Raw genomic sequence first — 57,671 nt, forward strand, 5'->3', positions numbered from 1 at the left:
CCCGTTCGGCTAAGCTGAGGAGGCTCGGCCGAACGCTAGCTGCAAGCGGAGCAGTTCCCCTCACCATCCAGCATAAACCTGGTTGACAGAGCCCTGGCAGACTCTTTGCTAGAAAACAATCTTTGCGAAAAGAGCCTTTTTAAAAAATGTTGAAACTCTTTCATTTTTTATTCGTATATTCTACTATGAAGATTCTATCTTAACATTATCACACTATATACTAATCCATCTCATGTTTTGTTATAATTTAACTATTAAGTAAGGAATACGATTAGGAGAAAAAGGAGGATTGTCATGACTGGAACCATCGCTGTTATCATGATTTTTTCGATACCCATCCTCGGAATCATAACAGACCATTTCCAAAAACAATCCAAGCTGAAGCAAAAAATGATAGAAGACCAACTCGAACTGGAAAAACTGAAGCACGAAAACTTTGTGATTGAAACCCAGAAAATGAGACTCGAATTAGAACAAATGAAACTTCAGGACCTTAAGGAAAAAACGCAAGTATTATAAATAAAGCGCCAGGGAATTCCCTGGCGCTTTATTTATGGGTATCTCTCTTGTTATTTCCCCCCTATTCTAAATACTCTTCCGTCAAACATGAGTTCAAATATCTTGCCATGCCCGTTTTCAATTTCTTCATGCCATGTTTTCTATAAAACTCTTCATTACCGGTTGTCGAGATTAAGTGAACGCAGGAAACATCTTTTAACTGCTCTAATAGGTCACTCAAGATGAGACTGCCGATTCCATTTTTTTGATACCCTAAGTGAACGACCACATCATAAATTGCGGCATTGAACACTCCATCCGTTAAAGCTCTTCCAACTCCAATGACCCTACCATCACTAATAGCCAAAGTTACAATATCACTTCTTTGAAAAACCTTGGTGATTACTTCATTGGAGTGCTTCAACCATCCTGCTGACTGGTACACTTCACATATCTCATCCAGCTTATTCGAATCAAATTTGTGATGAATCTTGATCTCCATTATTATTCACCTTTCCTATTCCAACCAATCCGATCACTCATTTTCATAAAATCATAGTTATGTTCATCTTCTCAAAGTCTCGTTTCTTCATGATTTATCAGCGTTCCCTGCTTCTGACCAGAGCATATTTTCTCCATGATTCCTGCCTGGTCGAAGTTAAAAATGTGTACAGGGAGTTTATAATCTCTTGCTAACAGCAGAGCTGATTGATCCATGACTTTAATATTATTCGCTACAACGTCATCGTAATTTAAATTATGGTACATCTTAGCCTTTTTATCCCGTTTAGGGTCACTTGTGAAAACACCATCGACTCCCTGCTTTGCTACCAGGATAGCCTCACTATTCGTTTCAATGGCGCGCTGAACGCTGGGGTAATCCGTCGTTACGAAGGGTTGACCGTTTCCTCCACCGAATATAACAATGTATCCTTTGTCAAGATGGTGAACGGCACGAAGGCGAATATACGGTTCCGCAACCGTTGAAACAGGTATTGAAGTCATCACTCGAACTTCTTTGTCCGTCTTACTTTTCAGCACACCTCTAAGCATCAAACTGTTGATGATGGTACCTAAAGTTCCAATACTATCCGCTTCTACCCGCTCTATTCCCCATGTATCTGCCAAGCTGCCCCGAAATATATTGCCACCGCCCACAACTAAGGAGACTTCAATCCCCATATTGACGATCGACATGATTTCGCCTGCAATGTGATCAAGCTCTTCTGTACCAAAATTATTTCCTTCCTTATCCGCCAACGCTCCGCCACTTAATTTAATTAACACACGCTTGTACCTCATCTAGATTCCTCCCCTGGACATAAAAAAAAACTAAAAAGGTAATGAATACCCCTTTAGCTCTTTATATAGGAGAAGAAATGTCGAAATTCAACTGATGATGAATAAACATTCCTTCTCCCCCTCTCGCACAATTCAGAATTTTCCTTCTCTAAGTGTAAAGAAAATATAGGAAATGGTCAAGTGGATTTTTCAATTAGTTGGCCTTGAGACCCAAGCCATTTACCTCTTCTTGTAATTTCGACATCACCTCTTTTATCTTCAACATACCTATGTTTCCTTCCTTCCTCTTACGTAAAGAAACAGCATTACTCTCGATCTCCTTGTCTCCTATTACCATCATATAAGGAACTTTTTGCATCTCTGCTTCTCTGATTTTCAGACCGACTTTTTCTACACGATCATCGACTTCCACCCTAAAGCCTTCTCTTTCTAACTGAGACTTCACTTCTTGAGCATATTGGATATGCGCGTCGGAGATCGGAAGGATTTTGACCTGGTGGGGAGCTAACCAAAGTGGAAAGTCTCCTCCGAAATGTTCAATGATGATGGCCATAAAGCGTTCGATTGAACCGTAAATGGCTCTGTGAATCATAATCGGTCTGACTGCTCCGTTGTCTTCCCCAATGTATTCACACTCGAATTTTTCAGGCATTTGGAAATCGAGTTGAACCGTACCACATTGCCAGCTTCGACCAAGAACGTCCAATATATGAAAGTCTATTTTTGGCCCGTAGAAAGCACCGTCTCCTTTATTGATTTGATAATTGACTCCTCTCTCTTTCAACACACCTTCCAAATCTCCTTCAGCTTGATCCCATAATGCAACGGAGCCCATAAAATCTTCCGGACGAGTTGAAAGCTCGACCTTATAGTCAAACCCGAATTTACTATAGAAAAGATCGATAAGATCCAATACTTTATGAAGCTCCGACCGAATTTGATCTTCCCTAACAAATAGATGAGCATCATCCTGAGTGAAGGAACGGACTCTCAATAATCCACTTAATGAACCCGATAGCTCATGTCGATGAACCAATCCCAGTTCACCGTATCGGAGGGGTAACTCCCGATAACTTCTTCTCTTGCTTTTATAGATCAAGACTGCCCCTGGGCAACTCATTGGCTTGATCGCATATTTCTGATCATCTACCTCTGAGAAATACATATTCTCATGGTAATGATCCCAGTGCCCTGACTTTTCCCATAGCTCCTGCTTCATCATAATGGGAGTCCTAATCTCCTGGTATCCTGCTTTCCGATGTTCCTTTTTCCAAAAGTCTTCTAACTCATTCCGTAATAGCATCCCTTTCGGTAAATAAAAGGGCATCCCGGGTGCTTCTTCCATTGATACAAATAACTCCAGCTCCTGACCTAATTTCCTGTGATTTCTTTTATCTACTTCAGATTGAATTGACATTTTGTTTCCTCCTAATCATTTTTTTATATAAAAAAACCGCATTCATCCCTATCAAGGGACGAATGCGGTCGTGGTACCACCCTAATTCCGAAGTGCTAAACAAAAGCACTCCGCTCAAAGTTGATAACGGTTTTCCCGATTATGGATACTGACATTTCACCATAATAGCTCCAAGGTGGTAAATCATTTCCTTTTCTTCAGGGCTCTCAGCCATGTGACCCTGTTCTCTGGTAAGAAATACAGCAAATGATTCGTGTCCTCTTCAACACTTTTTTATTCAATTAATAAAAAGACCGCACCCATCCCTAACCAAGGGACGAATGCGGTCGTGGTTCCACCCTAATTCAGAAGTGTAAAATATTACTCTTCGCTCAAAGTTGATAACGGTTTTCCCGATTATGGATACTGACATTTCACCATAATAGCTCCGAGGTGGTAAATCATTGTTTTCTCTTCAGGGCTCTCAGCCGGTGACCCTGCTCTCTGATCAAGAAGAAACGGAATGAATCATGTCCTCATCTTTGCTTTCGTATAGTATATTCAATTCAGAATAAATTTGTTATTGAAATTATATGGTAGTATTTTCTAACTGTCAAGAATGATTAAATAAAAACAAGAAGAATTATCGCGACAAGGACAAGACGATAAATCGCAAAAGGGATTAGCTTGATTTTATTGATCACTTTAAGGAAAAAGTGTATCGATAGATAAGCGAATAGAAATGCACTTAAGAACCCAACCGATAAAAACGGTAAAAACTCAGGGGTAAAGTACATCCAGTTCTTCATGAGAGAAAGGGAACTTGCTCCCAACATGATCGGAACCGCCATAATGAAAGTGAAATCCGATGCTGCCCGGTAGCTCAACCCTAGTAAAACTCCTCCAGAAATGGTGGATCCTGACCTCGAAAACCCCGGCCATAATGATAAGCATTGAATAAGCCCTATCACCAGCGCTTTTTTATGTGTTATCTGATCGACGTTCTCCACTGTGACAACCTTGGGACGAAACAAATCCGCTGCAATCATGAGGAAAGCACCGATCGTTAATCCAGCCAGAACTGTATTAAGCGAAAATAGATGCTCATCGATATAATCTTCAAATAACAAGCCCAGGATCACTGCAGGAATTAATCCAGCCAGTATATGTGTTAATTTTAGATTGGATGATGTATTTGCGGGACGATGATTAAATCCGAGTAAATCTTTAAATCTCTCTCTAAATACAATGACAACTGCCAAAATTGAGCCTAGTTGAATCACAACTTTAAACGTATTTGCCGGATATTTACCCAATACTTCTTTCGATTGGATCCATAAATCGTCTACTACAATCATATGACCAGTGGAAGATACAGGAGCAAACTCCGTTAACCCTTCGACCATACCCAATATGAATGCTTTTATTAACATGATGATGTCCATTTATCATTTCTCCTCTATCGTTTAATCATACTGTGAGTCTGTCAGTCATGAAAGATAGTTGGAGTGGTATTTCACAATGACACCAAACCCGTTTGAATCCCCACGATAATCGGAATATAGCTGGACTTTGGAAAGAGTGGGAGAGGTTAGAGGCAGAATTCTATTAAAAGGAATTCTGCTTTTATCTTCTATTTTCTTCGTCACTAAAGAAGGAGTTAATGAGAAAGAATCATCTTCAAGATAGGCCATCTGCGCTTGATCCTGAATGACTTCTTCTCCACTATGAGCCTGAATATCGTCGATCTGCTGAAAAATCCCAAAACAGCAAAATAGCACAAGCAATATGCTTTTCTTCACTCTCTTCCCCCCTTCTCGTGATAATCTAGCTTATCATACTATAACCGACAGGGGACGACAATAAGGAATCGTAGCTACTGCACATAACACTTTCAATGTATCATTAGCCTAAAAGATCATTTTCAAGGTCAAATCAATAAAAAATACAGTATAGGGCTTTCCTATACTGTACTTCTCTCTTACAACTAATGAATGTCTTTCTTCTTAAACCTCCCGCCCCTTACCTCTGCTATATCCGCAATGGCTAGAAAAGCGGAGGGATCATGTTCTGCAACGATATCTTTAAGTTTCGCCTCCTCCAGACGAGTGATGACACAGAATATGACTTTTTTGTCGTCTCCTGAAAAGGCCCCTTCTCCTTTCAAATAGGTCACTCCTCTCCCAAGTCGGTGTAAGAGGGCATCACCAATCTCCTTGTAATTTTCACTTATGATCCAAACCGATTTGGATTCATCCAGTCCTTTAATCGTAATATCAATCATTTTAAATGCTACATAATAGGCCAGAAGTGAATACATGGCCCTATCCCAGCTAAACACAAATCCGGCGGAAGCCAAAATGAATAGATTGACGAACATGATTATTTCACCGACAGAAAAGGGCAGCTTTTTACTTGATAAAATAGCAAGGATTTCCGTACCATCCAAAGATCCACCGTAACGAATGACCATACCCACTCCTATTCCGAGAACGATCCCGCCGAATAAAGAAGCCAGCAGAATATCTTGTGTGAAGGCAGCTACCGGATGAAGAAATGTCGTTGAAATCGATAATATGATAATTCCATATAGTGTTGAGAATGCGAAGGTTTTTCCGATTTGTTTATATCCGATGAAGAAAAAGGGGATGTTGAGAATAAAGATGAAAAGACCAAGCTTAACGCCTGTAATATGGGAGAGCATAATCGAGACGCCAACGATCCCACCATCAATGACCTGGTTCGGGACCAGGAATATTTCAAGCCCAACCGCCATGATCATTGCCCCGATGGTAATGAGGAAAGCTCTCTTCACTACTTCTTTAAGGGGAATCTTCTTATGCTTTATTTTCACTTGCTGCAATGGATCTATTACCTGTCCTTCAATCATCTTCGTTCCTCCTCCTAAGATTAACATCCCGCGACAACTACTGAACTCATCTCATTGGAACCAAAATGATCTATGTAACATCCACCAAAGCCCACAAAAACCGGCTTGTATAACTTATATATTCTATCATCACCTTCAAAATACCTGCTAAAAGTGAGGGACGGACCTCTAATAGAGCACCATCCGCCTTTCATTGGAACAACGAATATCTTGTTTTAATCCTATTATTCAAGTTATCCAGACATTTTCTATTAATAACTTCAAGGTCCGTCCCTCATCTAATTGTAAGATTTGACTCAAAGGGGAAAATGAAGTATTTTTATTACTTGTATATTCATATTTTGGATAGGCTGGAACTGTTTTCTGTTTCCAGGTAAATTAGGTTTTGGAGGCTTTTCTTTGATTACATTAATCAAAACTTTGTTAGTCAATATTACAATTTTGTTTTCATTTACGTATAATGCTAACGTATTATTTCCATTTAAAGAAAAACAAGTTCCACATTACAAACATAAAATCACTTATGGTCTTATCGCATCTTTTGGGGCTTTATTGTGTATGCTCTATCCGATTGAAACCCTTGGGGAGACTCATTTCGACTTACGCATGATCGCGATTTTAATTGCAACGATCTACGCCGGATTATTATCAGGATCTATCGTTCTAGGATGCGTGATCATCTTCCGACATTTAATAGGAGGTCCATATGTAATGGTCGGAATAGCGGTCTCTGTGCTGGCATTTGTAATAGGCATTCTCTTTCGTAAGATGTTATTAAAGACACAATATAAATTACTGGGAAGTACAATCATTTTCCTGATTCATTCATTGTTTTACATCATGATTATCTACAACTATATTCCTATTCTTCATTTGCCGTTTTATTTCACTTATTTCACTGTTTTCTATTTTACATTTGTGGCTCTTGTGTTCATTATTGAACATTTGATCCGAACGAACAAACAGATTGAAGAAATGGTGTATCTCGATAAATTGAATATGGTGGGACAGATGGCGGCTTCAATTGCCCATGAGATTCGCAATCCCCTTGCAACCGTTAGAGGATTCATACAGCATCTAAGCGAGGATACTGAGGATGAACAGTTTAAAAGGTACTCCCCACTTATTCTGAATGAATTAGATCGGACGAATAAAATCATCACAGACTACCTTAGCGTAGCAAGACCAAGTGAATTTCAGTTGTCTACACTCAACCTCGTAAGAGTGCTTCAAGACTGTGTCGACTTACTAAGACCATTCGCCTCCTATTCGAGTACATCGATACTATTCCACCAAAATGGCACCCATTATATTAAGGGTGATGAGCATCATATGAAGCAAGCGATTATGAACGTCATAAAGAACGGAATTGAATCAATTGAGGAACGTGGGGAAATCACCATCCTTATAAAAGAAGACTCTACCAGGGACAACGTGGTCATCAATATTTCAGACACGGGAAAAGGGATGACTGGGGATGAGTTGAAAAAGATCGGATTACCCTTTTACACCACGAAAACAAAGGGCACCGGCCTTGGAAGCATGGTAACGAATAAAATCATTCGTGAAATGGGTGGAATGATTGAATACGAAAGTGAGTTGAATAAGGGTACTATCGTGAAAATTCGACTACCCCTCACAACCAAACAATCATCATCAAAAGCTTAGGAGATTTTATCCTGGGCTTTTTTCTTTGAATAATCCCATCGCTGTTAATCTATGATACACTTACTTTATCAATATTTTCCAGAGCTCTATAACCTGGAAGGAGGCTAAATACGAAGAGCAAAAGATCGACAATTCTATTTTTAATAGGTCTAATCATAACACTATGTACCATAACCATTCTCAATAAGCCCACAGAAAAAGATTTTACCCTTTGGCTGCAAGAGGAATATAATATTGACTGCAATGAAGACTGCTCTATCATTGAAATGGATAGTGGCGAGGGGAACATTACAGAGAGGATTAAGCTTGCAAATGGAAATGGAGCCTATACTTCTGGACTATTTACATTACGAATAAATAGACACTACATAAGCCTAAATGACCCAAACCGCATATTTAGCGTAGGAGTGATTGGCTTCAATGGAAGATTCTACGAAATAAATTGAGAAATAGGTCTTTTAGGAAATAGGGAATGAATAAGGAAAGACTAAAGTTTACATAATAATATTATTGATAATTATATACACAACACTAAACCCGACTCTCCTACAGAGCCGGGTTTTCTTCGTCTAATCCAAAAACCTCAGCAAATCTCCATAAATAATATCATCAGACATGCCTAATTCTTTTCTTACGGTTTCTTTAAACGGCTCACATAATGATTCAGAAGTTGATGCTTCACTGCTCTTATCATAGCAAACATTGTCTTTAAAGACGTACTTTTCAGTTACAAAGTCACCATCCCTGAAAATGACAGGATGGTCTTCTTTTCGAGTGAACAGATTATGTCCAAATGAAAGATTATCCTTCGTTTTAATACCCAATAAATGGAGAATGGTCGGACGAATATCGATTTCTCCCCCTATCGATTTGATCGTTTTTCCATCTTCACCAGGCACATGGATAATGAGTGGAACTTGTTGAAGTTTCACATGATTCACCGGAGTGTCTTCCTGTCCTAAAAGCTCGAAAACTCCATTTTCATATTTTTCTGAGATGCCATAATGGTCTCCATACAGTACAAAAATCGTATTTTCATACATTCCATTTTTCTTAAGCCTTTCAAACAATGATTTAATCGCTTCATCCTCATAACGTACGGTTGTTACGTAACGGTTCACAACATCCTCTTTTGTTGAAGCCTCTGGAATAAGCTTATCCTCTTCTTCTAATAAAAATGGAAAGTGATTGGTCAGCGTAATGAAACGTGTGTAAAACGGTTGAGGTAATTTCTCAAGATAAGAAATGGATTGTTCGAAGAACGGGATATCCTTTAATCCGTAGTTAACAGAGTTTTCTTCCGTAACATTGAAGTCTCTCTTCGAAAAATAGCGATCGTAGCCTAACGATTCGTACATTATTTCACGATTCCAAAAAGTACGATCATTGCCATGGAAAACTGCCGCATAATAATCTTCTTTCTTCTTCAAAATATGGGGCATGCTTTTATAATGGTTATCCGGTTTGCGCACAAAGGCTGAACCGCTTGCCAGTGGATATAACCCTGTATCGATCATGAATTCAGAATCTGAGGTTTTCCCTTGAGCTGTCTGATCATAAATTTGATTAAAATAAAAACTATCCTTGATTAAAGAATTTAAAAAAGGTGTGATTTCTTCTCCGCCGACTTTTTGGTTGATGACAAAATTTTGGGTGGATTCCATACTGATCAATACAACATTTTTCCCATCGGCAACACCGAACAAGTCTGATTTGTTATGTTTCTTGGATTGGGTATATTTAATGGACGCTTCCGTGTCTGATTTACTGGCAAGCATCTTGGTGAAAGGTACCGTAGATTCGACCCCGATATCATATAGGTGATAATTATATGGACCCACTGATTTGACCATTTGCTCTCTGTCATATGACTCAGCAAATAAATAGGGAGATTTCACCAGCCCTAATCCTACTGTAACGAGCAGTAACACCAGACTCAACCCGATATATGAAAGCTTCCACCTCCTTGAAACCTTAATGGAAGAGGTAGCCGTCCACTTTCTCTTTAATAACCACCAGACAAGAAGGAAATCTACGATTAAGAGGAGATCCCAGGGACTCATTAGTTCAAAGGTACTCGGTCCAATCCCCCCTACATTTTTAAACTGAAATAAAATCGGAACGGTAACAAAATCAGAGTAAAATCGAAAATATAATAGATCACCGTATAAAAGCCCGGTTGTAATCCCCATAACAAGGACGACAACAGCAGGTTTTATCTTCTTAGAGAAGTAAAAACTGAATCCAATTAATAGCATTAATGAACCAAGAGGATTGAATATGATGAGTAATAAGTCCAAGAAGGATTCGATACGCAAATTAAATCCAATAAAAGAAACTAACACGGTCTTTAACCATAAGGTTACGAGTGCAAATCCAATCAATTTGTATGTCTTAAAGCGAGATATAAAACGGGATATTTTACTCATTTCAGAACCCTTGAATCGACATTGCTTTGATATTCACTGTTGAGTATTTTCATTGCTTCCAAAACCTTTCGTTCGTTTTGTCTTCCCATAAGTGCTACCTGCACCCAATTTCTCTTTACTAAATAATCACTTTCGTAACTTAATAAAATACCTTTATCTTTACAAACATCGCCAAACTGTCTACTACACTGTTCCCTCTCCAGTTCCATTGTAATCACTCCTGGAGAATAGTTTTCATTCCCTAGTATATGAAATCCTCCTTGAGTTAACAGACACCTTACTCTCAGAGCTATTTTTTCATGAGCTTCATATTCAATAAAATGCAGTGCCTCCTTTAGCGCCATTACCAGATTAGATGAGTGGGTATACGGGATGCTTCCATTGACCTCGTACATTCCCATATCCAGGTACCTTGGAATTGATGGACTGGGATGTATTATTTCTCGATGAAATACAATGGCGAGGCCGGGATAAGAGCCTAGTCCCTTCCCACTGACCGTTGTGGCAAAGTACACTTCCTTAAAGTCCACTGGAATGGTCCCAACCGAACTACAGGCATCGACGCATAGCTCCACCCCATACCTTTTACACAGAGAAAGTAGCCCGTTCAGGTCATACAAGTAACCTGTCGACGTTTCACAATGAACCGTCCAAAGCCATTTTATGTTTTCATTTTCCTGAAGTAAGCATTCCACTTCGCCTAATGAAATTGCTTCATTCCAATCTTTTTCTAGCCTGTGATAATGTAAATCAAACCTGTTTGCATGATCAAACAACCGGTACCCAAATTCTCCGTTTGCTAGAATCAGGCCGCTACCTGACAGACATTTCAGCTGAGCTGCAACCATGTCATTAGATAGGGTGCCCGTTCCCACTGCAACTTCTGCATAGTTTGCGTTTGTCATCTCGCATAATGATCTTCTTACTTCTCCCATTTCATGAATAAACGAGCTGCTTCTATGAGAAACGGCATCTCCTTTGAAAGCTTTTTCTACCTTCTCATGACGTGGAACCGGTCCTGGAAGGAATGAAAGGGGAACTGAACTTTCTGTTTTGCGAATCATTAATCGCTGAAAGGCTTTCGTCGAATTTTCGAAGCTCTCACGGGTTAAATACATTGGCAGAAATTGGGCCCCTTCCTCCCCCACGAGATCGGCAAATGGCTGAAAACCGATTCGTTTATATAACTTTAGCTGACGAACCGTTCCTGAAATGAGAGCCAACGTATATCCTTTCTCCAAACAATAAGATACTAAACGCTCACATAATTGATAAAAAACCCTCGTACTTCTATATGCTTCTTTTACAGATAATAAGCGAATTTCACAAGGGACGGCACCAGCCGGTAAATATTCATTAAGATTTTTCAGTTTTAAATCCAAAGAGAAGGGACGCTTGGCACGAACCGCAATCATGCCAACGACTTCACCTTCATCTTTAGCAATAACATATGTATTTTCATCGTGAAACTTATCAATCAGTTTGCGTTCTGTATTTCCTTCGTGCTGAGGTATTTCTTCTACAAAGGTCTGATAATTCAATGTATAGATTTGTTGAAACTCATATGATTCACTTGCAATTTTATATTGAAGAGAAAGGTTTTCCATTCTCGTACCTCCTATGTATCCGCAGATTGCTTCAGCTATCGTTTATGGACCAGCAGTACCATCACAAAAAGTGACAATAATCCGATAAAAATGGTGAATGAACCCTCAGTCACATATGCCGTAATCGGAATGGTTGCCATTGAAAGAAAACCGGCCATGGTGTATTTTCTCAAAATCAGATATGAGATTCCCATAGTGATGGCGAAAATCCCAATGGTAAGGGGATTAAGAAATAATGCAGATGCTAAATAAGCAACTACTCCCTTTCCACCATGTAGTCCAAGCTGGATTGGAAAGAGATGTCCGATCATGACAAATATTGAACTGAGAACGTAGTAACTCTCACCTTCAGCAAGTTGTGCCGTGATCATTAATGCAAGAATCACTTTAGCGGCATCTATCAGCAGCGTCAGAAGAAAACCTTTTTTCCCTATAGCTCGACCTGCATTCGTTGCTCCGACATTCCCGCTTCCCAGTTTACGAATATCTTCACCGGTAAACATTCTCACTATATAATAAGCACCTGTTATACTTCCCAGACCGTAAGAAACCAAAATGATACTACTTATGATTATACTATTACTCATCATTCCTGCACCTGACTTTTCTTATATGTTAATAGACGGATGGAGACCCAGGAAAGTTTCATGTATTTACATTTCCTCCACTTTTCCTATTTTTAAAGAGATAAAATGGTAAATAAAGAAGGCTGAATAATATAACGGCGACACCTTCAAGAGCCAGGAGGTAGTAAGGATACTCACCTAAATAGTCTATGGGACTTGCATTATACGGTTTATGAGAAAGAAACATATAATTTGCTCCTACCAATCTGTTCACCATGAACACGATGACAGCAATCAGATTTAAAGCAATGAATGCCCTCACCATAGACCGGAACGTCAATGTGAAGCCTTCGATCCATACCATGTACAAACAGGATATTACAATCGCCAAATGTGCTAAGAAAAATTGAAAATAACGAAAATGGGGGAAACCAAAAAACAACTCAGGCGTCACGATGGCAATAAAGGCACCTGTCATACTGGCAAAAAAACTGATTTCAAAGATCCTATAGTTTTTCGTAATAAGCATGATCGTGCACAGATACAATGAGATGGAACATAATTGAAACGGCAAATTAATCGCTACATCCCATTGATCATTGAGAAGGTACCAAACTTGAAATAATGCTTCACTCAAAACCAGCAGCACCACGAGAAGCCATTTCAACACACCCTTACCACTGCCGCTTAGTCGATCTCTAAACACATACAAACCGATCATACACCCAAACGAAACTATCACGGCTACCACATGGGATACCGAAAACAACTCAAAAGGATACTCCTCATACCTAAAATTCATAAACTCCTTCACCAAACCACAACTCCCCTTCGAACACCCATCTATACTATATTCTCTTAATGGTTCATCAATTCCTTTAAGGGACGGACCTCACTCTTCCACCATACTCAGCTAAAACAAGCTTTTCGTCACAATCTTATACACTTAAGGGACGGACCTCCTCAAAGATACCTACCAATCATGGCCCTTAACTCAACCTAAACATTCCTTCCCTCCCTATTCCCTTTCTCTAAATCCTTAACCACAGAACAAAAAAATCCCTGTTAAGAATCCATCAGATTCCTTAACAGGGATTTCTCCACTCTATAACTCTATTCCATTGTAATTCGATTTCCGCCACTTCGCTTTGAATCATACATATACCGGTCTGCACGCTGAATCGTAGACTTAAAGTCCTCCACTTCATTACCAGAGGAGACACTCACGCCAATGCTCACTCCCACTATCAGTTCGTTTGCGCCATCAACTACAACAGGTACCGAAAAAGCCCCTAATACTGTTTCAGCCAACATTTTAACCGTATTTGCTTCTTCATTTTTTATTAGAAGCACAAATTCATCTCCTGAAATCCGGTAGCATGCAACAGGGTATTCTTGTTTCAATGAGGTTAAACGTTTACCTACCTCCTTTAACACATAATCACCAACTGAGTGACCATAGGTGTCATTGATCCCTTTAAAGTGATCGATATCCAGGAACAACAATGCGTAGTCCATCATCTTTGTGTATAAGTCTTTTAGGTCCTCATTTAACGCTTTTCTATTTTTTAATTGAGTAAGCTCGTCGGTTCTTAGTAGCTTCTGAATTTCAAGATGTGATTCCATCCGGATATACTCTGTGTTCATCCACTCGCTACCCAAATTCAGTAAATCTTCGTTCAGTTTTAAGTGTTGGTGAAGCAAAGAATCTTCTTCACATGAATCATCAACAAAGTAGAAACATCCTTTTGATACCCCATTATCCACTATTGGCAGAAGATGAACTTGAGTGTCATTAATCTCAAGGGTCCCTTTACGACTGGAAAACGTTAAATAGGTATGAATTTCCCTTTGAAGTTCCTGATTCAAATACGATGAAACGTCTTCTTCACCGTCTATAGTAAGAAACTGATTTTTCTTCCTATAGTACATGCCTAGTAAACGGGTTTTTAATAGACGCGAAAAGGTATCAAGCAATTGTTGCTGCTTCTCTTCTAATGATTGAGTTGAAGTGAAAATGGAATACAACTTCTTTAAATAGGTTTCCCGACTTTCTTTTAACGTCATTTCTTCTTGAAGCTCTATTTCGGTTGTTACCCACTTCCCGAAGCTTCTAAGGAGATCCAATTCTTCACAAGAAAAAGTTCTTGGAGCGTGTCCGACGATGCAGAGTGTCCCAATCACATGTCCTGATTTCACTTTTAACCCGACGCCCGCATAGAATCGTATTCCATACTTTTCTCCATAATGGTAGGTTGGTGATTCAACATCCTTTAAAGTGTCCTCGACTACAAAATAATCTTTATCCACAATTACATACTGACATAATGACTCGCGTACCGGCGATCGACTTACCGTATCCGTTTCACCTGCTAACCCTAACCCCACAGAAGATTTAAACAACTGTTCTTTATCCGTCAATAGATTGATCTGGCACACATCAACCTGGAATACTTCTTTCACGAGCCGGGTTATGCGGTCGTAGCGTTCTTCCCTCCCACACTGATAAATGTTCATGCACGTAAGCTCGTTCACACGTTCAACATTATCTAAATAGCTATCATCCAAAGAATCTCCCATTTTTCCACTTCCTTTCCTGTAGGATTGATTAATGTAAACCTTTAATATCGTAATCGAGTCTGTGAATATCCTGGATTCACAAAAAAAGCTCCCATCTCGATAAGGAAATGGGAAACATCTTTTTTTATTGAACCTTTCGTAATGGCACGCCCTGGTTCTTATAAATAAAATCAAGTGCAAGTCGATTAAATTCCCTTGGCTTCTCTACATTACACACATGTCCGCAATCTTCAATGAACACTTTCGTAGCTGAGGGGTCTCCATTTGTATCCTGATCAAGAGACTTTACGAATAGGTGATCTTCCTTCCCGGATATATAAAGCTTGGGAATATGAGAAGCCCTTTCTTGTACAGAAGTGTATGTTGATTTCACATAAGGGGTAAGGCGATACCACCCGAGAAAATCATTACGGTTCATTTTCTTCGCTTCACGGATGAATAACTTTCTTGAAGCTTTGTGATTGCTTTTAGGCATCATAATATAGGCAAAAATTTTATATAACCACATAAATGGAATCATATTTTTTACTGTATCACCCATTTTAAGAAGTGTATTGGATAGTAAATTAAACCTGGTAATACACCCTCCTAAAACTGCACTTTTCACGCGATCTGGAGCAGCTTGAAGCAAAGCGTGTATGAGAACCGAGCCGAGTGAAATGCCGATAAAATGAGCCCGGTCCACTTTAAGATGATCAAGTACCTTAAGAACTTCACGTATATTTAAATCAATGGTGAATTCTTCATTATATGATTCTATATTTGGGGACTTTCCATGCCCGGGCAAATGAATCGTTATTACATTATAAGATTTCTTGAATATATCAAGCTGCTTGCCGAAAATTCTTGAGTTTCCCCCGATTCCATGGAGAAACACCACATACTCTTTGCCGACTCCTTGATGAACGTTGTATTCTAGCATCAATTCTCTCCTTAAAACAGCACAACCTACCAAAAGAATGAAATGAATCAGGCCAATTATTCGAGAATCGTTTTACTTCTATTAACGAGCATTAATATGAAAATCGATTTTCAAAACAATTGCATGATGCACTCTATGCTCTTGAAGCCTTACCTTAATTATCTTTTATTCTATACTATCTGAAGTCGCTTTGTCATATAATAGCTGAAGAAATTCCGAACATTTTGTGATGAATGGAAGACTGCCTTCCAATTCTAGAAATCCCTTACATATTTCACCTAACTGTCATCAAAATCTCTGCTCTGTAACAAGAGCATATACCCCCTACACGATCATTTGACATATTATCTCTCACTTTCCATTGGGATTATCCTTAGCACACGTTTTACTTATGAACAACTTCACTCTCAAGAAAATATAAGATCCAAACCTAAATAGAAGGTTTGGATCCATCTGCTTTCATATGTCTTACTACCGCACTATATAAAATGCCGAGATCACACTGGAGAACTTATACTGTACTGCATTTTTAACCCGATTTTTTATTAAATCAACCTTCAGCAGCGCAAACATTCCAATTAAAAAAATAAAAAGAATCTTCGAAACCATATCAACATACCTCCCATTCATATTGATTTCATTCCTTCTAGTCCTCACGACTCTTCTGCTGTGGTGGCTGCTCCAACCATCCACGTTCAACTAACAGCTTAAGGCCATCTGCACCATACTTCATGATTTCTGTCACAAAAAGTGTATAATGAACGGCTAAATCCTTCCTTGTAGACATCGTGATGGCGTGACAAAGTGTTGACAGCCCCACTGAGTTTGAAGAAGAGATAAAAAAAAGCATCAATTTCTCTGAAAATGGGGCCACATTTGAATCTTTTACCTCCATGGATACCGGATAAGTGGGAAATGAATCATCTTTTACCAGGACATTATTAAAAGTGGTAATCTGCTTTTCACTTAATTTTTTTCCTTTTTTAAGATAATTCTTCACTTCTATATCTTTAGAAACTTGTATAAATCCTTTCAATAGAATGATTCCAATGCAATTTCTCTCAATTACAAAGAATAATTCACTCAATTCCAATGCATTAAGTGGCCTTGTTTCACCTAACCAGCTTTCCAACAAAGTTGGCTGCTCTGACATGTATTCTATAGAATGGGGATAATTCATTTTTGGTGGACGATCATAAATACCTTTTTCCAACATTAATTGCAATGATTGTTTATAGAGTGATAATGATTTCGTCAGCGCCTTTTCAAAAAGGTCATATACATCTTTACGGGCAACGGCCCCCACTATAGTGGTGTAATGACCGCTCGTGACCTGACCTCCGCGGTAAACAAAACTAAGCGCAAACAAATCAGTATATAAGGGTGGTGCGGTTGTATCTATGTCCCTGTCAGTGAAGCCCTTCGGTACAGGAAATCCTTCAGACATATAGAGAGACTTAATCTTACTCATTATCTCTACGTTTGTCTGAAGACTTTCTTCGATGATGAATTTGATTCCTTCGTCTTTAAGGTATGTAAGGAAATGTGTGTAAAAGCAATTTAGCGCCGAGCGCTTAATATAAGTCGTCCACAAAGCGGAGATTTCTGCGGTAGTCAATCTTATGTCTTTGTCCTCCATCTTTCGACTCCTTTTCTTTTTCTCTTAGTGTTTTCCTAATCTTGTAAATTACTCTGGATAATTTATGGTAAATGAAAAGAGCTGCCTGTGATCGGCAGCTCTCTTTCTTATCTGTTCTTATATTCATATTTCACAAACAACGGAAGAAATAGTGAAATAACCATAGCCAATAATACAATTACACCAAACGTGAGCGGCTTTGATAAACCCTGTTCGGGTGCAATCAATAATCCGAATACAACCGCTGGAACAATGATGAGAAAAGAAACAATAAATTTCGAGGTGAAATTAATCGTATGTTTCTTACCACATTCACTGCATACAATAGGTTTATAAGACCTCCAAATGGAGAATAATAACTCTTTCCATTGAAACTGATTCTTACATACATTACACTTCTGCAAAGCATTTCCCCCTATGTAATTATCTACTCTTTTCTCTAGTTTACCATTATAAGTCTGTCAGGAGTAGATGTTACTGAGGTCCGTCCCTCGTATTTATCACCAATATTTCCAGTGCATTTTTGTGAATATCTTCACATATCTACCCAAATTTTAAATTCAACACCAATATTACTTTTTTTCACATGATACATTCCATGACAGGATTCCTTCTTCCACCTCTGCTACACTGCCATGGTTCTCACAAGACTCAATCGTTTTTTTCAAACTCATTTTATCGAGCAGTATGATGGTGATCACCATCATGATGGTTAGGATTAAGAGCAAAGACTTCCGTTTCCCTTGCATACATTAAAAACCCCTTTAAAAGCGTTCGATACACTAATTATAGTAAATTATACCATGTTCAACCAATTAGTTACCTTGGTTAAGGATATTCCTCCTCAAAAAAATGAATTCATGCAGGAGTTTTCAACTTTCATTCGAACTAAGTACTATAACACTAAATCATAAGGGGTAACTAAATTGATACAATCATTTAAACTAAACGTTCAAACGATGGGTCAGAAAATGCCGGTTTATATTTTTCGAGTCGACGATGTCCTTATTGATACAGGACCTTACAGTATGAAAAACGAAGTTCGGAAAATTGTTAAAGAGCTTCCTATTCAACGAGTGATTCATACTCATCATCATGAGGATCACACGGGTAACAGTTCATTGATTGAAAGATTTTACTCCATTCCTCAATGGATTCATCCGTTGGGGGTACAAAAGTGCTCTCACAGCACTAAACTGCCCTTTTACAGAGCTATGTTCTGGCATAACCGCCAGGCATTTCACCCGTTGCCCCTTAAAGAAGACGTATTTAAAACGGCCGAGCATTCGTTTCAAATTGTTCATACACCGGGACACGCTGATGATCACATCGTTCTCATAGATGAAGAAAAGGGTATTTGCTTTTCAGGGGATTTATACTTATTCCATTCTCCTACTTCTAATTTTTCATTTGAATCTGTACCTGAGCTCATTCGATCAATTGACAGAACCCTCCAGTATTCCTTTCAAGAAGTGTATTGTTCACATCAAGGATACTTGAAGCAAGGAAGAAAGCTTTTAGAGAAGAAACTAGCCTATCTTCAGAACCTTCAAGAAAACGTCATGAAAGCACACCTGGAGGGAAAAACGGCTAAAGAAATTCGAAAGCACCTGCTTCCCAAAAACAAACTTTTTCAATATATTTCACTTTTCGAAAACTCACCAGAACATACAGTCAAATCCATCATCAAAGAAATATCGTAAACAGAAGGTCCGTCCCTCTAAATTGGGACGGACCTTCTGTTTACTGATTTCCGAGGCGGTTGAGGCTTCGTTTGTATTCCAGTTGACAAATGATATCCAGGATTCTTGTTCCTATGAATTGGCAGACTAAGGCAAAAAGAATGATTTTTAAATCTACTACAATTCCTGTTAGTAGTAACACACTGCCATTAATGACAAATAAAGTCTTCCCTGGGGTGTACCCTTTTAGCTTTGAAATAATAAGTGCTAAAATGTCCATCCCACCGGAGGATGCTCCCATTCTGAACAGGATCCCTATCCCGATTCCGAAAAGGATGCTGCCAATCAATAAATCCACGAAAACAATTGAGACCGTCCCGATTAGATAAGAATTTAAGAAATTAACTACAAACGACGTGACTGTCACACAATACATGGTCCAAAGTGCATTCTCTTTTCCTAACCATTTAACCGCAGCTAGTAAAAGAGCAGCATTCAACACCCATAGCGTAATGGCAAATGGGACATGCAACAAATAGTTTAATAGCACACTCACACTTGCAGCCCCACCTGAAGGGATAAAATGTGGAAATAAAAAAAAGCCATGGCCAATCCTTGTATGCTTGCTGCTATACCTAAAATAGTACCCTTTCTTACTACATTCATTTGTACATTGCTCCCGATTCTGTAAAGGACTCTATTTCATAGTCTAGTAGCTATACACTTCTTCTGCAACAAAGAAATGACATTGGTTTCCTCATCTATAATTTCAGGTCGGGAGTGATTCCTTCATTCATCATGCTTTCATGTTCAATCAACCATTTCTTCCGGTTAAGACCACCTGCATAGCCGGCAAGATCTCCATTCGCTCTTATCACCCGATGACAAGGGATGATGATGGCAAGCTGATTACACCCATTGGCCCTTGCGACTGCTCGAACAGCGGCTGGACTGGAAATATTTTCAGCAATCTCAGTGTAGGATCTGGTTTGTCCATAAGGTATTCTTTGCAATTCTCTCCAAACTTTTTGTTGAAAAGGAGTTCCGATGATTTTTAAAATAGTTTGGAAACTTGATAAAGCACCATCAAAATAGGCATTCAATTTCTTTTCGATGGAACGAAGTGGCTCTGTAGAACCGGGAACGATTGCTGCCTTTGTTTTCTCCCTCAGTCTCTCCACTTCTTTCTCCAGACCCCGACGATCAACAAACTCCAGCAGGTATAAAGCCTCTTCGTCTGAAATTCCAATCATCGGTCCAAGTTTCGTATCAATCCAAGCTGCTTTAAGTATGTGCTGTTGATGAGACAATGCTGGTGCCGTTCCCATGATCCTCGAAAAAGCATCTCTGAATCCGCTGCTTGATTCATATCCCGTTGAAAGTTGAGCATCCATCACCATCGACCCTGATCGGATGTGCTTCATGGCAATCCCCATCCTGCGGGCTCTGGCATATTCTACAAAGGTCATACCGAACCGCCTCTTAAAATGACGCCGAGCAGTAGATGCATCTATGGATAGCTCCTGGAAATCCTTATCCTTCCAACGTTTTTCAGGATTTTCTTCCACAGCCTCTACCAACATCTTTACAACATCTGAGATACTATTGGGGTGCGATAAGGGCTTACATCTTTTACAAGGTCGAAACGATGCCAGAAGTGCTTGTTGAGCTGTCCCATAGAATTCACAGTTCTCAAATTTAGGTTTTCTAGCTGGACAAGTCGGGCGACAAAACACACCTGTCGTTTTAACCCCTACATAAAAAACCCCTTCGTATTCCGATCTTTTTTCCACTAACGCTTGATAATACTCCCTTTGTAGTTCGACTGAAATCATCCTCATTCCTCCACTATTTCATTCTTACTCTATTATAACCCCATTAAAACAACGATGCCGCCGAAAATCAGGCATCGATTTTCATTAGAATAATAGAAGTATCTGTCCTTCTCCTTTTTCATGTTTCATGAAAAATCTAAAAATACCGGGGGACGGACCTTTATAATCCAACAAATCATCTAAAAAGAAGGGATTCTCTCACCCAATAGATAATGTATTAAGGTAGCGAATAATGATCATTCCATCTAAATCCCGATAAAGGAGCGTCTCTTATGAAACTGACAATACAACAGTGGAATTCAGCAGCTAGCTATATTAAAACCCACGCGAGACCACTTGAACAAAAGCTATTCACCTTTTTCTTTGAAGAAGGAACTAAAGAGGAAGCAATCATAGAACTAGCACATTTCCAAAATACGGACGGAGGATTCGGCCACTGTATAGAGCCTGATTTTCGACTGGACGTTCATCTCCAATGGCAACAACCGTTGGGTTACAGCATGCAAAGGATTTGAAGCTTTCAGCCGAACACCCTATCGTTCAAAAAGCGATGAGCTACCTCCAAAACACATATGATGAGAAAATCAACGGATGGCATGCTGTTTCTGAAGAGGTTAATTTGGTTCCCCATGCACCATGGTGGTATTTTGATCCTGAAAAGGGCCATAGCGGTGTTCAAACGACTTGGGCTAACCCTAATGCTGAAATAGTAGGTTATTTTCATTTATTTAGTCCAGAACACCCTCGTTTAAAAGAATGGACTGAGAGAGCGGTCACAGAGTTAAAGAAGCTATCACACCCAATAGAGATGCATGATTTTCTCTGTTATGATCGACTCCTTTCTGAGGTGAAAGGGGAAACGGAATCCATTCTTTATAAGATACTTTCTTCTTCCGTGCGAAAGACGGTTTGTACCGATCCATCACTCTGGAATGAGTATGTAGCCAAACCATTGCAAATAGCCAGTCATCCTGCTTCCCCGTTTTATGAAGCCTTAAATGAGGAGGTACATATGCAATTGAATGTCGAAATTGAAAATCAACACCAGAAAGGTTATTGGCAGCCGAATTGGTCCTGGTTCGGTCAATATGACGATACCTGGCCTATTGCCCAAAAAGAATGGAAGGGAATATTGACCCTTGGAATGCTCCGTGTGTTAACTGCCTATGAAAGAGTAAATTATAATTGATTAAAAAAAATCCGGAAGATTCTCCCCTTCCGGATTCTGAAAATTATTTAAAGTTTTCTTCAAACCATCTTTTTGCTTCATCCACTTCCTCACGACGAAGCTCATGTCCACCTTCTGTCCAGAACTCTCTTACCTGTGTTCGGGCATCTTGAAGATTCTTAACGAGTTCCATTGTTTCTTGCATGGGGATAAGTGGATCTCGCTTTCCTGCACCAATGAATACAAGGGCGTCACTTAAGTCTGGTAGCTTGACATTTCGTCTAGGAACCATAGCATGAAACAGGATTCCACCTTTTAATGCATCCTTGTAATGATACATTAAACTTGCCGCGATATTCGCTCCATTGGAGTATCCCAGCGCAACAATATTTTGACGATCGAACCCGTATTTATTAGCACTCTCATCAATGAATTCATTCAATTCCTTCGTTCGAAAGACTAAATCCTCTTCATCAAAAACACCTTCCCGTAAGCGTGCAAAAAATCGGGCCATTCCATTTTCATCCACATTCCCTTTTACGCTTAATACAGATGCATTGGGTTCAATCATCTCAGCCAGTGGTAATAGGTCACGCTCATCTCCACCTGTTCCATGAAGGAGCAGAAGTGTGGGTAAGTCTTTACTTCCTTGTTTAAATATATGTTTCAAGCTGACTTCCTCCTTTATTCTTTGGTATCCAAGGGTTTTAGTTTCGCTTCTATGGAATCTCTTTGCGCTTCAAAATATGGTGGAAGTGATAAATTTTCACCTAAATGATCAAAATCTTCATCGGTCTCGAAGCCTGGTCCGTCAGTAGCCAGTTCGAAAAGGATACCATTTGGTTCACGGAAGTAAAGGGAACGGAAATAGTATCGTTCAACAAAGCCTGAGTTCGGCAACCGGTTTTGTGTGACCCAATCTACCCATTTACGTAATTCATCTTCATCTTCCACACGGAAGGCTACATGGTGAACACTTCCTCTTCCCGGTCTTTCCTGTGGAAGATCATTTCTTTCTTCAAGATAGACCTCTCCACCAGTACCGCCTTCCCCTGTTTCAAACACGCGGATATCCGGTTGCCCATCTACATCTGAAGAAAAAGCCCTTGTTTCTCTAAAACCTAATACGTCTTTCAGTACCATTGCCGTGTTTTCCCCACGGGCAACCGTCAGCGTAATCGGACCCAGGCCAACAATCCCATGTTCCACGGGTACCGGGCTCTTGTCCCAAGGCTTCCCACCAGGAACTCCTTGGTTCTTTTCATCTGACACAAGCATGAGGCGCTGACCTTCAAAATCACGGAAGCTTAATGTTGCCCGCCCACTATGGTGAGAAATTTCGTCATGCTCAACACCCATCTCCTCAAAGCGATTCTTCCAATAAGCTAAAGACTCATCCGTGTTCACTCGCAGTGCCGTTAATGAAATACTGTTCGTCCCTTTATACGTATTCCCCGCATGTGGGATTTCGAAAAATGTGAGGTCCGTCCCTGGATTTCCTCTTTCATCTGCATAGAAAAGGTGGTAAACAGATGTATCGTCCTGGTTGATGGATTTTTTTACGAGTCGAAGTCCTAGTATTTTTGTATAGAATTGATAATTTTTCTTAGCATTCGCTGTAATGGCAGAAACGTGATGCTGCCCTTTAAGTGGTTTTAAGTTCATAATCGATTCACTCCTTAGTAATATTCTTGCTTAATTTCTATCTTCATCATACACGAAAATTACTTTTAATTCAAGATACTTTACTTCGAAGTGTTTTTTCTTTTTCTACACTATCCAATATCCCCGAAAAAAAAACATCCGTACACCATGTACGAATGTTTTTTTTGCTCAATTATTCGACTTCATTATTTTTTATCGTCAGGGCTTGTGACAAGGTAGAAGTAATTGTCAGGGTGTCAAAATTCAATCCCAGCTGGACAGCCGTTTGTGCGATTTCAGGACGTAACCCGGATAGAATCGGCTTAACACCGATCAACTGAAGTGCATCAATCAGCTGAAAGATTTGGTGGGCTACCATCGTATCAATTAGTACAACTCCTGATAAATCGATGAACAATTGAGAAACTTCCTTATTAACACATTGTTCCAAAGCATTCTCTAATATTAATTCCGCACGTGTGGGATCGATATTACCTACAAGGGGTAAAAGCGCTGTATGTCCATTCAATGAAATGACAGGTGAACTTAATTCATTGATGACTTCCTGCTGGGATTGGATCTGCTGCTCCACCACTTCCGTTTGCAGCTCAACAAAACGCAACATAACCCGGTCAAATGCTTCAATAATGACTTGATTCCAAAGGCTAAATTGTTCGAAGATGTTTTCTTCCATATGTGTTTCGGCATATTCTTTCAAGAATTCCAAGTATTGATGTCTAACCCTCATGAACTCTCTAAGAATATAATGATTGGGGGTTTCTAAATGTTCCTTATCCTCTGCAATGGTCAAGACCCATTCATCAATCTTCTTATTAAACGTTTCTTTATCCTCCGCAAACACGTTACAAAGAATGCCGTGAAACGTAAAATTTTGACTTTTTAACGTTTCTATCACCTGGGGGTCTGAGGAAGAATAAACACCATTTGTTGTGCTTTTATCCAGGGAATTATACCAATCTTCCGTTAATTGACGAGCCTTACTTAATAAGAATGTATGTAGTTCCTGATTCCTATGCATGTATGATTCCTCCTATGATATCCAATATAATTATATCAATTTCGTCGTTCCTATCTGACCCACTGAGTAGGTGGGAAATCATACTCTTCTCTCTGGTTTCTTCTTCATTCAAGGTTCTCCCTTGAAGCTTGAGTCTACGACTTTTTCTTTTACCATCCTCCATTATATATCACATTCATACAATAATTCCATTCAGACACTCTTATCTATGAGCATTACAGGTCCGTCCCCCTGTCAACACACTATTCACCCTTTCAATTCCTCAACCTAAAATTCCCCGCTAATTACACTGGTAATGGGAATTTCCTTCTCATTTTTCAACACTTTAATCGTATCAAAGCTCTCTTTAAATTCATTTCTATTAATGCGATATATTAATTGATTATTCAGCTCTTTATGCGAATAGTTTATTTCAAAGTGTTCAGTAAAGGAAATCCATAATGTGCTTTCTCTTACTTCAAAATCAATGTTTTCATAATAGGGGGCTTTTTTAGCATTAACATCTACTACACTCCCATTTAACACAACCAGCGTACTTCCGGTTCCATTATCATACAGAAAGATTCCATTTCCATAATCTGAAATAGACTCCTGAAGCGCTTTAGATGTTTCTCTCAAATCCAGTTCTTGATGGGGGAGATTTTCATCTGTTCCAGTACACGCAGAAAGAAACAAAACCAACATCAGGCTAAAGCTTACAAATTTCATCGCAATCCTCCTAAGTAATTCCATTTACTACACTCTTTAAATTATATATATAAACTCGGTACAATTATAAGTATATTCTAAAAATATTACATTGTTTTGTAAAATCAACTCTACAATTCACAATATAAAGTGTATAATGAGGGTATTAACTGAGAAACAGACAGCAGGTATGTCTCGATATACTATTTCGATGTATATGAATCTCCTACTAGAAACCAACCACAAATCTTAATATGATGTCGTAATCCTACTACTTAGTCATTTGTCAAAATAGTTGGGAGCTGATGAGAGAATGAAAAACAATCTGACAAGAAGGTGTATTGAAACACTTGCTATCCAAAGTGCCTATCATTTCTGTGTATCAATAGGAATCAAACCCGGTTTACTCAATCTATCGATGGTCACAGGCTTCTCTGAAGAAAGAATACTGGAAATACTCGAAAACAAGTTCAGTAATCAAAGTGTTAAAACAGAAGATCACTCTTTTTAACTCTGTGTTTCCCCTTTATTACTCTACAAGCCGATTGTCCTTCATCCCCTAACCTTTAACTTTAAGTTCTTTCATGATCAAAAAATCATTTTTATTTTAAAACAGTGGATCCTTGCCGATCTTACCAGCAGCTTAATAAGAATAGACTTTTGAACTTATCGCCAGAAGTAAAAAAAGGCAACTCCACTAAGGAAGTTGCCTTTTTAGTATGGTATTTATAATACATTAAAATATCTTGCTTCCGGATGAGCGAAGACCATGGCTGTTACCGATGCTTCCGGTTCCATCATACATCCGTCTGTTAATTGGATTCCGATCGTTTCAGGTTGAATAAGCTTAAACAGCTTCTTCTGATCTTCAAGTTCGGGACACGCCGGATATCCAAATGAAAAACGCTGTCCTTGATAATGAGTACGGAACCGGTCCTGCATCGTGAAATCAACGGGATCTGGAAACCCCCACCGGCTTCTCATCATCTCATGCACTCTTTCAGCCAGTCCTTCTGCTGTTTCCAATGCAAGAGCCTGCAGTGCGTGACTTTCAAGGAATCTGCCTTCTTCCTTCATCTCTCTTGCCCACTGCCTGATTTTCACACCGGCCGTTACCGCAAAGAAACCGACATAATCCATTTCTCCACTTTCTACAGATCGTAAGTAATCTGCTAAACACAAATGCTGATTTCCTGCTTGTCTTGGAAAATGAAATCGTTCGATTACTGTCTGAGGATCCTCCGGGTGATAAATAACAACATCATCACCATCTGATTGAGCTGGAAAGAATTGATATCGTGCAGATGCCTGAATCATCCCTTCCCTTTTTGCTTTCTGGAACAATTCATCAGTCACTGCTTTAAGGCCGACCGTTCGTTCGTCCCCTTCTTCCAGTAATCTTGAAATCTTCCCTTTAATCCCTAAATGATGCCCAAGAAGCATTTGCTGATTAATGTAGGGATGGATTTGATCAAGTGAAAACTCTTTTATGGTGTGTGGAATTAAGTCAGAAGGAACATGGACTTTTACATCTTTTGCAACTGCAGAACGTACTCTCACCGCAGCAGAAGATGTTTTTCGATTGAGTGAATCTTCAGCCGAAACGACCTTACTTAACTTTTCGCGGCTCTCTTCTTCCAACTGCAGCCTAGTTTCTTCATGTTGAATCCCATTCATGATGCTAAGTCCATCCATTGCATCCTTCGCATAAAGCACCAGTCCATCGTATTCCCGGCCAATTTTGTTTGTAGTGAATTTTCGGGTGAGGGCCGCACCTCCTACTACAAGAGGAACGGAAATATCAGACTGTTTTAAATCTTGAGCAGTAATGACCATTTGTTGAGCAGACTTCACAAGGAGCCCTGACAAACCTACGATATCGGGCTTCTCCTTCCGTATGACTTCGATCAGTTCCTGAGGTGTTACTTTAATGCCTAAATCAATCACTTTATATCCGTTATTACTGAGGATAATATCAACGAGATTCTTACCAATATCATGAACATCCCCCTTAACCGTAGCTAGGATCACTTTGCCTTTAGAAGATGAACTTTCCGTTTGTTCCATATGTGGTTCCAAATGAGCAACGGATGCTTTCATGACTTCGGCACTCTGTAATACCTCCGCTACAATCAGCTGATTATCATTAAATAACCTTCCGACTTCACTCATTCCAGCCATAAGCGGACCATTGATGATTTCAAGGGGAGCTTCATAATTTTCCAAAGCGATATTTAAATCGGAAATCAGTCCTTCCTTCGTCCCTTCCACCACATAATGAGCCAATCTTTCTTCTAGAGTCATAGTGTTGACAGGTACCTTTACTTCTTTCTTCTTCCCTCTGTAAAATGCTGTGAATTCAGCCAGGGTTTCATCAGTCGTCTCAAATAATAGTTTCTCCGCCATTCGAATTTCTTCCTCAGGAATAGAAGCAAATCGCTCCAATTTCTCCGTATTGACTATCGCATAATCTAGGCCAGCCTTTGTACAGTGATAAAGATACACAGCATTTAGGACTTCTCTTCCGACAGGAGGCAGTCCAAAAGAAACGTTACTAACCCCTAAGATATGAGGGCATTCCGGTAAGGCTGCCTTTACCTGTCTTATCCCTTCAACGGTGGCATTGGCTGATCCAATGTATTGCTTATCTCCCGTTCCCACAGGGAAAACGAGAGGATCAAAGATGATGTCTTCTGAAGTTACCCCGTATTTCTCTGTTAACAGTCTATGAGAACGAAGGGCAATGTCTACTTTACGCTCGACTGACACCCCCATTCCTTTTTCATCAATCGTTCCTACTACAACCGCCGCTCCGTATTCCTTCATCAGCTTTGTAATCTTCTCAAACCGCTCTTCTCCGTCTTCAAGATTAATCGAGTTAATGATCACTTTCCCTTGAGAATATTTTAAAGCGGTCTCAAGCACTTTCTCATCCGTTGAATCAATGACAAGAGGAACTTTTACTTTTTTCACCACTTCTTGTATGAATACATTCATATCTTCTACTTCTTCACGATCGGGATCTGCAAGGCAGATATCGATCACCTGAGCTCCATTTTTAACCTGTGCTCTTGCAATCTCTGACGCTTCTTCTATTTTATTCTCTGCAATCAATCGTTTAAATTTACGTGAACCGATGACATTCGTCCGTTCTCCGACAAGAATCGGTCTTCTGTCTGCATCCTCATAGATGAACGCTTCAATCCCTGACACCGCATGAGGGTGAGACTCATTGGGTTGACGGGGAGGTAATCCCTTCACCACTTCTGAAATGGCACGAATATGCTCCGGTGTTGTTCCACAGCACCCTCCAACAAGATTCAGCCAGCCTTTCTCGGCAAAACCCTTCATCTTTATACTGAGAGAATCTGCGGTCTCATTGTAATTTCCCTCTTCATCAGGAAGTCCTGCATTCGGATAACAGCTTACATAGGTAGTGGCTAAACTCGATAAAGAACGGATATGGTCACGCATAAATTCAGGTCCTGTTGCGCAGTTTAGACCAACGACCAAAGGGTTTAAATGTTCAAGTGATAAATAAAATGCCTCGATTGTTTGTCCGGCGAGTGTAGTGCCCATTGGCTCAATAGTCCCGGATAACAAAATGGGGATTTCTTTCCCCCTGGATTCAAAAGCACTTCGAATTCCGAGATTTGCTGCTTTTACATTTAACGCATCCTGGCTCGTTTCAAGCAGCAGTACATCAACTCCTCCATCGAGAAGACCCTCTGCTTGAACACGATAGTTGTTTACTAACACTTCGAATCTTACCCCTCCTGTAACAGATAAGGTTTTGGTAGTGGGACCCAGAGAACCCGCAACAAATCTTGGCCACTCGGAAGTTGAGACATCTTTTACTGCTTTCTTGGCGATTTCAGCTGCTACTTTATTGATTTCGTATGCTTTATAGCCTACATCATATTCGTCCAGTACGATGGGGGTTGCACCAAAGGTATTCGTTTCAATCACATCAGCTCCGGCTTTTAAATATTCCAGATGGATCTGATAGATGACCTCCGGCGCTGTCAAAACCAGATTTTCATTACATCCTTCAAGCTCTTCTCCACCAAAATCCTCCGGTGATAAATTCGCTTGTTGAAGCATCGTTCCCATTGCTCCATCGAGTACGAGTATTTTTTTTCTAAGCTGTTCTTCAAACAAAGTGATGGCCATAGGGAACCTCTCTTTCTGTGTTGGTTTTTTCTTGTATATGATGAATCAGTTCAATGCTCATATCATATCTGACAAAAGGTGTGATAAGGTAAATTCCATTAAACAGATCTATTGCTGTATCAAGTAAGTCTTTTGCTATCTCCATTCCGACAGCCCTTGCAATAACGGGATCACTTCCCGCTTCCTTCATTCTTTGTCTTGTTTCTTCCGGAACATTGATTCCAGGCACTTCATGATGGAGAAATTCTGCATTTCTCGAGCTGATTAACGGCATGATTCCGATAAAGATCGGAACATCTAAATGCTTCGTAGCTTCATGTACTTGAATCAGCTGTTCTTTCCCAAAGATCGGTTGAGAAATGAAATAGTCAGCTCCGGCATTCTTTTTCTTTTCAAGCCTTTTGACAGAAGCGTCTAAATGACGGAAATTCGGATTAAAAGCTGCACCTACTGAGAATTGAGTGCGTTCCCGGAGTGATTTACCGGAGAAGGATATCCCCTCATTATTCTGTTTAATCAATTCAATGAGTTCAAGAGAAGATAAATCATAAACGGATGCTGCCCCGGGAAAATCTCCAATCTTGGCCGGATCCCCCGTAATCGCTAATATATTGTGTATTCCTAACGTGTGTAACCCCATTAAATGGGATTGAAGTCCAATCAGGTTTCGATCCCGGCAAGTGATGTGAACTAAAGGGGTAAGATCAAATTTGGACCTGACCAGGCTACCAATGGCGTCATTACTAATACGCGGCGATGCTAACGGATTGTCAGCAAGCGTGAGTGCATCAATCCCGGCTTCCTTTAATGCCTCAGCCCCTTGGAAGAACAGCTTCGTGTCGAGATGCTTAGGTGGATCGAGTTCAACAATGATCGTTTTCTTTTCCCTTACTTGCTCATGCAGCAAGTTTCCCTTGATAGATGGTGATGATAACTGAACAGCCTTTTTTGCTTTCACCACTTTCCCTTTCACAGGCTCCCGGCTTTTTAACCTGCCAGCAACAGACCGTATGTGATCAGGTGTGGTTCCACAGCAGCCCCCAATGATTCTCGCACCTTGCAGTCGCAATTCGTTGCTAATATCTCCAAAGTAATCAGGTTCAGCAGAGTAATAGAATCGACCTTCTTCATAGTTTGGCAGACTGGCATTGGGATAGACGGATAGAAATGCCCTTTTAGGTAGGGGAACTTCTTCTAATGAGTTCACCATATGAAATGGCCCCATGCGGCAATTGATGCCGACAACATCGGCCCCCAATAATTCCAGTTGTTGAAGAGCGTCTTTTATCTCCATTCCATTTTGGAGAACTCCCGTTTCATGTAAAGAAACTTGAGCAATGACAGGAATGTCTGCTTCACGTTTAGTAATATTTAATACAGTGGTTAATTCATCGAAATCATAATAGGTTTCAAGCAGAATGCCATCTACACCCTCTAATAATAAACAGTATAGCTGTTCCCGAAAGCTTCTTTTGATTTCTTCCAGTGACACATTTTGTTTAATGCCCCTGATTCCCCCGATGGTGCCCAGAATATAGGTGTTTTCACCCGCGGCTTTTCTTGCCAGACGCACGGCAGCCGTATTTATTTCCTTAACCGAATCCTCCAATCCGTATCTGGAAAGCTTTTGATAATTGCCTCCATACGTATTGGTCTGAATGATATCTGCTCCTGCATCAATATACTCTTTATGGACTTTCAACACTTCGTTTGGGTGAGAAAGATTCAGTTCTTCAAAGCATCTGTCCACTCCATATGAATACAACAACGTTCCAATGGCCCCATCTGCAATCAAGATTCTCTCTTTCAGTGCTTCCAGCAACGGCTTCATGACATTCCCTCCTTTTTATAAATCGCTCTTTGCGTAAATATTGTTGTTTTTAACAAAAGTTCTGCAAGGCCCTGTCAAATAGTGTGTGCTGGATGGTGAGGGGAACTGCTCCGCTTGCAGCTAGCGTTCGGCCGAGCCTCCTCAGCTTAGCCGAACGGGGTCTCGGCACGCCCGTACTTCCGCAGGAGTCTGCGCAGTTCCCCTCACCATCTTTAATAGGATCTTTGTGACAGAGCTTCAAGGTGTACCAGAAAACAAAAAGCCTTGAAAAAATAATTCTGCTTCATTAAGACAATGAATCTCTACTTCCCTTAAAAGAGATTGTTTGCTAAAAAGCTTGTTTAAATTGTTTTCGATTAAGGATTCATGCTTAGAAAGTTGATTGGAGCGGAAGGATGCTCGACTCCTGCGGGAATAGCTGGACAGGTGAGACCCCGGAGGCGCAGCCGAGGAGGCTCACCGCCAGCCCCGCGGAAAGCGAGCATCCTGGAGCGGAAATCAACTATTACTTTCTCCTCTACAATAGCAACAAACTTTACGAATAGAGCCTTATAAATTTATCACGTTATTTCTTTTGATCGTCCGAATACTATCTAGTCCGTTTTGAAGATCTTTAATCAATTCATCCACGTTTTCAAGTCCTACTGATAGTCGTAATAAACCATCTGTAATACCTCTTCTTTCCCGTTCCGCTTTTGGCATAGAAGCATGTGACATCCTTGATGGATAGGATAGGATGGATTCAACAGCTCCTAAACTTACGGCGAACACGGGAATGTTTACATTTTGTATGAGTTGCTTCACTTCTTCTTCCCCTTTTAGTCGGAAGGAAAGAACCGCTCCAGGACCCTCTGCTTGTCGAACTTGAATTTCACGACCGGGATGATAGCTCAATCCTGGATAATACACCTCTTCTACTTCCTTCCTTTTTTCTAAGAAGGTCGCAATCTTATAAGCCGATTCTGATGATTCCTTCAATCGTACATGCAGTGTTTTCAGCCCCCTTAAGAGCAGCCAGCAATCCTGGACACCTAGGACAGCACCAAACGAATTCTGCAAGAAAGCAAGTTTCCCCGCAATCTCCTCATTTCCCGTTACGGCAAGCCCTGCCAAGACATCACTATGTCCGGCAAGAAACTTCGTGGCACTGTGCAGGACAACATCCACACCTAGACTGATCGGTCTTTGCAGGAGGGGAGTCATGAATGTATTATCAAGAAACGTTAAACATCCATTCGCCTTGGCAAGTTTTACGACTCCTTCAATATCGGTGATGTTCAGAAGCGGATTGGATGGTGTCTCCATATAAATCACTTTCGTATTGTGCTTAATTGAACAAGCCACTTCATGTAGATCCTTCATGTTCACAAATGAGTATGCAATCCCAAACTTAGTGAGGACCTCGGTAATCATTCTGTATGTCCCACCGTACACTTCTTCTGATACGAGAACATGATCTCCATTGGACAATAATAAAAAGCTTGTTGAGATTGCCGCCATTCCGGATGAAAAGGCAAAGCCCCTTACCCCGCCTTCTAATTCAGCGATCGTTTCTTCAACGGTTTCCCTCGTTGGATTCCCTGAACGGCTGTAGTCATATGTGCCATACTGATCAAAATCCTGTTGATGGAAAGTTGTTGCATGATGGATCGGCGTAGAGACCGCTCCTGTTTCTTTATCAACTCCGTGAGAATGAATGAGTGACGTCTGAAGTGAAAATCGTTTTTTACTCATACGTAAGCACCTCTTTTTCCAATTGTTGAAAAACATTCTCCAGGTCTTCAATCAGGTCATCAATAAATTCAATTCCTACAGAAAACCGCAGGAGTCTGTTGCAGATACCAAGCCTTTTCCGTTCTTCTTCAGGAATGTCTGCATGTGTTTGGGTAGCGGGATAGGTGATAAAACTTTCGACCCCTCCCAAACTTTCAGCAAACGTAATAACTTTTAAGTGTTGGAGAAATGGAGCAACCCATTCTTCCTTTGCGATACGAAAGGAAAGCATGCCGCCTTTTCCAGGATATAAAACGTCTGTTACACATTCATGCGCATCAAGATACTCCGCTAATTTCTTTGCGTTTTTTTCGTGCTGAGCCATTCTGAGACTAAGGGTTTTCATCCCTCTTAATAAGAGCCAACAATCAAAAGGGGCGAGAACCGCTCCGATTGAATTTTGAATGGTGTAGATTCTCCCCGCCAACTCTTCTGTGTTTACGACCACAACACCAGCCAATACATCATTGTGGCCCCCTAAGTATTTCGTGGCGCTGTGAATGACAATGTCTGCGCCTTCAGCGAGAGGCTTTTGCAGAACAGGTGTATAGAAGGTATTATCGACAATTAAGAGCAACCCGTTGGCCTTAGCAATGCCGGAAATCTCAGAAATATCTGCTTCATTCATCAATGGATTGGTTGGGGTTTCAACAAAAATGGCCTTTGTTCTGTTAGAAATTTGTTCTTCTATGGAGCCAACATCACTTGTATCGACGAAATGAAATTTGATGCTATATTGTGCTTCATACTGCACGAATAAACGGTAGCTTCCTCCGTAAAGGTCTTTCGAAACAATCCATTCATCCCCGCTGGAAAATAAGCTGAGGATCGCCTGAATAGCTGCCATCCCCGAGCTGAAGGCAAATCCTCTGGTCCCCTCCTCCAATTGAGCGAGGGTGTCTTCCAAGGTGGCCCGCGTTGGATTCCCAGTTCTTGTGTAATCATAGCCTGTCGATTGGCCGATTCCCTTATGTTCATAGGCAGTTGATAAATGAATGGGTAAGCTCACAGCACCCGTTGCAGGATCTTTCCGGTTTCCTGCCTGGACAAGCATTGTATCAATATGTTTATTCAACATTCTTCTCTCCTTTTCTGTCTTGAATACGAAAAGGGAAAAAACAAAAAAACCTTCTTAATGAAAATAAGAAGGTTTTGTACATTCGTTCTCCCTCTTATCGTCCAAGTTGACATCAACTTGCTGGAATTAGCACCATACCAAAACTCGCGGCTGGTTGCTGAGGTGTCTTAGGGCCAGTCCCTCTACCTCTCTTGATAAGAAACTATTTGATTTTGTGAAAAATAACTTTCCCATAACTTATAACAAAGAAGAAGAAATGTCAATGAGAATTATGAATTATCTGAATAAAAAATATTCATTTTACTCTTCATCAACATGTTCTATTTCAATGATAAATCCCTATTTTCCTTTTAATCTCTTTCATGAATGGGATTGTTTTTTCCCGTGCTTTTTTTGCTCCATTTTGTAAGATGACATCCAGCATATGGGGGGAGGCCATCAGTTCTTCATATTTCGATCTTGGTTTCTCGATAAATGAATCCATTACTTGGAATAGCTCTTTTTTCGCTTCTCCCCAGCCTATTCCTTCTTGAAATCTCCTTCTCATTTCTTCAACTTGATCGGAGGTTGCAAATTCTTTATAAAGAGAGAATAAGACGGATGTTTCAGGATCCTTAGGCTCTTCAGGAGGTGAAGAATCTGTTTTGATTTTATTGATTAGTTTTTGGAGTTTTTTTGGTTCTTCAAATAATGGAATGGTGTTGTTATAACTTTTACTCATTTTCCGTCCATCGAGTCCCGGTAGAACGGATGTTTCTTCCTGTATGACATATTCAGGAAGAACAAATGTTTCTCCATATAGCTTATTAAAGTTTTCTGCTATGTCTCTTGCAATTTCAACATGCTGAATTTGATCTTTTCCAACTGGAACCAGTTCCGTTTGGAATAAAAGGATATCCGCCGCCATTAATATAGGATAAGTGAATAAGCCCATGTTGACGCCCGAATCCACCTCCCTGCCGGCGGAATGATTTTCTTCAACCATTGATTTATATGCATGGGCCCGGTTCATTAATCCTTTCGGTGCAAAACAAGACAAGATCCAGCTCAATTCAAAGATTTCAGGTACATCCGATTGACGATAAAAGATCGCTCGATCAGGATTCAAACCTAATGCTAACCAAGCCGCTGCCACTCCATAAGATAGTTCTTTCATTTCATGCCCATCATGTATCTTCGTTAAACCATGATAATCCGCAACAAAATAAGCTGTATTGTAGGATTGATTCTCTGCCAATTGCAATGCCGGTTTGATTGCACCAATATAATTCCCCAAATGAATACGTCCTGTTGGCTTAATCCCCGTCAGAACTTGTTTTTTCATAACAATTCCCTCCGCTGAAAAATAATAAAAATAAACACAAAAAGGGCTTCTCATCCTCTAAAAAAGGACGGGAAACCCGTGGTGCCACCTTCATTCGCTTACACTTTAGTAAACGCACTCATCTGTACAGAAGTCGCCTTCGATACATCGTCTCTTTTATCGGTGAGACCCTCCGCCATAACCTACTTAATTTCAGCCTGGATGCTCAAAAGCCCATTCAACGATTTCACCATACTGATTCTCACCAACCATCAGCTCTCTGAAATGTTTCGTTCGTCTACTCTTCTTCCTCATCGCATTAAACCATATAAAGTGTTTCCATTATTTTAATGTATGGGGAAATAATGGTCAAGTGGGTGAAAACACATTTTAGATTTCTTTGGATGAAAGAGGAAGGAAAAGTTTTATTCCTCTCTTATTAAAGGGGAGAAATTTCATATCCGCGATCAGATGACTTGCATATCCGATTATACACGCTTCAAAAACTCCATCAATCATTATTGAAGACTCCAGATAATGGGCAATCATGCCATAATATACGATTCCAAGTACAGAGTGAGTATAACTTCGATGTGAAACGAATGAGGCAATGAGTATATAAATACCCAACAACCATAACCATGTTTCATTCAACTGCCAACCGCATGCTGTCACACCGATGCCGGTAATCATCAGCATCCTTCTCTGGGTAATGAAACTCGAGAGAATCATCATTCCTGCACCATATCCAATCCCGAGCCATTGTTCTTTCCCAATTCCTTCAAGATAGCTGTACACCATCATTAAAAAACCAATGATTTGAGCCACTGCTCTGATCATTTTTGGTGAAAAAGTAACCTTGTTACTAAGTTTTCCGTCAATATCCATATCAGGCATGAGTCCGGATAACCCGCCTATTGCCACAAGTGCGGCCGTTATGTCAGGACCAGATCCAAATGAGTTGGCCACAATAAATCCTGTTGCTGCTCCAATTGCCATATGTGCTGTGCCGTTCAAGTGTGTCCTCCTACTCTCTTATCACATTATGTATGTACTAGTTTACTATAATAGCCTTAATTATCCATATTGACCATGGGAAGTACGAATTAATTTCTAAAGATGAGCCGATATGCGCTCAATAATTTCAAGGAGGTAGGACCTTGCATGTGGAACAAAGTGATGGTAACTTACCCTTTGCTTCATAAAGTCCTTTTTCCCTGTTTCATTAACATGAAATCCTTCTACGTCGATTTCCTCTTTCGTTTGTTGAACGAGCGCTTTAAAGTCTTGAAGAGTCGAACGGAAAATACCGGACACTTCTTCTGACTGAAGTTGAAATTCGTCATAAGCAACCGGCTTGGAATACAGGAATACGTGAGTTAGTTCCCGATCGATCATATCCCGCTGAATTAACTCCCCTTTTATGATTCCCAATGATTGCAGTTCATCTATCGTAAGATGAAGTCCAAGCTCTTCATGAACTTCTCTCACACCGTCTTCAATCTTCTCCTGTGACAAGATATGTCCAGCGGCGGTAATATCAAGTAAGCGGGGGAAATCCTTTTTCTTATGACTTCTCATTTGGAAAAAAATATAGGTCTCTCCACAAATTTCATCATAATGCGCAAGCCAGCAATGAAAGGTTTCATGCCAATATCCCTTTATATGCACCTCGGAACGACTGGCTACTCCAAGCCTATTACCGTATTCATCAAAGACGGCTAGTTGTTCATCCTCCACCCGAAACCCTCCTTTATTTCATTTCCTCCAGATACTCTTTAACTTCCAGAAGATCTTCCACCACAATATCCGCTTCACGTAATTCTTTTTCCTGGGAAAAATCAAAAGCACAACCTATCGAAAGAAAGTGATTTGCCTCTGCTCCCTTGAAGTCAGACAATCTATCTCCAATCACTACCCCATGAGTCAGATTATGATCCTCTTTGATTTTTCGAATCAACTCCCCTTTGTCATCTGATTGTATTTCCTGAATGCTGTAGCAGTCTAAGATCCATCGATCCAAGTGAAAGTGCTCGACGATCGTCTTTAAATAATGAGGATATCCGTTGCTTGCCACAAAGATCGGAAACCCTCTCCCTGATAAATAAGCTAATATTTCTTCCGTATAGGGATAGAGAGCTCCCTTTCCTTTCTGAATATTTTCAATCAGTTTTTCATGAAATACATCATTCACTTTCCCATGTATATGTAAGGGATGATGAGGTAAAAGTGTTTGCCACACAACAGAAAGAGGGACCCCCATAATTTCTCTGTATATTTCAAGAGGTGTATCCCCTTTCCACATTCCTTCATCTCTAAGTTGTTGAAAGGTATCATGAAGTGAAGCTTCAAGAATACGATCCGTTTGAAATAACGTTCCATCCATGTCAAAAATCATTGCAGCTTTCATCTATATTCTCCTTTATTGCCTTTCGTACATTAATCTGTTCGACGATTTATGCTTAATTCCATCTCTTGCTTATATATAAACCTTCTACAATCATATCAAATTCACGGCCAAATGAAAGCAGCTACGAATTATAACATGATATTTGCCAGGGGCTCTGTCGACTAGCGGGTGCTGGATGGTGAGGAATTTCACAAAAAAACACACAAGGACGCTTCTCCTGTGTGTTTACTCGTTAAATCGGTGTATAGCTTGCTTTCTTTAAGATGCATTGGGAAGATAAAAGAGGACCGTCAACATCATGCCGATAACAGAAAAGATCACGATACTGACTGCTACTGACTTGTGAGACTTTGACACATGTTTCTTCTTTAACACGTTAAAAAACTTAAAAGCCAATAACGAAAGAATAAACAAAGATACAAACAATAGCTCGCTCATGGACAATCCCTTTCTTCAGTGAGGTGTATTCTTTTTAAGATATGAAAACACTTTACCATATTTTCTTATTCAATAAAAATTATTTATTCTTAGAAATAATAATATACCCATTCAGGCGTTTTACGGAGCGCTTTTTCCCAAGCAGGGAGTTCATTAAAAGCCTTCATGGTCAGTTTTTTACTATCATTAATGTCATTATGGATCAGCGATTCTAATTCGGCGGCAACTTTTGCATCGCGAATGATACAGTTGCTTTCATCATTTAAGTAGAAGCTTCGTGGATCCCAATTGGCTGTACCAATATCGGCCCATTTATGATCTATGACGAGCACCTTACCGTGGAAAAACCCTTTTTCATATAGATAAAGATCCACTCCGCTCTCTAACAAAGTTTTCTCTATTCTGTAACTTGGCGGCTTCGTGAACCATGCATCGGTATCGTCCGGGATGAGGATCTTCACTTTCACCCCACGCTTCACTGCATTCTTTAAAGCGGATATAAGTTTCCCATTTGGTAGAAAGTATGGCGTTGTAATGGTGACACTCTCTTCCGAACTGTTAATCCAGTTTACTGTCTTATCTACAATACTGTCTCCTGTTGAGAACAAGAATTGAACGCTGCTCCCTTCATTTCCATTTGAAGTACGAGTAGGATATACGCTCTCCACACTTTCTCCCCCATCCTCGATCCAGTCCCTTTTAAACTGCTGTGCCACCTCAATTCCAGCCTCCCCCTCCAGCCGTATATGATAGTCCCTCCAGTACCCAAGCTTCGGGTCTTTCCCTAAATATTCATCGCCCATATTGAAGCCTCCAATATAAGCAATTCTTTGATCAATGGAAACGAGCCTGCGATGATTCCGATGATGAAGGGAATAGAAGATATTCTTCAGGGAGAGTGGCCTGCTTTTTACAATCTTCACCCCTCCTTCTTTCATCCTCTTTATACTTTCCTTCTTAATATCTGAACCAAGGAAGTCGATAGACAATCGAACATCTACACCTTCCTTAGCCTTTTCAATCAGCAAATCAAAAAACTCGTTGGAAATCTGATCGTCCCTGATAATGAAAAAATGAATCCAAACAAGCTCATCTGCTGTTTTAATATCCGCAAACAAATCTTCATATAAGTCCTTCCCTGTATTGTATACGTTGATTGCAGCTTGACGAGAAAGGGTTTCCGTAACCGGGTGAGTTCTTGCATAGTTCTTCACACCTTGTTTCACATCCCAGTGCATGATGAGGAACAATATCACGATGCATGCAGCCGTTATCAGGCTTCCTTTAAGTCCTATTTTAAGCAAGAGAACTCACCTCCTTCTATGTAGTGTTAGCTTTTGTTTAAGGAGAAGGACTATACATTTCCGTTGAAAGTTTATCTGAATCCTAAGAGCGATATTTTTGACACTAAAAAAGAGCATTAACGATATCGTTAATACTCTCAGTTTACTTTCTTATTGATCTTCATAATATTATGGATAAAACGTGCGATCACAAATAGGAAGCCACCTATAAATGAACCTAGCGTATTCATTATCCAATCATCAATATCCGTCGCTCTTCCTAAAGGTAAATAATATTGGGCAAATTCAATACCAAAGGAAAAAAGTGCCCCAATAAACGTGACCATCAGAATTATTTGTTTCGAATGCCTCATCCACCAAGCTATAAAAAAGGTTAATGGAATAAACAATAATATATTGGCCAACAGATTTCTAATGGGAACATCTAAATGATTTCGGTAAATTAAATTCAACTTAAGATTAGAGAATGGATCAAAATTCACCGATCCCTCAGCTACATTTCCACCAGTCAATGGAGTCAGGGTAATTAAACAGATGCCTCCAATCGTTATGCACGTAAATAAAACAGGCAGTAAGTTCATCCATCTGCCCTTCCCTTTTCTTTTCTTCCAAAAGGAGACCGCAAAGATAAGGGAAATCGTCACAACTATAATAATTGGAAGAACCCAACCAAATGCGCTCCATAATTCTTTCATGATCCCTTTTCCTACTTTCCTCTAAGCTACAAACGATGATATTCATCTAACCCTTTATACCTTAATTTCTCTATATGTAAACACGTCACTCTTATTTAAAATAATAAGCTGATTGCATTATTTCCCCATCCTCTCACTCTCCCTCTATCTTTTCTTTTTAAACCGAAAAAATAGGACTCCAGCCATTATGGCAAAACATATGGCGAATAAGATTCCCTTCCATACATCTCCATCTGAAAAAGATTTCAATACCCATATCAAAATAAATAGGGTTATGGCTATATCAATCATCATCATACCTTTTGAGTTTCGAATGTTTCTTCACCTGCTGCCTTATTAATTAGTGCAATTCTTTAACTTTATCATAATTCTGGTTCACCATTCCATTGGGCATAAACCCATAGCGACTCCACTATTTATCATTATAATCCTTAAACCCCTGATTTTGGAATGGAATTTTTAATAGTAAAAAAGGAAAATCACCTAAAAATCTGTGATTCTCCTTCCTAAAAAGTCTATTCAGATCCCTCTTCAATCAATGTTTTCATATCTTGGACAATTTCATCGTAAGGTACATCACTATTGCCACTATACGTTTTTACAACTGTACCTTCTTGATTCACCAAGTAGAAGCTGGTACCATGAATCATCTGATCCGAATTGGGATCGTCGGCTACAATCGAGCGGAAAGAATGTTCCGCAAGGTCCTTTACCTCGTCAAATTCATAGCCTGTAAGTAGTTCCCATTTACTTGTATCTGCTTCAAAGTTTGAAATATACTCTTTTAATGCGTCCGGCGTATCGTTTTCAGGATCTACGCTGAAGGAAACGATTTTGTAATCCTCTACCCCTTCTTCTTTCAGCTTTTCTTGAAGCTTGGTTAAATTAAATGTCATGGGTGGACAAACGGTTTCACAATTAGTGAATATGAAATCTGCGATCCAGACTTGTCCTTTCAAATCATTCAAACCGACTTTTTGATTATTTTGATTCGTATAAGAAAATTCTTTCACTTCATAATCTGTTTCTGCTTGAAAGTTACTATTACTGCAACCTGCAAGGAGAATCCCGATGATGGCCATCACCACAATAAATGGTTTTGTTTTTGACATCTTTATCTCCTCCGACTTTATCTATCTCTCCCATTCTATGTTAGTAAAAAGGGGATAAAAAAACAATCAGCAGAGGCAATATTCATTGTCTATTTTGTGAATGCTCTGACCCCCTTCCGACATCAAACGCTCCAAGGCTTCCAGCGTATGCCCCTTTCTCTGGAAAAATAGGGGTGTAGGATAACATATCTTGAAATTGTGAAAGGTCTTCTTTTAAAGCAGGATTTGATTTCAATGTACTTCCAATAAACACGAAATCCTCTAACTTATGGGCTTGAGACGCTTGAGATGCAAGGAGGATAATGGTTTCGGCTATCATATTCGTTAGAGCCCTCAGTTTGTCTGCTTTCTTAGAAAAAGCATCCCCTTTAGCGAAATTAGCAGCTGTCAAATGGTCAGGAACTGGAGAATTCATTGCCTCATATACGTCTCTCACTGATAAATCAACTAGTTCTCGTTTGCCTTCTTTTGATAACCGTACCAGCTCGTAATAGTCAGATTCTCCAGTTAGTAAACCTCCCAATCCCATGAAGGTTCCGCCCCCTAACCCACTACCGAGTAATCTTTCACATCCGTTTTCATCAACCTTAAAAAAAGACGTCCCTGTACCTATATTTATGAGGGTGAATTGTTTCAGATCAGTTTTTTCCTCTTTAAGGAGAAGTTTAGCTCCACTGCATACCGCTTCGAATTCTCCAACAATGTGTGCGTGTGGAAAAATCCCTCTCCACTTCTCTGCTTTTCCACCCGTAATGTAAAGCTTATGATTTTGAGCCAGGATTCCAAGCCACTGCAGCACCTGCTGCTCACTGGAAAAGGTTTTAAAATGCAGCGCGCCATTTTCCTCATACACGATCTTAGTTAACGTTCCGCCAGCATCGACCCCGATCACACTCATTCTTCCCGTTCCTGCATTTTTTTCTTAGAAAATAAATAGTGCAGGGTAAACCCATGAACAACCATTATCGTAAGGAACGCAAGAAAATAATAGAAAACACCTATGACCCCATCTGTTGTATCCTCAGTAATGAGCCACCATACCGATGCAAAAAGAAGAAATAGAAATTGAAGAGCGACTCCCTCCAAGAATGGCTTTTTATACGTATTGAAATCCAACAGCCTCTTCCAGCTCCATCCAATTGCAACTACGGCTGATACTAACAATAATAATATGTAAATGCTAATTTTCATCAATGATGCCCTCCATTCAAAATATTCTTATTTCTATGGTATTCAATTGAGCTGGAAAATGAAAGAGAAAAGGGGAAAAACACCAATCGATTTGGTGTTTTTCTGCCTTCATTCTATTCCAAACTTTTGTGATCGTAACGATATGCGTTGAAATGAGTGATATCCACTTTCACTATTACTTCCTCTAATGAATGGTCTGTTAAATAAAATGAAGGATTTTCTTCAAGTTTTTTAAACTTTAGGGGATGGTATCTATACCATTTTTCACCTGCATTTAGTAAATCCACTTGTTTGTCCAGCCCCATGTTATACACTTTTTCAATTTCATTTTCCAAAGACTTTTCAAGTGCACTTTTGACTTCTTTATAGGGGGCCTCCTTTAATTTTTCTATTAGTTCAGCTTTCACACTGACTTCAAGTGAAAATGTGGGAAAATCACCTTTTTCTTTCTTATATTTTATTTTAGGCTCCTTCGTCATTAGTTTAAATGTCGATATCAATTCGTCATCCTGATACAAAGGATAATCCATTTGATTATTTTTGGTAAGTAACCAATCAACGATGATAGAAGGTTTAGAAGGAAGATCTCCTTTGAATTGTGATTGTTGAAATAGACTGTAACCGTTCAGATAAAGTACAGGGTAAGGTTGATCGGTCTGCCAGGATTTTTTATCAATACTAATATTCGGGATGAATGCCGTGCCCATCGGTTCATAGTATTCCCTTAAAAAATGCATTAAACTTGTAGCCCCGATATCATCCTGTAAAGACTCCATCGTTTCTTCCGTCAGCAAAACTGTATAAACGGGAGGATAATGAAATAAGCCGTTCACCTTAAAGATTTCTTCCATACTCTCATCAGTGGTAAATATCTGCAGATTAGGCCTTAATGAGCGATTTCTTCCCACATCCTCCAGGACCTCTTTGAATTTGTACTTCAACACATTTTTTGAGACGACGAGCGTTTTTGTATGTCCAAAAAATAATGATGGCCTTGATGCTTTATATAGGTGACTTACAGCCAAATTCAGTGTTTTACCGGAAGCAGAACCTATAAACGCCGGCACAGGTTCTGAAGGCTTACTTCCTTCCTGTTTTGCTACATTGGCAAAATTCAAGCCTTGAAGATAGGCTGTGTATTCCTGGTTTTCTTCATTGTAATCCAATCCGATCGAAACGACATACGTTAGATCCTGAATGTTTTTTGAACCTGTACACCCTGTCAATAAAAGGATTAAAGAAACGAAAATGAGTCTATTTGTCTTGTTGATCACGCTGATTTATTCCTTTCCTTGTACTGTCATCCGGGCTGGTTGAAGGGGTACGGTTTTTATAAAATTGAATGGGCAATCGAAAAAATGACCGAATGACTTCATTCCAACCGATGGGAGCTACTGAGCCAAGGAATGGAGTACCAAAGGAAGATTTAGTCGCTAAATAGAGAACCGTCAGAATAAAACTCATGACAACACCGAACAATCCAAAAAAAGTGCTAATGAGCAATACGGCGAACCTTAATATCGTAGTCCCATACTTCAACGATTGATTGACGAGAGTAAAGGACGAAATATAAGTAATGGCTCCAATGACCAGCATGGTTGGGGATGTCAACCCGGCACGTATGGCGGCATCTCCCACAATCAGGCCCCCAAGCACGGAAACCGTCTGACCTATCGCCCTTGGTAGCCTGACACCCGCTTCGTTAAAAAACTCAAACAAAAATAGGACGATAAACATCTCAACAGGAGCAGAAAGGGGCAGGCCGAATCTGGACATGGAGATCGTCGCCACGAGCAGATAGGGAATTTGTTCAATATTATAAGCCGAAAATGCAACCCATAGTCCTGGCAGAAATGTTGAAATCAATACCCCGATGACCCTTATAATCCTTTCTAAAGAAACAAATACGTAGTTGATGTTGGAGTCTTCTGGAGACTTTGTTTGTAATAACAGATTTATTGGCGCAATAGATACCGTGGGGTAGCCATCAACCAAGAGAGCAAACCTCCCCTGTACTAGTGAATCAACGATAAAATCGGGTCGACCGGTGTAATCAAACGTAGTAAAAATAGAATACGGATTGTCATCAAGCATAGATTCCAATTGGTGGTTGCTCGTTAATACATCAATATCCACTTTTTCTAATCTTGTATATAATTCCTTGAGAATACGCTCATCGATTACATCATCCAGGTACATGATGGCAATTTCTGTATGACTGCGGGTCCCTACTTTAGATTTTTCCACTGAAAGAGTTGAAGTGAAAAGCCTTCTTCTGATTAAGGATATATTTGTATTTAAGTCTTCAACAAATCCATCTTTCGGCCCGCGGATAGATGTTTCAAGCGATGATTCTTCCGGGAGCCGTTTAGGAAAATTACCTGCATGTATGGAGAGGACTTTTTCATCGATAAAAAACAAAATATACCCATTGAATAGAGCGTTGGAGAGCATATCCAGGGACTTTCCCGTTTCATCTACGGCTTGGAAATTCCCCTCCACCTTTTTTGCATAGGATTTTTCATGTGCTTCTTCTAATTTTGGGAGAATGAATTGATCGAGGTAATGTCGATCGACCAAACTCTCAAAATACACCAGGGTGACGACTTCATCGTGAAAAAAATGTTCTCGAATAAGTAAATCATGACTCTTCGAAAATAATTGCTTTACCTCTTTCAAGGTGTCCTTTTTTTCTTCCTCTATCCGCTTTTCTTTCGAAGACTTCTTCATTTTGAACATCCTTTACTTTATAAATCGGAGGATCACTGCTGACGTAATAATTTGTACGATGAAAAGGACAACGGTTGCGGGAAAAAAGTACATATATAAGAACTTATAAAAAAAATAAGTATCAACATCTATAAAAATAAGGACCAGCAGTATTAGAAATATTGGCACCATCACTTTTAGTGATATTTGATAACGATCCTTCTTTTTCGTAAAAAAAACAGCCAACAAAAACATAAATAAACTAATCCTGATAAGTGCACCACATAACCACTGATAGAGAGCAAAGAAATCTAAATGAGTAATAAATTCCCCAATGGATAAAATTCTCCATTGTTCATAAGCTGGATATCTCATATTCGCTGATTCAATATGTCCAAATTCCATGATGGAAGCGGTTAATGGTCCAAACATCAAGCCCATTATTATTAGCCCAAGAACGATTAAATGGTGAAATTTAATTTTCCCTTCACTATAAGGCTGGATTAATACGATCAAATATAATTCAAGTAAACCAGATAATACATAAATCATCCCTTTAAAGACAGGCTCATATCCATTACTGAAAATGGGGAATAATAGACTGGGATCTTTCATATTGGTGTTTGTAAAAGCAATGAAAAATCCAAATAACATAACCAATGGCAATAAAATACCGCTCGCGATGGCCATATGTTTGATCCCTGACCAACTGATTAAGAAGCAGATAAGGAAGATGCTTCCTACCACTAATAGTGATGGGACGTCTGCTAAAAAATATGCACTTAACCATATTATTAAATCAACAAAGGTTATATATGCACTTGATAATAAAAATAAACACATTGGCAGTGAGAATAGGAAAACAAACCATTTGTTCCACTTTTGATTAAGTAGATGATAGAAGCCTTCCTGCGGGGAATTCTTTACTATGTAATAAATGAATAATGTCACGATAAATAATATTGGATAGGTTAAGAGGATACTGATCCATCCATCTCTCCCGGCTGCATTCAGGATGCTTGGTATTAGCATGACATGATTTAATAAGCCTGTTGAAAGGATGAGTAATAGTATTAATTGTCGGGGAATTAAAATAGGACGAATGCTTTTCATAGGTTATCTCCAAATTTCAGACTGTTTTATCTCTATTTATGTCCTACATAAAAGAAATCAAACCTCCTATTCCAATTAAGGATCGCACATGCCCAAATCACATCTATATTCTTGATAAGTATCCTTGCCACAATTGAAAACAGTCAAAGAGATGGTCTCTTTGACTGTTTTCATCGTTATTGTGAAGCTCCCATGTATGAATAGAACTAAGCCAAAAACTGAAACTCGGTTCTGCTTCCACTTTGGGAGGATATGACCTCCAGACGAGCGTCGATTCTTTCTTTTAACTCTGGAACATGAGAAATTAACCCAACTAGTCTCCCACTGCTTTGAATATCCATAAGTGCTTCGATTGCGTGATCAAGGGACTCTGGATCGAGTGTACCAAATCCTTCATCAATAAACATCGTTTCAAGTGAGACGCCACCTGCATACTGTTGCACGACATCTGCAAGTCCGAGGGCCAACGCTAACGATGCCTTGAAGCTCTCCCCTCCGGATAACGTTTTAACGTGCCGTTCCTGACCTGTGTACTGATCAAATATGAGCAGCTCTAAACCGCTCTGGACGTTTCCTTTGCTTCTATCCGTTTTTCGAATCAGTTGATATCGCCCCGACGTCATTTTGATTAATCGTTCATTTGCCACTCGAAGTATATCTTCAAGGAATGATGCCAGCACATATCTTTCAAATGTAATTCGATTTGCATTCTGACCCCGGGCCACTTCTGCCAGGTGTCCCACCATTTGATATCTGGATTCTAAATGCTTTATCCCTTCGTTTATGCTTGTCACCCGTGAAAGGATAAGCTTATTCTCTTTCGTATTTGTCATGATTTTATTAAGTTTATCGTTTACAAGCCTAAGTTCCTCGGTAACCCGTGATATGTTTTCTTCAATGCTTTTCACATCAGGCTTATGTTTATCCTGTAAGTGCTTTACGATATCATGTAGACGATCGGAAACAGAACGCAGGTCTTCACCATACTTCTTCACTTTTTCTTGAAGACCGAGGATTTCTGCTTCAGACTTTTTCGCTTCCTGGAATGCTTTATAGTGGGAAAAACCTTGTTCTGTAAGAAGCGAAAGGAATGCTTCACGTTCTGTTTTCATCTCAACATCTACTTTTCCTATCTGCGTTTCTTTGTCTCTCATTTGTGACTCTTTTACACTGTACATGTTCTCAAGCTCATAGTATTGCTTCTGGGCGCGCTCGTATGCCATCTTCAACTCTTCTCTTTTTTGCTTCTGCTCCTTTAACACTTTGTTAAATTGATCTTTTGATCTGAGCTCATAAGGAATACTTTCCTTCACCTTTTGAAGGGTCGTATCCTTCGTAAGGAAGAGAGTATTCAGCTCCTGCAGCTTGTCTAGGTTTTTCAACCTTGAGCCGTCCAGTTCTTCTAGCTTTTCCCTTCCTTTCCTTACTTCCTCCCTCAGTACCTTTGCTTGTTCGACTTCTCTTTTCTTTTCAGCCATTGTCCGTGTCAATGCTTCGCTCTCTGATGTCATTTGAGAAAGAGTATCATCTATTTCGTCCGGCTCAAAATCGCTTTTCTTGACACGAATTTTCCGAACGATATCGTCTATCTGATCCTGAATACCCTGCATTTTTGTTTCCTCTTGAGCGATCGCAAGGCTCATCCTTTTTTCTTCCTGGTTGAGTTCCTGCTGCTTTTCCTTCGCCACTTTCAAATCTTCCTGAGAGGGTAATGAATCAACACTGGCGGCAGGATGTGGATGATGTTCTGAGCCACAAACGGGACAAGGTGCATGATCAACCAGCCCTTTTGCAAGGTGAGAAGCTTGAGCAGAGTGCCACTTTTCTTCTAAATGGACCAGAGTTTCAGACGCATCCAAACTTTGTTTTTGAAGGTGAAGATACTGTTCTTTTAATTTTTGCTCTTGCTTATGGACAAGCTGACATTTTTGATCCATTTTCTTTATTTCATTTACCTGTTCAAGGAATGATTGATTCTCTTGCAAAGATTTTTCTAATTTAAATAAATCTTCTTGACCATTTTCGGCTTCTTCAAGTCGTTTCTCCCGGGATTTTATGCCTTCTTGTAAAAATGAAATCTGCTCTTTCTGTTTTTTGACGATGCCTTGCTGTTTCTCATAACTTTCTTTCATTTCTTTGGTATCTTTCATCAACTTATCCAGAGAATCTATATCTTTCTCCATTTCTTCGAGTTGAGTGATTTTCTTTGAAACCTCGTCCCTGAGATTTTCGTTATTCTTTTCTTCTTTTAATGTTTCTTTAGCTACTAGTAGCTTTTGTGAGATTGCATTCTTTTCCTCGGTAAGTTGAGCTAATTGACCCTTCAGTTCCTTCAAGTTTCGACTTAGTTTATGGCAATACTCATCTTGTGGAACTAATCGGGAGGCTCGCTGTGCTAATAAAATGTCTCGATCGATTGATTCGATTTCAGGCTTTAATTTTAAAAGGGATTCTTTCTGAGCCCTTAGTTTTTCTTGAAGAACGAATTGATCGACCAATCCTTCTGCTTCTTGAAGCTGCTTCTTAAGATCATCTCTTTTCTCCTGCACACTTTCATAGTTAAGCTGCATTTCTTTCTCCCTTATTTCCATGTTCTCAATGTGAGCTTGAAGAAGGTGAAGAATATGGTGGTCATTCAATGGATTTTCTAATAATAATGATTGAAGCTCTTCATTTTCTTCAAAATGAATTCTAAGTAATTCCCTTGTTCGTTCTTCCATAGAGGTTTCTACTGACTTCTTTAAATCGTCTGCCTCAAATTTCAGTTTTTCCTGGATGGTCTTATAGAGCTCTGTATGGAATAGACGTTGCAGGATAAGCTCCTTATCTTTACTGTCTGAAGTTAAGAGCTTTCGAAACTCTCCTTGAGGAATCATCAGGATCTGCCTGAATTGATTGGCATCCAGTTGAATTAACCCTTTGATCTTCTCATCCACGTCCCTGACGTTAGCCGCCAGTAGCTGTTCTTTCCCATCTTCATCGTATACGTATAATTCAGATCGGGCATTGATGGTTGTGTAGCCTTCTCCTCTTGCTTTCTTTTTGTCCTGCTGAGGGGAGCGCCAAATACGATACGATTTGCCCCTTAAACTGAATGTAAGCTCTACCTCCGTCATAACATCATTACTTGCAAATTGACTTCTCAGTTCAGTCGGACTGCGATCTTCACCGCTCGCCTTTCCGTAGATCGCATAGGATATTCCATCAAAAATAGTCGTCTTACCTGAACCAGTCTTCCCGGATATCACGAACATTGTGCGATTCCCCAACGAACGAAAATCAATCGTTTCTCTTCCTGCATAGGGTCCAAAGGCTTGCATCACTAATTGAAGAGGCTTCATGCTTGATCGACCTCCTTTCTCGCTTGTTCAATAACGTTCTGCAGGACTTGTTCCTTTTCATCGGTAAACTCACCTGTCGTCATATCCCCATAGAATTCTTTAAACAAGTCAAGCTCCGACCTTTTCTTATCCTCTAGTACACGGAACGTATTTTTCTTTTTTGCATCGGTGAGATCCATTTTCCGCTCCAAATGAAGGACGTTCGGATAAACTTGGCGCAATTGATTGATGGGGTCGATTAACGTTCCTTCATCATGTAACGTAATCTTTAAATAGTCATCCACTTTCTGGGATTGATAGAATGCGGGATCAAGAAGCTCTTCCATCAGTCCCTGGAGTTCTCTCATATCTTGTTTCGGCTGAAGCACTTTTTCTCGTAATTGGAATGACCCGTCCCCATCCAATTCTACAATGCTCACTGATTTTCGCTGACTCGCTTCAGAAAAAGAGTATTTTAATAGAGATCCGGAATATCGAATCGTTTCATGCCTGATGGCATCTGGACTATGAAGATGCCCCAGGGCTGTGTAATGAAAAGGCTTAAACACATCGGCACCGACACAGCCGGATCCTCCAACAGAAAGGGTCCGTTCTGAATCTGTGGTTTTACCCCCAAGTACAAATGCATGACCCACAAAGACATGTGGTTCATCGGGATTCATCTTTTCTTCAATCCGGTTCACAATTGCTTCCATTGCAGCATGATGAGAATTGATTGAATCGTCTTCAAGGATTTGTCTGACATTCCCAGGCTCAGCATAGGGAACGCAGTGGAAATTAACCCCATTAATAGTGATTGGAGTAAAGTCATTTGTCAGCTTCCCTTTCAAGTAAAAGTGACTATGCTTGTACCATGATGAACCAAATGATAATCGTTCTGCACTATCATGATTTCCTGATACAGCCACTATTGGTGTATTTAACTCTACATTAATCCGGAATAATACCTCATCCAATAACTCTACAGCTTCAGTAGGAGGAACGGATCGGTCATAAAGATCCCCTGCAATCACGACTGCATCGGGCTCCTCCTCTTTTACAAGCTCTATGAATTGCTCTAATATATAGCGTTGTTCTTCTGTCATATAGATGCCATGAACCAGTTTACCTAAATGCCAATCGGCTGTATGAATAAATTTCACTGCTGTTGTCCCCTCTCCGGTCATTGATTATCTCCCTAAATTATATCAAACTAAGAAGTTATACGTAAAAAAAATGTCAACTTACAGAAAGTTCGTTCCTATATCGCTTTAATTCTTTATTAAGCTTTCATAAATAGAAAGGAGGCCCTCATGTCACATGAGAGGCCTCCTTTCTATTATTCTTTTAACTGCTGAGGTAGTGTTTGTATCGACGTGATTACGGCATCCAGCTTTGTCTCAATACGATAGAGCAGATACATCGTGACAACAATCGGAAAACCTACTTCAGAAACGAATGAAATAATAGTTTCCATCCTTTTCCCTCCCCTCATCATCTATATAGGTAAAAAGAGCGAAAAAGGCGACTATATGAAAATAAAAAGCGAATCCATCATTTCATGGAGTCGCTTTTTAAATTTATCATCCGTTTAGATCACTTATTAAGCTTGAGCTTACTAACCCTGCTTCATCAAGAATCTCTTTGATTTGGTTTTCTGCTTCGTTTAATTTTTCATTGGCTGCCGTTAAATCTGTTTCGCCCTCTTTAGAGAGAGCTTCAGCTTTCATATTATATGATTCTGTCAGGGTCGATTTGAATGATTCCACCGCATCTTTATGATCACCAAGACCTCCAGGGATCTCCATGCTTTCTACCGCTTTAGCAGATTCAGTTGCTGATGCTGCAGCAGCTTCCTTCATTTTTTTCAACTCTTCTCCTGCTGGAGGCTCTTCTCCTGCTACCGCTTCTTCATATCCATTAAGATCAATATCAACACCATTGACGGTTGTTGTTAAATTTAAATAAAAATCCATTATATCTCCAGCAACATTTGCGTTTTCTTCCTTTGCATTTGTTGTTTCCTCTTTTTTAGCTTCGTCAGAACCTGAATCGGAGCATCCAACCAATGCTAAAGATAGACCCAGACCTAAAAACCATACTTTTTTCATACTTGTTTTCCCCTCTCTGTCTCAATCAACATGTTCAAGTATAGAAGGCAAGCAATTCCTATAGGAAATCGCTTTCTTCAATTAATGTTAAGCCGGCAAAAAGTATCTTATCACGGGGAGAATAGACTGGTAAAGAAGAATTTTCTAATTTTTCCAAAGTTTAAATCTTATAAATATTTTAAATATACAGCCTATTGCCGACGACAAATAACCCTTATGTTCGATCCATAAGGGTTATTAGTTCATTGGTTTTGTAAGGTTTCCCTCCTTTTTCTCTCTGTGGCCTGAACAGCTTCAAACATGATATGGAAGGTGGTTCCTTCTCCCTGCTCGCTTTGCACCCTGATATCCGCCCCATGATCACGAAGAATTCTCAGACATATGGTGAGACCCAAGCCCGTGCCTTTTGTCTTCGTTGTGAAGAAAGGCTCTCCGAGTTTATCCAGCGTTTCTTTTTTCATGCCTACTCCCTCATCTTTGAAGATTAATTGAACCTTGTTATAGGAGGACAAGTCTGCACTTATCGTAATCGCTCCTCCATGAGGCATCGATTCTATGGCGTTTTTAAGTAAGTTAATAAACACTTGTTTTAGCTGATTTTCATCTCCACGAATATGGAGCTCCCTTTCATGAAAATCGGTTTGGATTTCAATATTATATAAAATGGCATTCGTATTTAATAATTTCGCAACATGATCAAGGGTCTCGATAATATTGATTCGTCTATATGTAACGGATTGCGGTTTTGCAAGAATCAACAATTCGCTCAGCACAAGTTCAATCCTCTTAATTTCAGAAAAGACAATCCCTAAGTATTCCTTCGTCTTCTCATCGGCATCATCTCTTAATAACTGTAAGAACCCGTTAATCGACGTAAGGGGATTACGTACCTCATGTGCAATTCCGGCTGCTAATTGCCCGGCGACAGATAGTTTTTGAGATTCAATGGCTAACGTTTCATTCATTTCAATCAATTCTTCTTCATTATGTACTCTTTCGGTAATGTCTGAGATGGTTCCTACCGTACCAAGAAGTTCACCATTTTCATCATAGTTTAACTTAACATTCACTTCACCCCAACGAAACTGACCATCCCTCTTCTGATAAGAGAAGTCCATTTTCATTTTTTCCTTTTTCAAGCTTATGCTTTGTCTTACCATTCGAAGAATTTCATGACGTTCATGTAGGGATATGAAATGAAGAGCATTCTTATGTAAACTTTCTTTAACCGTATATCCCGTGTAGTCTTCCCAGGATTGATTCAGAAATTGAAACTCTCCTTTGGAATTGGTATGAAAGACTACTTCATCTATACTCTGAAGCACATGCTGCATTTCTTCATTGAGAAGCTTGACCCTCTCTTCACTCTTGCGGAGGGCAGCTAACGTTTTATAGCTTGTGTCATAATTCTTCCCCATATAGTAGCTGATAAAGAGAATCAATACAGTGAATACCAAATCCACTTTCAAATCGACTGGATAATGCAGAACAAAGTAATAAATAAAATCCCATGTCAAGACTAGTAAAAGTCCAATGAGCACTGATACTATTCTCCCTCTATAGATCATCCTGTGAGCCCCCTATCCATCCAAGCACGAGAATCGAAATAGAAAGAATTTTCGCGATATTTGTTATTTATTAGTATATCATTTCTAATTAAGAACAGTATAGACTTCTTTTGACTTCTTTTGTAAAAACAATGATATTCTTGTCACAAGCTTTTCCCTTGTCTATAATGAATACGATACATACGCTTTTTGAAAAATTGAGGTGAAAGCATGCTTGAAGGTTGGTTCTTATATTTCATACTGTTTTGGGTCGTATTTTTAGTGGCTTCATTTGCTATTGGTGGATTCTTTATGTTCAGGAAATTCTTAAAGAGATTTCCTAAAGAGGATGGAAAATCCGATTTGGACTGGGAAGAGCATTATGTGAATGAAACCATCCATTTATGGGGTGATGAGGAAAAGAAAATGCTCAATGAGTTGGTCACACCCGTACCCGAATTATTTAGAGACGTAGCGAAGCAAAAAATTGCAGGTAAAATTGGAGAATTGGCTTTAAAAGAAAGAGCCTCTTCCATTACTCAGGAATTAGTCATAAGAGGATATATCCTGGCGACTCCGAAACGGGACCATAAGTTTCTTCGAAAAAAACTAAACGAAATGCAAATAGATGTAACCCCCTACGAACATTTATTCTAGGTGACAGAAAGGAAAGACGATGGGATCGATATTAATTATTCCGATTGTGCTATATTTAATTTTCATTATAGGTGCGGCATTCCTGTTTTATAAATGGAAGAAAGCAAAAAAAAGGTAAACGATGATCGTTTACCTTTTTTATATGATTAATCAATGGGATCCTCTGCCTTACCGTATCTAATGACGTCAAGTATCGCTTGTCCATCACTTGGTTTCCCTTCTCCATTTCGAAACGGAAACAATGAAAAGAATATAAAATAAACGGAGAAATACACAAATTGATAGAAAAAGATGTGAACAGGAATGACTCCTTCAAATATCAGGGAGTTAATGACTAAAATCGCAATCAGGTTGAATAAACTTCCAGAGATGTATATAAGCACATGAACCCACACCTTATTATACTTCAATTCTGTATATTGACACCAACCCTCCATAAAATACATTCTCTTCACTTCCAGTGGACCAATGCTCATTAAATGCTTACCGGTTCCAATGCAAAACTTTATCTTTGCACCAAATATGCGGGCAACGAGGATATGACCTGCTTCATGGACGATGGTGACCAATGGCAGTGTTAAAAAGAATGCCAGAAAAAACGTCCAAATGTCTGCTAGTGTAAACAATACTTATCCCACCAATATCTCTGTTATTTTCTTCATCTCTCTCTTTGCCCTAAATGCCTCAACCCTAAGCATATTGGTCTCCTTTGTAAAGAAATCGTAATTTCACGTGAAGAAATTTCCAAATAAAATAGCAGCGTGATAGGAATCACCCTGCTATTTTCCCCCATGAATTAAATTGAATTCGTTGTTAAATCCTGTTGCTCTTGGTGCAGCTTTCTATATTGAAGATACATGGTGATTCTCCATGGAACGATCATACCAAAGGCAAGAATCCAGAACATCCCACTTAGTTCACCATAATCGATCGATGCACTTAGAATGGATTTGGCCAATATTCGTATTAATAGGAGCCCAATCAAAATAAATGCGAACGCTTTAGAACGTTTTAAATAGATATCATTATCACGAATTTCGAATTTGGAAGTCTTGATCAACAATATAGAAAAGATCATGCCTACGGTAATCGCTTCTAGAAACTCTCCTAAAGTGACTCGAAAAACAGGAAATAAGAACATTAACGCACCTGTACTCATAAACAAAGGAGGTAAGATAATCTTCTTGCTGCTAACAGGCTTTTTCTGAGCCTTCATCCTAATAAATATCACCATAAAACCCATGCAAATCGCAACAATGGATGAAGCTATCATCATAAACCATCATCATCCTTTTATTTTCTACTTTCATACCTTTCCCTATTATAGCCCAAATGAGAGAAAAACGAAAACACAAAAAAGAGAGGTTGAATAGAGCCTTAACCTCTCTTTCGATTTATCACCCTAAAACTCTTTTGATGGCTTCTTCTACCCGCACTTCGTCAAAGGGTTTCACAATAAAGTCCTTTGCACCCGCTTCAATGGCTTCCACCACTACCTTTTGTTGACCCATAGCTGAACACATGATTACTTTAGCTTGGGGAAACTCGGATAAAATCCTTCTAACCGCTTCTATTCCGTCCAGCTCAGGCATCGTGATGTCCATTGTCACCAGATCCGGCTGAAGCTCACGATACTTTTCTACGGCGATAAGTCCATTTTCTGCTTCCCCTGCGACTTCGTGACCGCCAGAGGAAAGCATGCTTCCAAGAGTCATTCTCATAAATTTCGCATCATCCACTACAAGTATCGTTGCCACAGATGTTTCCTCCTCGTATACGCTACCCGATGTCTGTTATATCTAATTTCCTAAATTCATCCATTTAAACTATACCATAAAACGTAATGCAATGTATATTCTATTCTATTATTTTATTGGTTCAAAACCCAGTGAATCCTCCAAATACCGAAGTAAGGTAAGCTAGAATGACGGTCATCCAATCAAAGAATAGCATCATCCCTACCGCAATCATCACATATCCCCCTACCTTTACAATCTTTCCACTGTTTTTTCTGATCCATTGCATTCTTCCGATAAAGAATGACAGAATGAAAAACGGAATGGCAAACCCTAATACGTAAGCTGTCATATATATGACGCCAGAACCTGGATTAGAGGCGGCAAGAGCCAGAACCGAAGCAAGAATCGGCCCGGTGCAAGGTGTCCAGCCGGCAGCGAAGGCCATTCCGATTAATACGGAGCCAAAAAAGCCTGTCGGTCTATTCTTAAATTCAATGCGACGGTCCTTCATCAATGATTCGGGTGTGAATACGCCGATGACTACCAATCCAAATATGACAATGAAGATAGCTCCAAGCTGACGGATAAGATCTTTATAATCCAAAAAGAAGTTTCCGATAAGGGAAGTACCAAAACCGATGGCGATAAAGATTGCCGAGAAACCGACTAAGAAAAACAACGTATGTAATAAACTTCTTCTTTGAAGCATAGCATTATCTGTTTTGAGCTCATTCACACTCATTCCTGTTATATAAGAAAGAAAAGCGGGATATAGTGGGAGGCAGCATGGAGAGATGAAGCTTAGGAAACCGGCCCCAATTGCTAAGAAAATATTAAAGTCAGACATTTATACAACTCCTACATTTCAATATATATCTCTATTCTATCAAACAAAACCGGTTTCTATGAGGAATGTTTGTGTGAAAGATTTGTGACCATCATATTACATGCACATTTTACTTTTTCAAATGTGTTAAACTCTCTTTTCTTTTTTAAGAAACCAATAATTTTGCTTTGAAAAACAGTTCAATTTTCGTTATACTAATAAAAAGTTACAGTTATTACTAGTTTTGTATTCCGTTTGTAAGGACATACAAAAGAAAGGAAACAGCCGTGTCTAAAAAAGAGCTTCTCGAACGAATTGAAAAAAAGCGTGCTCAATTAATTGATATTGTTGCTGAAAATGGACTCACGTCACCTCAAGCTATTCAATTTAGTCAGGAACTTGATCGTCTGTTAAATAGCTACAACTCCCTATACATAAAAAAGTGCTCACCTCAAATGAGCTAAGGCATGATTGAATACAATTATACTATTCTAATATAAATATCAACGACCAAAAGGCAGACTCTGAATTTATAGAGTCTGCCTTTCATACCTTCAAGTACTTGTAACGGCATCTTCCATGCCATCAATTAAGCCATTTTGAAGAAGATACATCTTGTGATAAATCCCTTTTTGAACAAGTAATTCCTGATGACTTCCTCTCTCGACAATCTCCCCCCGATGAAGAACCATGATGAGGTCTGCATCTTGAATCGTAGAAAGTCTATGAGCAATGGCAATCGTTGTTCTTCCTTTTCTCATTCTTGATAGTGCCCCTTGAATGGCTTCT

Annotated in this window: 56 protein-coding genes, 1 riboswitch and 3 other annotated features (1 of these 60 running past the window's edge); of the genes, 8 read left to right on the forward strand and 48 right to left on the reverse strand. The window is 39.6% G+C overall.

Annotated elements, in window-relative coordinates:
* Positions 1-294 precede the first annotated feature (294 nt).
* Positions 295-519, forward strand: a complete 225-nt coding sequence (locus DET59_RS02545) for a hypothetical protein (protein WP_113968052.1) — start codon at positions 295-297, stop codon at positions 517-519.
* Between the two features lie 61 nt (positions 520-580).
* Here the strand turns inward: DET59_RS02545 and DET59_RS02550 are convergent, their stop codons facing one another.
* The 6 genes from DET59_RS02550 to DET59_RS02575 form a co-directional block, all read right to left on the reverse strand.
* Entirely contained in the window at positions 581-1,000 is a 420-nt protein-coding gene (locus DET59_RS02550; RefSeq protein WP_113968053.1) for a GNAT family N-acetyltransferase, read from the reverse strand.
* Positions 1,001-1,071: 71 nt separating this feature from the next.
* The gene (pyrH, locus tag DET59_RS02555) at positions 1,072-1,800 is read right to left on the reverse strand and encodes a UMP kinase (RefSeq protein ID WP_113968054.1); all 729 of its coding nucleotides are present in this window, start codon (positions 1,798-1,800) and stop codon (positions 1,072-1,074) included.
* Positions 1,801-1,993: 193 nt separating this feature from the next.
* Positions 1,994-3,217 (reverse strand): threonine--tRNA ligase, encoded by a 1,224-nt coding sequence (gene thrS, locus DET59_RS02560; protein WP_113968055.1) that lies wholly within the window; start codon positions 3,215-3,217, stop codon positions 1,994-1,996.
* Positions 3,218-3,268: 51 nt separating this feature from the next.
* Positions 3,269-3,492 (reverse strand) — a binding site (T-box leader).
* Between the two features lie 34 nt (positions 3,493-3,526).
* Positions 3,527-3,748 (reverse strand) — a binding site (T-box leader).
* Positions 3,749-3,819: 71 nt separating this feature from the next.
* Positions 3,820-4,641, reverse strand: a complete 822-nt coding sequence (locus DET59_RS02565; RefSeq protein ID WP_113968056.1) for an undecaprenyl-diphosphate phosphatase — start codon at positions 4,639-4,641, stop codon at positions 3,820-3,822.
* A 45-nt stretch (positions 4,642-4,686) separates the two neighbouring features.
* Complete coding sequence (locus DET59_RS02570; protein WP_113968057.1) at positions 4,687-4,998, reverse strand: hypothetical protein; 312 nt, start codon at positions 4,996-4,998, stop codon at positions 4,687-4,689.
* Positions 4,999-5,183: 185 nt separating this feature from the next.
* Positions 5,184-6,086, reverse strand: coding sequence for a YitT family protein (locus DET59_RS02575; RefSeq protein ID WP_181778036.1), 903 nt, complete (start codon positions 6,084-6,086; stop codon positions 5,184-5,186).
* Between the two features lie 399 nt (positions 6,087-6,485).
* Between DET59_RS02575 and DET59_RS02580 the strand changes: the two genes are divergently transcribed.
* The gene (locus DET59_RS02580) at positions 6,486-7,754 is read left to right on the forward strand and encodes an ATP-binding protein (protein ID WP_113968058.1); all 1,269 of its coding nucleotides are present in this window, start codon (positions 6,486-6,488) and stop codon (positions 7,752-7,754) included.
* Positions 7,755-8,323: 569 nt separating this feature from the next.
* Here DET59_RS02580 and DET59_RS02585 read toward each other — a convergent pair.
* The 9 genes from DET59_RS02585 to DET59_RS21510 form a co-directional block, all read right to left on the reverse strand.
* Positions 8,324-10,183: an LTA synthase family protein gene (locus tag DET59_RS02585; protein WP_113968059.1), complete on the reverse strand. Its 1,860-nt coding sequence runs from the start codon at positions 10,181-10,183 to the stop codon at positions 8,324-8,326.
* On the reverse strand, positions 10,180-11,790 hold the full coding sequence (locus DET59_RS02590) for an aminotransferase class V-fold PLP-dependent enzyme (RefSeq protein ID WP_113968060.1): 1,611 nt from the start codon (positions 11,788-11,790) through the stop codon (positions 10,180-10,182). The genes DET59_RS02585 and DET59_RS02590 overlap by 4 nt, the downstream gene beginning before the upstream one ends.
* 35 nt (positions 11,791-11,825) lie before the next feature.
* Entirely contained in the window at positions 11,826-12,377 is a 552-nt protein-coding gene (locus tag DET59_RS02595) for a glycerol-3-phosphate acyltransferase (RefSeq protein ID WP_258549550.1), read from the reverse strand.
* 58 nt (positions 12,378-12,435) lie between these two features.
* Positions 12,436-13,158, reverse strand: coding sequence for a YwaF family protein (locus tag DET59_RS02600; protein WP_258549551.1), 723 nt, complete (start codon positions 13,156-13,158; stop codon positions 12,436-12,438).
* A 311-nt stretch (positions 13,159-13,469) separates the two neighbouring features.
* Positions 13,470-14,936: a sensor domain-containing diguanylate cyclase gene (locus tag DET59_RS02605; protein ID WP_113968062.1), complete on the reverse strand. Its 1,467-nt coding sequence runs from the start codon at positions 14,934-14,936 to the stop codon at positions 13,470-13,472.
* A 124-nt stretch (positions 14,937-15,060) separates the two neighbouring features.
* A complete protein-coding gene (locus tag DET59_RS02610) occupies positions 15,061-15,858 on the reverse strand; it encodes an alpha/beta fold hydrolase (protein WP_113968063.1) in 798 nt (265 codons plus the stop codon).
* A 646-nt stretch (positions 15,859-16,504) separates the two neighbouring features.
* Complete coding sequence (locus DET59_RS02615) at positions 16,505-17,497, reverse strand: DUF3231 family protein (RefSeq protein WP_113968064.1); 993 nt, start codon at positions 17,495-17,497, stop codon at positions 16,505-16,507.
* Between the two features lie 107 nt (positions 17,498-17,604).
* Positions 17,605-17,901, reverse strand: coding sequence for a TIGR04104 family putative zinc finger protein (locus DET59_RS02620; protein WP_181778037.1), 297 nt, complete (start codon positions 17,899-17,901; stop codon positions 17,605-17,607).
* 168 nt (positions 17,902-18,069) lie between these two features.
* Positions 18,070-18,246, reverse strand: coding sequence for a hypothetical protein (locus DET59_RS21510; RefSeq protein ID WP_181778038.1), 177 nt, complete (start codon positions 18,244-18,246; stop codon positions 18,070-18,072).
* Between the two features lie 177 nt (positions 18,247-18,423).
* Between DET59_RS21510 and DET59_RS02625 the strand changes: the two genes are divergently transcribed.
* Positions 18,424-19,200: an MBL fold metallo-hydrolase gene (locus DET59_RS02625; RefSeq protein WP_113968066.1), complete on the forward strand. Its 777-nt coding sequence runs from the start codon at positions 18,424-18,426 to the stop codon at positions 19,198-19,200.
* A 40-nt stretch (positions 19,201-19,240) separates the two neighbouring features.
* Here the strand turns inward: DET59_RS02625 and DET59_RS02630 are convergent, their stop codons facing one another.
* Both DET59_RS02630 and DET59_RS02635 read right to left on the reverse strand, forming a co-directional pair.
* Positions 19,241-19,735: a YitT family protein gene (locus DET59_RS02630; RefSeq protein WP_258549552.1), complete on the reverse strand. Its 495-nt coding sequence runs from the start codon at positions 19,733-19,735 to the stop codon at positions 19,241-19,243.
* 205 nt (positions 19,736-19,940) lie between these two features.
* Positions 19,941-21,014: a bifunctional transcriptional activator/DNA repair enzyme AdaA gene (locus DET59_RS02635; protein ID WP_113968067.1), complete on the reverse strand. Its 1,074-nt coding sequence runs from the start codon at positions 21,012-21,014 to the stop codon at positions 19,941-19,943.
* 272 nt (positions 21,015-21,286) lie between these two features.
* On the opposite strand from DET59_RS02635, the gene DET59_RS02640 reads away from it, so the two are divergent.
* Complete coding sequence (locus tag DET59_RS02640; RefSeq protein ID WP_113968068.1) at positions 21,287-21,529, forward strand: hypothetical protein; 243 nt, start codon at positions 21,287-21,289, stop codon at positions 21,527-21,529.
* Complete coding sequence (locus DET59_RS02645) at positions 21,490-22,203, forward strand: hypothetical protein (protein WP_142675557.1); 714 nt, start codon at positions 21,490-21,492, stop codon at positions 22,201-22,203. Before DET59_RS02640 ends, DET59_RS02645 begins: the two co-directional genes overlap by 40 nt.
* Positions 22,204-22,246: 43 nt before the next feature.
* Here the strand turns inward: DET59_RS02645 and DET59_RS02650 are convergent, their stop codons facing one another.
* The 4 genes from DET59_RS02650 to DET59_RS02665 all read right to left on the reverse strand — a co-directional run bounded on the left by DET59_RS02650 (position 22,247) and on the right by DET59_RS02665 (position 25,573).
* The gene (locus DET59_RS02650) at positions 22,247-22,852 is read right to left on the reverse strand and encodes an alpha/beta hydrolase (protein ID WP_113968070.1); all 606 of its coding nucleotides are present in this window, start codon (positions 22,850-22,852) and stop codon (positions 22,247-22,249) included.
* 14 nt (positions 22,853-22,866) lie between these two features.
* Positions 22,867-23,847, reverse strand: coding sequence for a ring-cleaving dioxygenase (locus tag DET59_RS02655; RefSeq protein ID WP_113968071.1), 981 nt, complete (start codon positions 23,845-23,847; stop codon positions 22,867-22,869).
* A 172-nt stretch (positions 23,848-24,019) separates the two neighbouring features.
* Entirely contained in the window at positions 24,020-24,865 is an 846-nt protein-coding gene (locus tag DET59_RS02660) for an STAS domain-containing protein (RefSeq protein ID WP_113968072.1), read from the reverse strand.
* A gap of 267 nt (positions 24,866-25,132) precedes the next feature.
* Positions 25,133-25,573 (reverse strand): hypothetical protein, encoded by a 441-nt coding sequence (locus DET59_RS02665; RefSeq protein ID WP_113968073.1) that lies wholly within the window; start codon positions 25,571-25,573, stop codon positions 25,133-25,135.
* A gap of 292 nt (positions 25,574-25,865) precedes the next feature.
* Here DET59_RS02665 and DET59_RS21400 point away from each other — a divergent pair, with 292 nt between their 5' ends.
* A complete protein-coding gene (locus DET59_RS21400) occupies positions 25,866-26,063 on the forward strand; it encodes a hypothetical protein (RefSeq protein ID WP_142675558.1) in 198 nt (65 codons plus the stop codon).
* A gap of 215 nt (positions 26,064-26,278) precedes the next feature.
* On the opposite strand, the gene metH is transcribed toward DET59_RS21400, so the two are convergent.
* The 22 genes from metH to DET59_RS02770 all read right to left on the reverse strand — a co-directional run bounded on the left by metH (position 26,279) and on the right by DET59_RS02770 (position 53,681).
* On the reverse strand, positions 26,279-29,725 hold the full coding sequence (metH, locus tag DET59_RS02670) for a methionine synthase (RefSeq protein WP_113968074.1): 3,447 nt from the start codon (positions 29,723-29,725) through the stop codon (positions 26,279-26,281).
* Positions 29,706-31,556, reverse strand: coding sequence for a bifunctional homocysteine S-methyltransferase/methylenetetrahydrofolate reductase (locus DET59_RS02675; RefSeq protein ID WP_113968075.1), 1,851 nt, complete (start codon positions 31,554-31,556; stop codon positions 29,706-29,708). The genes metH and DET59_RS02675 overlap by 20 nt, the downstream gene beginning before the upstream one ends.
* 549 nt (positions 31,557-32,105) lie before the next feature.
* Positions 32,106-33,290 (reverse strand): cystathionine beta-lyase, encoded by a 1,185-nt coding sequence (gene metC / locus DET59_RS02680; protein WP_113968076.1) that lies wholly within the window; start codon positions 33,288-33,290, stop codon positions 32,106-32,108.
* Positions 33,283-34,407 (reverse strand): methionine biosynthesis PLP-dependent protein, encoded by a 1,125-nt coding sequence (locus DET59_RS02685; RefSeq protein WP_113968077.1) that lies wholly within the window; start codon positions 34,405-34,407, stop codon positions 33,283-33,285. Before DET59_RS02685 ends, metC begins: the two co-directional genes overlap by 8 nt.
* 91 nt (positions 34,408-34,498) lie before the next feature.
* Positions 34,499-34,608, reverse strand: a riboswitch (SAM riboswitch).
* A gap of 124 nt (positions 34,609-34,732) precedes the next feature.
* Positions 34,733-35,731 carry a tryptophan--tRNA ligase gene (locus tag DET59_RS02690; protein WP_113968078.1) on the reverse strand — a complete coding sequence of 333 codons (999 nt, stop codon included), beginning with the start codon at positions 35,729-35,731 and terminating at the stop codon, positions 34,733-34,735.
* A gap of 60 nt (positions 35,732-35,791) precedes the next feature.
* Positions 35,792-36,034, reverse strand: a binding site (T-box leader).
* 66 nt (positions 36,035-36,100) lie between these two features.
* Positions 36,101-36,727 (reverse strand): metal-dependent hydrolase, encoded by a 627-nt coding sequence (locus DET59_RS02695; protein WP_113968079.1) that lies wholly within the window; start codon positions 36,725-36,727, stop codon positions 36,101-36,103.
* A gap of 96 nt (positions 36,728-36,823) precedes the next feature.
* Positions 36,824-37,450, reverse strand: coding sequence for an NUDIX hydrolase (locus DET59_RS02700; RefSeq protein ID WP_113968080.1), 627 nt, complete (start codon positions 37,448-37,450; stop codon positions 36,824-36,826).
* 13 nt (positions 37,451-37,463) lie between these two features.
* Positions 37,464-38,120, reverse strand: coding sequence for an HAD hydrolase-like protein (locus DET59_RS02705; protein ID WP_113968081.1), 657 nt, complete (start codon positions 38,118-38,120; stop codon positions 37,464-37,466).
* Between the two features lie 258 nt (positions 38,121-38,378).
* Positions 38,379-38,558: a hypothetical protein gene (locus DET59_RS21405; RefSeq protein ID WP_044337264.1), complete on the reverse strand. Its 180-nt coding sequence runs from the start codon at positions 38,556-38,558 to the stop codon at positions 38,379-38,381.
* Positions 38,559-38,647: 89 nt separating this feature from the next.
* Positions 38,648-39,862: a cardiolipin synthase gene (cls, locus tag DET59_RS02710; RefSeq protein WP_113968082.1), complete on the reverse strand. Its 1,215-nt coding sequence runs from the start codon at positions 39,860-39,862 to the stop codon at positions 38,648-38,650.
* Between the two features lie 137 nt (positions 39,863-39,999).
* Positions 40,000-40,557, reverse strand: coding sequence for a VanZ family protein (locus DET59_RS02715; RefSeq protein WP_113968083.1), 558 nt, complete (start codon positions 40,555-40,557; stop codon positions 40,000-40,002).
* 515 nt (positions 40,558-41,072) lie between these two features.
* Entirely contained in the window at positions 41,073-41,669 is a 597-nt protein-coding gene (locus tag DET59_RS02720) for an SCO family protein (protein WP_113968084.1), read from the reverse strand.
* Positions 41,670-41,751: 82 nt separating this feature from the next.
* Entirely contained in the window at positions 41,752-42,567 is an 816-nt protein-coding gene (coaW, locus tag DET59_RS02725; RefSeq protein ID WP_113968085.1) for a type II pantothenate kinase, read from the reverse strand.
* Complete coding sequence (locus DET59_RS02730; RefSeq protein WP_113968086.1) at positions 42,564-42,860, reverse strand: hypothetical protein; 297 nt, start codon at positions 42,858-42,860, stop codon at positions 42,564-42,566. Before DET59_RS02730 ends, coaW begins: the two co-directional genes overlap by 4 nt.
* Before the next feature lie 113 nt (positions 42,861-42,973).
* Complete coding sequence (locus DET59_RS02735) at positions 42,974-44,134, reverse strand: Ger(x)C family spore germination protein (RefSeq protein ID WP_258549553.1); 1,161 nt, start codon at positions 44,132-44,134, stop codon at positions 42,974-42,976.
* Positions 44,115-45,590, reverse strand: coding sequence for a spore germination protein (locus DET59_RS02740; RefSeq protein WP_258549554.1), 1,476 nt, complete (start codon positions 45,588-45,590; stop codon positions 44,115-44,117). The genes DET59_RS02735 and DET59_RS02740 overlap by 20 nt, the downstream gene beginning before the upstream one ends.
* A 12-nt stretch (positions 45,591-45,602) precedes the next feature.
* Positions 45,603-46,682 (reverse strand): endospore germination permease, encoded by a 1,080-nt coding sequence (locus DET59_RS02745; RefSeq protein ID WP_113968088.1) that lies wholly within the window; start codon positions 46,680-46,682, stop codon positions 45,603-45,605.
* A gap of 206 nt (positions 46,683-46,888) precedes the next feature.
* The gene (locus DET59_RS02750) at positions 46,889-50,023 is read right to left on the reverse strand and encodes an SbcC/MukB-like Walker B domain-containing protein (protein ID WP_113968089.1); all 3,135 of its coding nucleotides are present in this window, start codon (positions 50,021-50,023) and stop codon (positions 46,889-46,891) included.
* Positions 50,020-51,165, reverse strand: a complete 1,146-nt coding sequence (locus tag DET59_RS02755) for an exonuclease SbcCD subunit D (RefSeq protein ID WP_113968453.1) — start codon at positions 51,163-51,165, stop codon at positions 50,020-50,022. The genes DET59_RS02750 and DET59_RS02755 overlap by 4 nt, the downstream gene beginning before the upstream one ends.
* A 176-nt stretch (positions 51,166-51,341) precedes the next feature.
* Positions 51,342-51,479, reverse strand: a complete 138-nt coding sequence (locus DET59_RS02760; protein ID WP_113968090.1) for a YvrJ family protein — start codon at positions 51,477-51,479, stop codon at positions 51,342-51,344.
* Between the two features lie 106 nt (positions 51,480-51,585).
* Positions 51,586-52,113 (reverse strand): hypothetical protein, encoded by a 528-nt coding sequence (locus DET59_RS02765; protein ID WP_113968091.1) that lies wholly within the window; start codon positions 52,111-52,113, stop codon positions 51,586-51,588.
* 242 nt (positions 52,114-52,355) lie between these two features.
* Positions 52,356-53,681: an ATP-binding protein gene (locus tag DET59_RS02770; protein ID WP_113968092.1), complete on the reverse strand. Its 1,326-nt coding sequence runs from the start codon at positions 53,679-53,681 to the stop codon at positions 52,356-52,358.
* Positions 53,682-53,891: 210 nt separating this feature from the next.
* Between DET59_RS02770 and DET59_RS02775 the strand changes: the two genes are divergently transcribed.
* Complete coding sequence (locus tag DET59_RS02775) at positions 53,892-54,317, forward strand: DUF2621 domain-containing protein (protein ID WP_113968093.1); 426 nt, start codon at positions 53,892-53,894, stop codon at positions 54,315-54,317.
* Positions 54,318-54,463: 146 nt separating this feature from the next.
* On the opposite strand, the gene DET59_RS02780 is transcribed toward DET59_RS02775, so the two are convergent.
* The 4 genes from DET59_RS02780 to DET59_RS02795 form a co-directional block, all read right to left on the reverse strand.
* Positions 54,464-54,943: a site-2 protease family protein gene (locus DET59_RS02780; RefSeq protein ID WP_113968094.1), complete on the reverse strand. Its 480-nt coding sequence runs from the start codon at positions 54,941-54,943 to the stop codon at positions 54,464-54,466.
* A gap of 170 nt (positions 54,944-55,113) precedes the next feature.
* Positions 55,114-55,593, reverse strand: coding sequence for a CcdC family protein (locus DET59_RS02785; RefSeq protein ID WP_113968095.1), 480 nt, complete (start codon positions 55,591-55,593; stop codon positions 55,114-55,116).
* Positions 55,594-55,714: 121 nt separating this feature from the next.
* On the reverse strand, positions 55,715-56,074 hold the full coding sequence (locus DET59_RS02790; RefSeq protein WP_113968096.1) for a response regulator: 360 nt from the start codon (positions 56,072-56,074) through the stop codon (positions 55,715-55,717).
* Positions 56,075-56,195: 121 nt separating this feature from the next.
* On the reverse strand, positions 56,196-56,903 hold the full coding sequence (locus DET59_RS02795; protein WP_113968097.1) for a cytochrome c biogenesis CcdA family protein: 708 nt from the start codon (positions 56,901-56,903) through the stop codon (positions 56,196-56,198).
* A gap of 266 nt (positions 56,904-57,169) precedes the next feature.
* Between DET59_RS02795 and DET59_RS02800 the strand changes: the two genes are divergently transcribed.
* The gene (locus DET59_RS02800) at positions 57,170-57,346 is read left to right on the forward strand and encodes an aspartyl-phosphate phosphatase Spo0E family protein (protein ID WP_113968098.1); all 177 of its coding nucleotides are present in this window, start codon (positions 57,170-57,172) and stop codon (positions 57,344-57,346) included.
* A gap of 90 nt (positions 57,347-57,436) precedes the next feature.
* On the opposite strand, the gene DET59_RS02805 is transcribed toward DET59_RS02800, so the two are convergent.
* A protein-coding gene (locus tag DET59_RS02805; protein ID WP_113968099.1) for an ABC transporter ATP-binding protein crosses the window boundary here: on the reverse strand, positions 57,437-57,671 show its 3' end. 1,571 nt of this gene lie beyond the right edge of the window; 235 of the gene's 1,806 nt are visible here — the last part of the coding sequence; its start codon lies beyond the right edge, outside the window; the stop codon is at positions 57,437-57,439.

The organism is Rossellomorea aquimaris (assembly GCF_003315075.1).
In the GTDB taxonomy this organism is placed as follows: domain Bacteria; phylum Bacillota; class Bacilli; order Bacillales; family Bacillaceae_B; genus Rossellomorea; species Rossellomorea aquimaris_C.

Excerpts from the sequence above, each read along its gene's own strand:
- DET59_RS02545 (WP_113968052.1), top strand. The coding sequence starts at position 295 with ATGACTGGAACCATCGCTGTTATCATGATTTTTTCGATACCCATCCTC.
- DET59_RS02550 (WP_113968053.1), bottom strand. The coding sequence starts at position 1,000 with ATGGAGATCAAGATTCATCACAAATTTGATTCGAATAAGCTGGATGAG.
- pyrH (WP_113968054.1), bottom strand. The coding sequence starts at position 1,800 with ATGAGGTACAAGCGTGTGTTAATTAAATTAAGTGGCGGAGCGTTGGCG.
- thrS (WP_113968055.1), bottom strand. The coding sequence starts at position 3,217 with ATGTCAATTCAATCTGAAGTAGATAAAAGAAATCACAGGAAATTAGGT.
- DET59_RS02565 (WP_113968056.1), bottom strand. The coding sequence starts at position 4,641 with ATGGACATCATCATGTTAATAAAAGCATTCATATTGGGTATGGTCGAA.
- DET59_RS02575 (WP_181778036.1), bottom strand. The coding sequence starts at position 6,086 with ATGATTGAAGGACAGGTAATAGATCCATTGCAGCAAGTGAAAATAAAG.
- DET59_RS02585 (WP_113968059.1), bottom strand. The coding sequence starts at position 10,183 with ATGAGTAAAATATCCCGTTTTATATCTCGCTTTAAGACATACAAATTG.
- DET59_RS02590 (WP_113968060.1), bottom strand. The coding sequence starts at position 11,790 with ATGGAAAACCTTTCTCTTCAATATAAAATTGCAAGTGAATCATATGAG.
- DET59_RS02595 (WP_258549550.1), bottom strand. The coding sequence starts at position 12,377 with ATGAGTAATAGTATAATCATAAGTAGTATCATTTTGGTTTCTTACGGT.
- DET59_RS02600 (WP_258549551.1), bottom strand. The coding sequence starts at position 13,158 with ATGAATTTTAGGTATGAGGAGTATCCTTTTGAGTTGTTTTCGGTATCC.
- DET59_RS02605 (WP_113968062.1), bottom strand. The coding sequence starts at position 14,936 with ATGGGAGATTCTTTGGATGATAGCTATTTAGATAATGTTGAACGTGTG.
- DET59_RS02610 (WP_113968063.1), bottom strand. The coding sequence starts at position 15,858 with ATGCTAGAATACAACGTTCATCAAGGAGTCGGCAAAGAGTATGTGGTG.
- DET59_RS02615 (WP_113968064.1), bottom strand. The coding sequence starts at position 17,497 with ATGGAGGACAAAGACATAAGATTGACTACCGCAGAAATCTCCGCTTTG.
- DET59_RS21510 (WP_181778038.1), bottom strand. The coding sequence starts at position 18,246 with ATGCAAGGGAAACGGAAGTCTTTGCTCTTAATCCTAACCATCATGATG.
- DET59_RS02635 (WP_113968067.1), bottom strand. The coding sequence starts at position 21,014 with ATGATTTCAGTCGAACTACAAAGGGAGTATTATCAAGCGTTAGTGGAA.
- DET59_RS02640 (WP_113968068.1), top strand. The coding sequence starts at position 21,287 with ATGAAACTGACAATACAACAGTGGAATTCAGCAGCTAGCTATATTAAA.
- DET59_RS02645 (WP_142675557.1), top strand. The coding sequence starts at position 21,490 with ATGGCAACAACCGTTGGGTTACAGCATGCAAAGGATTTGAAGCTTTCA.
- DET59_RS02655 (WP_113968071.1), bottom strand. The coding sequence starts at position 23,847 with ATGAACTTAAAACCACTTAAAGGGCAGCATCACGTTTCTGCCATTACA.
- DET59_RS02660 (WP_113968072.1), bottom strand. The coding sequence starts at position 24,865 with ATGCATAGGAATCAGGAACTACATACATTCTTATTAAGTAAGGCTCGT.
- DET59_RS02665 (WP_113968073.1), bottom strand. The coding sequence starts at position 25,573 with ATGAAATTTGTAAGCTTTAGCCTGATGTTGGTTTTGTTTCTTTCTGCG.
- DET59_RS21400 (WP_142675558.1), top strand. The coding sequence starts at position 25,866 with ATGAAAAACAATCTGACAAGAAGGTGTATTGAAACACTTGCTATCCAA.
- metH (WP_113968074.1), bottom strand. The coding sequence starts at position 29,725 with ATGGCCATCACTTTGTTTGAAGAACAGCTTAGAAAAAAAATACTCGTA.
- DET59_RS02675 (WP_113968075.1), bottom strand. The coding sequence starts at position 31,556 with ATGAAGCCGTTGCTGGAAGCACTGAAAGAGAGAATCTTGATTGCAGAT.
- metC (WP_113968076.1), bottom strand. The coding sequence starts at position 33,290 with ATGAGTAAAAAACGATTTTCACTTCAGACGTCACTCATTCATTCTCAC.
- DET59_RS02685 (WP_113968077.1), bottom strand. The coding sequence starts at position 34,407 with ATGTTGAATAAACATATTGATACAATGCTTGTCCAGGCAGGAAACCGG.
- DET59_RS02690 (WP_113968078.1), bottom strand. The coding sequence starts at position 35,731 with ATGAAAAAACAAGTTCTGACGGGGATTAAGCCAACAGGACGTATTCAT.
- DET59_RS02705 (WP_113968081.1), bottom strand. The coding sequence starts at position 38,120 with ATGAAAGCTGCAATGATTTTTGACATGGATGGAACGTTATTTCAAACG.
- DET59_RS21405 (WP_044337264.1), bottom strand. The coding sequence starts at position 38,558 with ATGAGCGAGCTATTGTTTGTATCTTTGTTTATTCTTTCGTTATTGGCT.
- DET59_RS02715 (WP_113968083.1), bottom strand. The coding sequence starts at position 40,557 with ATGAAAGAATTATGGAGCGCATTTGGTTGGGTTCTTCCAATTATTATA.
- DET59_RS02720 (WP_113968084.1), bottom strand. The coding sequence starts at position 41,669 with ATGTCAAAAACAAAACCATTTATTGTGGTGATGGCCATCATCGGGATT.
- coaW (WP_113968085.1), bottom strand. The coding sequence starts at position 42,567 with ATGAGTGTGATCGGGGTCGATGCTGGCGGAACGTTAACTAAGATCGTG.
- DET59_RS02730 (WP_113968086.1), bottom strand. The coding sequence starts at position 42,860 with ATGAAAATTAGCATTTACATATTATTATTGTTAGTATCAGCCGTAGTT.
- DET59_RS02740 (WP_258549554.1), bottom strand. The coding sequence starts at position 45,590 with ATGAAGAAGTCTTCGAAAGAAAAGCGGATAGAGGAAGAAAAAAAGGAC.
- DET59_RS02745 (WP_113968088.1), bottom strand. The coding sequence starts at position 46,682 with ATGAAAAGCATTCGTCCTATTTTAATTCCCCGACAATTAATACTATTA.
- DET59_RS02750 (WP_113968089.1), bottom strand. The coding sequence starts at position 50,023 with ATGAAGCCTCTTCAATTAGTGATGCAAGCCTTTGGACCCTATGCAGGA.
- DET59_RS02760 (WP_113968090.1), bottom strand. The coding sequence starts at position 51,479 with ATGGAAACTATTATTTCATTCGTTTCTGAAGTAGGTTTTCCGATTGTT.
- DET59_RS02765 (WP_113968091.1), bottom strand. The coding sequence starts at position 52,113 with ATGAAAAAAGTATGGTTTTTAGGTCTGGGTCTATCTTTAGCATTGGTT.
- DET59_RS02770 (WP_113968092.1), bottom strand. The coding sequence starts at position 53,681 with ATGATCTATAGAGGGAGAATAGTATCAGTGCTCATTGGACTTTTACTA.
- DET59_RS02775 (WP_113968093.1), top strand. The coding sequence starts at position 53,892 with ATGCTTGAAGGTTGGTTCTTATATTTCATACTGTTTTGGGTCGTATTT.
- DET59_RS02785 (WP_113968095.1), bottom strand. The coding sequence starts at position 55,593 with ATGATGATAGCTTCATCCATTGTTGCGATTTGCATGGGTTTTATGGTG.
- DET59_RS02795 (WP_113968097.1), bottom strand. The coding sequence starts at position 56,903 with ATGTCTGACTTTAATATTTTCTTAGCAATTGGGGCCGGTTTCCTAAGC.